At 43.3% G+C, this 57671-nt stretch carries 57 protein-coding genes and 10 pseudogenes (1 of these 67 running past the window's edge); 54 read left to right on the top strand and 13 right to left on the bottom strand.

Annotation, left to right across the window (positions count from 1 at the left end):
• Positions 1-92: 92 nt before the first annotated feature.
• Positions 93-365 (bottom strand): annotated as a pseudogene (locus tag AN618_RS06165) (nucleotidyltransferase family protein); the annotation flags it as partial.
• A 188-nt stretch (positions 366-553) separates the two neighbouring features.
• Here AN618_RS06165 and pta point away from each other — a divergent pair.
• The 29 genes and pseudogenes from pta to AN618_RS06305 all read left to right on the top strand — a co-directional run bounded on the left by pta (position 554) and on the right by AN618_RS06305 (position 26472).
• Positions 554-1551, top strand: a pseudogene (pta, locus tag AN618_RS06170) (phosphate acetyltransferase).
• Between the two features lie 32 nt (positions 1552-1583).
• A complete protein-coding gene (locus AN618_RS06175; RefSeq protein WP_066353225.1) occupies positions 1584-2774 on the top strand; it encodes an acetate/propionate family kinase in 1191 nt (396 codons plus the stop codon).
• A 67-nt stretch (positions 2775-2841) separates the two neighbouring features.
• A complete protein-coding gene (locus tag AN618_RS06180; RefSeq protein WP_066353227.1) occupies positions 2842-3360 on the top strand; it encodes a YceD family protein in 519 nt (172 codons plus the stop codon).
• A gap of 12 nt (positions 3361-3372) precedes the next feature.
• The gene (gene rpmF, locus AN618_RS12645; RefSeq protein WP_083515087.1) at positions 3373-3555 is read left to right on the top strand and encodes a 50S ribosomal protein L32; all 183 of its coding nucleotides are present in this window, start codon (positions 3373-3375) and stop codon (positions 3553-3555) included.
• Between the two features lie 163 nt (positions 3556-3718).
• Positions 3719-4294, top strand: a complete 576-nt coding sequence (gene fapR, locus AN618_RS06185) for a transcription factor FapR (RefSeq protein ID WP_066353229.1) — start codon at positions 3719-3721, stop codon at positions 4292-4294.
• Complete coding sequence (gene plsX, locus AN618_RS06190) at positions 4291-5292, top strand: phosphate acyltransferase PlsX (protein ID WP_066353230.1); 1002 nt, start codon at positions 4291-4293, stop codon at positions 5290-5292. The genes fapR and plsX overlap by 4 nt, the downstream gene beginning before the upstream one ends.
• Complete coding sequence (locus AN618_RS06195) at positions 5292-6281, top strand: beta-ketoacyl-ACP synthase III (RefSeq protein ID WP_066353304.1); 990 nt, start codon at positions 5292-5294, stop codon at positions 6279-6281. The genes plsX and AN618_RS06195 overlap by 1 nt, the downstream gene beginning before the upstream one ends.
• Before the next feature lie 28 nt (positions 6282-6309).
• Positions 6310-7251: an enoyl-[acyl-carrier-protein] reductase FabK gene (fabK, locus tag AN618_RS06200; RefSeq protein ID WP_066353231.1), complete on the top strand. Its 942-nt coding sequence runs from the start codon at positions 6310-6312 to the stop codon at positions 7249-7251.
• Positions 7252-7257: 6 nt separating this feature from the next.
• Positions 7258-8199, top strand: a complete 942-nt coding sequence (gene fabD, locus AN618_RS06205; protein ID WP_066353232.1) for an ACP S-malonyltransferase — start codon at positions 7258-7260, stop codon at positions 8197-8199.
• The gene (gene fabG, locus AN618_RS06210) at positions 8199-8945 is read left to right on the top strand and encodes a 3-oxoacyl-[acyl-carrier-protein] reductase (protein ID WP_066353234.1); all 747 of its coding nucleotides are present in this window, start codon (positions 8199-8201) and stop codon (positions 8943-8945) included. The genes fabD and fabG overlap by 1 nt, the downstream gene beginning before the upstream one ends.
• 79 nt (positions 8946-9024) lie before the next feature.
• Positions 9025-9258, top strand: a complete 234-nt coding sequence (acpP, locus tag AN618_RS06215; protein WP_066353236.1) for an acyl carrier protein — start codon at positions 9025-9027, stop codon at positions 9256-9258.
• A 73-nt stretch (positions 9259-9331) separates the two neighbouring features.
• The gene (fabF, locus tag AN618_RS06220) at positions 9332-10576 is read left to right on the top strand and encodes a beta-ketoacyl-ACP synthase II (protein WP_066353237.1); all 1245 of its coding nucleotides are present in this window, start codon (positions 9332-9334) and stop codon (positions 10574-10576) included.
• Between the two features lie 21 nt (positions 10577-10597).
• A complete protein-coding gene (gene rnc / locus AN618_RS06225; RefSeq protein ID WP_066353238.1) occupies positions 10598-11323 on the top strand; it encodes a ribonuclease III in 726 nt (241 codons plus the stop codon).
• 76 nt (positions 11324-11399) lie between these two features.
• Positions 11400-11660, top strand: coding sequence for a stage V sporulation protein S (locus AN618_RS06230; RefSeq protein ID WP_013275863.1), 261 nt, complete (start codon positions 11400-11402; stop codon positions 11658-11660).
• 128 nt (positions 11661-11788) lie between these two features.
• Positions 11789-15349 (top strand): chromosome segregation protein SMC, encoded by a 3561-nt coding sequence (gene smc, locus AN618_RS06235; RefSeq protein ID WP_066353240.1) that lies wholly within the window; start codon positions 11789-11791, stop codon positions 15347-15349.
• A 14-nt stretch (positions 15350-15363) separates the two neighbouring features.
• A complete protein-coding gene (gene ftsY, locus AN618_RS06240; protein ID WP_066353241.1) occupies positions 15364-16260 on the top strand; it encodes a signal recognition particle-docking protein FtsY in 897 nt (298 codons plus the stop codon).
• Between the two features lie 75 nt (positions 16261-16335).
• The gene (ylxM, locus tag AN618_RS06245) at positions 16336-16695 is read left to right on the top strand and encodes a YlxM family DNA-binding protein (RefSeq protein ID WP_066353242.1); all 360 of its coding nucleotides are present in this window, start codon (positions 16336-16338) and stop codon (positions 16693-16695) included.
• Position 16696: 1 nt separating this feature from the next.
• Positions 16697-18031 carry a signal recognition particle protein gene (gene ffh, locus AN618_RS06250; protein WP_066353243.1) on the top strand — a complete coding sequence of 445 codons (1335 nt, stop codon included), beginning with the start codon at positions 16697-16699 and terminating at the stop codon, positions 18029-18031.
• A 25-nt stretch (positions 18032-18056) separates the two neighbouring features.
• On the top strand, positions 18057-18341 hold the full coding sequence (gene rpsP, locus AN618_RS06255) for a 30S ribosomal protein S16 (RefSeq protein WP_066353244.1): 285 nt from the start codon (positions 18057-18059) through the stop codon (positions 18339-18341).
• Positions 18342-18360: 19 nt separating this feature from the next.
• Positions 18361-18588, top strand: coding sequence for a KH domain-containing protein (locus AN618_RS06260; protein ID WP_066353249.1), 228 nt, complete (start codon positions 18361-18363; stop codon positions 18586-18588).
• Between the two features lie 50 nt (positions 18589-18638).
• The gene (rimM, locus tag AN618_RS06265) at positions 18639-19151 is read left to right on the top strand and encodes a ribosome maturation factor RimM (RefSeq protein ID WP_066353250.1); all 513 of its coding nucleotides are present in this window, start codon (positions 18639-18641) and stop codon (positions 19149-19151) included.
• On the top strand, positions 19151-19894 hold the full coding sequence (trmD, locus tag AN618_RS06270) for a tRNA (guanosine(37)-N1)-methyltransferase TrmD (protein ID WP_066353251.1): 744 nt from the start codon (positions 19151-19153) through the stop codon (positions 19892-19894). Before rimM ends, trmD begins: the two co-directional genes overlap by 1 nt.
• Positions 19895-19943: 49 nt before the next feature.
• Positions 19944-20288 (top strand): 50S ribosomal protein L19, encoded by a 345-nt coding sequence (gene rplS / locus AN618_RS06275; RefSeq protein WP_066353252.1) that lies wholly within the window; start codon positions 19944-19946, stop codon positions 20286-20288.
• Between the two features lie 41 nt (positions 20289-20329).
• Positions 20330-21166 carry a ribosome biogenesis GTPase YlqF gene (gene ylqF, locus AN618_RS06280; protein ID WP_066353306.1) on the top strand — a complete coding sequence of 279 codons (837 nt, stop codon included), beginning with the start codon at positions 20330-20332 and terminating at the stop codon, positions 21164-21166.
• Between the two features lie 30 nt (positions 21167-21196).
• On the top strand, positions 21197-21844 hold the full coding sequence (locus tag AN618_RS06285) for a ribonuclease HII (RefSeq protein ID WP_066353254.1): 648 nt from the start codon (positions 21197-21199) through the stop codon (positions 21842-21844).
• Complete coding sequence (locus tag AN618_RS06290) at positions 21834-22187, top strand: YraN family protein (protein WP_157081645.1); 354 nt, start codon at positions 21834-21836, stop codon at positions 22185-22187. The genes AN618_RS06285 and AN618_RS06290 overlap by 11 nt, the downstream gene beginning before the upstream one ends.
• Before the next feature lie 159 nt (positions 22188-22346).
• Complete coding sequence (locus AN618_RS06295) at positions 22347-23912, top strand: methylenetetrahydrofolate reductase C-terminal domain-containing protein (protein WP_066353309.1); 1566 nt, start codon at positions 22347-22349, stop codon at positions 23910-23912.
• Between the two features lie 145 nt (positions 23913-24057).
• A complete protein-coding gene (locus AN618_RS06300) occupies positions 24058-25008 on the top strand; it encodes an AEC family transporter (RefSeq protein ID WP_066353255.1) in 951 nt (316 codons plus the stop codon).
• 69 nt (positions 25009-25077) lie between these two features.
• The gene (locus AN618_RS06305) at positions 25078-26472 is read left to right on the top strand and encodes an MATE family efflux transporter (RefSeq protein ID WP_066353257.1); all 1395 of its coding nucleotides are present in this window, start codon (positions 25078-25080) and stop codon (positions 26470-26472) included.
• Here AN618_RS06305 and AN618_RS13975 read toward each other — a convergent pair.
• The 3 pseudogenes from AN618_RS13975 to AN618_RS14150 all read right to left on the bottom strand — a co-directional run.
• Positions 26469-26997, bottom strand: a pseudogene (locus tag AN618_RS13975) (fructose-bisphosphatase class II); the annotation flags it as partial. The gene AN618_RS06305 and the pseudogene AN618_RS13975 overlap by 4 nt on opposite strands.
• 39 nt (positions 26998-27036) lie before the next feature.
• A pseudogene (locus tag AN618_RS14145) lies at positions 27037-27099 on the bottom strand (hypothetical protein); the annotation flags it as partial.
• A 57-nt stretch (positions 27100-27156) separates the two neighbouring features.
• Positions 27157-27430 (bottom strand): annotated as a pseudogene (locus AN618_RS14150) (IS30 family transposase); the annotation flags it as partial.
• Between the two features lie 139 nt (positions 27431-27569).
• On the opposite strand from AN618_RS14150, the pseudogene AN618_RS06315 reads away from it, so the two are divergent.
• From AN618_RS06315 to AN618_RS13080, 4 genes and pseudogenes are all read left to right on the top strand, one after another.
• A pseudogene (locus tag AN618_RS06315) lies at positions 27570-27836 on the top strand ([FeFe] hydrogenase H-cluster radical SAM maturase HydE); the annotation flags it as partial.
• Positions 27837-27916: 80 nt separating this feature from the next.
• Positions 27917-28684: a GGDEF domain-containing protein gene (locus AN618_RS06320; protein WP_157081646.1), complete on the top strand. Its 768-nt coding sequence runs from the start codon at positions 27917-27919 to the stop codon at positions 28682-28684.
• Positions 28674-29909, top strand: a complete 1236-nt coding sequence (locus AN618_RS06325) for a glycosyltransferase family 2 protein (RefSeq protein ID WP_187694890.1) — start codon at positions 28674-28676, stop codon at positions 29907-29909. The genes AN618_RS06320 and AN618_RS06325 overlap by 11 nt, the downstream gene beginning before the upstream one ends.
• Before the next feature lie 256 nt (positions 29910-30165).
• Entirely contained in the window at positions 30166-30372 is a 207-nt protein-coding gene (locus AN618_RS13080; protein ID WP_157081647.1) for a hypothetical protein, read from the top strand.
• A 263-nt stretch (positions 30373-30635) separates the two neighbouring features.
• On the opposite strand, the pseudogene AN618_RS06330 reads toward AN618_RS13080, so the two are convergent.
• From AN618_RS06330 to istA (AN618_RS06340), 3 genes and pseudogenes are all read right to left on the bottom strand, one after another.
• Positions 30636-31361: pseudogene (locus tag AN618_RS06330) on the bottom strand (IS30 family transposase); the annotation flags it as partial.
• Positions 31362-31529: 168 nt separating this feature from the next.
• Complete coding sequence (gene istB / locus AN618_RS06335; protein ID WP_222926359.1) at positions 31530-32303, bottom strand: IS21-like element helper ATPase IstB; 774 nt, start codon at positions 32301-32303, stop codon at positions 31530-31532.
• Positions 32272-33819, bottom strand: coding sequence for an IS21 family transposase (gene istA, locus AN618_RS06340; protein WP_157081648.1), 1548 nt, complete (start codon positions 33817-33819; stop codon positions 32272-32274). Before istA (AN618_RS06340) ends, istB (AN618_RS06335) begins: the two co-directional genes overlap by 32 nt.
• A gap of 309 nt (positions 33820-34128) precedes the next feature.
• Between istA (AN618_RS06340) and hydE the strand changes: the two genes are divergently transcribed.
• Positions 34129-35184, top strand: a complete 1056-nt coding sequence (gene hydE, locus AN618_RS06345; protein ID WP_066353271.1) for a [FeFe] hydrogenase H-cluster radical SAM maturase HydE — start codon at positions 34129-34131, stop codon at positions 35182-35184.
• A gap of 2 nt (positions 35185-35186) precedes the next feature.
• Here the strand turns inward: hydE and AN618_RS14155 are convergent.
• Positions 35187-35450, bottom strand: a pseudogene (locus tag AN618_RS14155) (integrase core domain-containing protein); the annotation flags it as partial.
• Positions 35451-35554: 104 nt separating this feature from the next.
• Here AN618_RS14155 and AN618_RS13515 point away from each other — a divergent pair.
• From AN618_RS13515 to AN618_RS13525, 3 genes are all read left to right on the top strand, one after another.
• The gene (locus AN618_RS13515; RefSeq protein ID WP_222926361.1) at positions 35555-36382 is read left to right on the top strand and encodes an RAD55 family ATPase; all 828 of its coding nucleotides are present in this window, start codon (positions 35555-35557) and stop codon (positions 36380-36382) included.
• Positions 36376-36822 carry an RAD55 family ATPase gene (locus AN618_RS13520; protein ID WP_245628429.1) on the top strand — a complete coding sequence of 149 codons (447 nt, stop codon included), beginning with the start codon at positions 36376-36378 and terminating at the stop codon, positions 36820-36822. Before AN618_RS13515 ends, AN618_RS13520 begins: the two co-directional genes overlap by 7 nt.
• Positions 36823-37092: 270 nt before the next feature.
• Positions 37093-37374, top strand: a complete 282-nt coding sequence (locus AN618_RS13525) for a hypothetical protein (RefSeq protein WP_222926365.1) — start codon at positions 37093-37095, stop codon at positions 37372-37374.
• A gap of 9 nt (positions 37375-37383) precedes the next feature.
• On the opposite strand, the gene istB (AN618_RS06360) is transcribed toward AN618_RS13525, so the two are convergent.
• Complete coding sequence (istB, locus tag AN618_RS06360) at positions 37384-38154, bottom strand: IS21-like element helper ATPase IstB (protein ID WP_066353273.1); 771 nt, start codon at positions 38152-38154, stop codon at positions 37384-37386.
• Positions 38151-39380, bottom strand: a complete 1230-nt coding sequence (gene istA, locus AN618_RS06365; RefSeq protein ID WP_066353274.1) for an IS21 family transposase — start codon at positions 39378-39380, stop codon at positions 38151-38153. Before istA (AN618_RS06365) ends, istB (AN618_RS06360) begins: the two co-directional genes overlap by 4 nt.
• Before the next feature lie 105 nt (positions 39381-39485).
• Between istA (AN618_RS06365) and AN618_RS06370 the strand changes: the two genes are divergently transcribed.
• Entirely contained in the window at positions 39486-40250 is a 765-nt protein-coding gene (locus tag AN618_RS06370) for a GGDEF domain-containing protein (RefSeq protein WP_222926367.1), read from the top strand.
• A 124-nt stretch (positions 40251-40374) separates the two neighbouring features.
• Here AN618_RS06370 and AN618_RS13980 read toward each other — a convergent pair.
• A pseudogene (locus AN618_RS13980) lies at positions 40375-40586 on the bottom strand (IS110 family transposase); the annotation flags it as partial.
• Between the two features lie 309 nt (positions 40587-40895).
• Here AN618_RS13980 and AN618_RS06375 point away from each other — a divergent pair.
• From AN618_RS06375 to AN618_RS06400, 6 genes and pseudogenes are all read left to right on the top strand, one after another.
• The gene (locus AN618_RS06375; protein WP_066353276.1) at positions 40896-41375 is read left to right on the top strand and encodes a nucleotidyltransferase domain-containing protein; all 480 of its coding nucleotides are present in this window, start codon (positions 40896-40898) and stop codon (positions 41373-41375) included.
• A gap of 75 nt (positions 41376-41450) precedes the next feature.
• Positions 41451-42022, top strand: a pseudogene (locus AN618_RS06380) (transposase); the annotation flags it as partial.
• A 522-nt stretch (positions 42023-42544) separates the two neighbouring features.
• Positions 42545-42937 carry a hypothetical protein gene (locus AN618_RS06385; RefSeq protein ID WP_066353277.1) on the top strand — a complete coding sequence of 131 codons (393 nt, stop codon included), beginning with the start codon at positions 42545-42547 and terminating at the stop codon, positions 42935-42937.
• The gene (locus AN618_RS06390; RefSeq protein WP_066353278.1) at positions 42934-43965 is read left to right on the top strand and encodes a stalk domain-containing protein; all 1032 of its coding nucleotides are present in this window, start codon (positions 42934-42936) and stop codon (positions 43963-43965) included. Before AN618_RS06385 ends, AN618_RS06390 begins: the two co-directional genes overlap by 4 nt.
• A gap of 170 nt (positions 43966-44135) precedes the next feature.
• On the top strand, positions 44136-45002 hold the full coding sequence (locus tag AN618_RS06395; protein WP_066353279.1) for a tyrosine-type recombinase/integrase: 867 nt from the start codon (positions 44136-44138) through the stop codon (positions 45000-45002).
• Positions 45003-45012: 10 nt separating this feature from the next.
• On the top strand, positions 45013-45996 hold the full coding sequence (locus tag AN618_RS06400; protein WP_066353280.1) for a hypothetical protein: 984 nt from the start codon (positions 45013-45015) through the stop codon (positions 45994-45996).
• An 84-nt stretch (positions 45997-46080) separates the two neighbouring features.
• Here AN618_RS06400 and AN618_RS06405 read toward each other — a convergent pair whose 3' ends face one another.
• Both AN618_RS06405 and AN618_RS06410 read right to left on the bottom strand, forming a co-directional pair.
• Entirely contained in the window at positions 46081-46983 is a 903-nt protein-coding gene (locus tag AN618_RS06405; RefSeq protein ID WP_066353282.1) for an ImmA/IrrE family metallo-endopeptidase, read from the bottom strand.
• Positions 46961-47434, bottom strand: a complete 474-nt coding sequence (locus AN618_RS06410) for a helix-turn-helix domain-containing protein (protein WP_083515091.1) — start codon at positions 47432-47434, stop codon at positions 46961-46963. Before AN618_RS06410 ends, AN618_RS06405 begins: the two co-directional genes overlap by 23 nt.
• 220 nt (positions 47435-47654) lie before the next feature.
• On the opposite strand from AN618_RS06410, the gene AN618_RS06415 reads away from it, so the two are divergent.
• From AN618_RS06415 to AN618_RS06465, 10 genes are all read left to right on the top strand, one after another.
• Positions 47655-48764, top strand: coding sequence for a helix-turn-helix transcriptional regulator (locus tag AN618_RS06415; RefSeq protein WP_066353284.1), 1110 nt, complete (start codon positions 47655-47657; stop codon positions 48762-48764).
• A gap of 269 nt (positions 48765-49033) precedes the next feature.
• Positions 49034-50665 carry a DnaJ-like cysteine-rich domain-containing protein gene (locus tag AN618_RS06420; RefSeq protein WP_157081650.1) on the top strand — a complete coding sequence of 544 codons (1632 nt, stop codon included), beginning with the start codon at positions 49034-49036 and terminating at the stop codon, positions 50663-50665.
• A 308-nt stretch (positions 50666-50973) separates the two neighbouring features.
• Positions 50974-51297: a hypothetical protein gene (locus AN618_RS06430; RefSeq protein WP_066353288.1), complete on the top strand. Its 324-nt coding sequence runs from the start codon at positions 50974-50976 to the stop codon at positions 51295-51297.
• Between the two features lie 65 nt (positions 51298-51362).
• Complete coding sequence (locus AN618_RS06435) at positions 51363-51698, top strand: pilin (protein WP_157081651.1); 336 nt, start codon at positions 51363-51365, stop codon at positions 51696-51698.
• Positions 51699-51723: 25 nt separating this feature from the next.
• A complete protein-coding gene (locus AN618_RS06440) occupies positions 51724-52047 on the top strand; it encodes a PrgI family mobile element protein (protein ID WP_066353292.1) in 324 nt (107 codons plus the stop codon).
• Positions 52048-52273: 226 nt separating this feature from the next.
• Positions 52274-53575: an RNA-guided endonuclease IscB gene (gene iscB, locus AN618_RS06445; RefSeq protein WP_245628430.1), complete on the top strand. Its 1302-nt coding sequence runs from the start codon at positions 52274-52276 to the stop codon at positions 53573-53575.
• A gap of 30 nt (positions 53576-53605) precedes the next feature.
• Positions 53606-54424 carry a hypothetical protein gene (locus AN618_RS06450; RefSeq protein ID WP_066353296.1) on the top strand — a complete coding sequence of 273 codons (819 nt, stop codon included), beginning with the start codon at positions 53606-53608 and terminating at the stop codon, positions 54422-54424.
• Positions 54372-56243, top strand: coding sequence for a VirB4 family type IV secretion system protein (locus AN618_RS06455; RefSeq protein ID WP_066353298.1), 1872 nt, complete (start codon positions 54372-54374; stop codon positions 56241-56243). Before AN618_RS06450 ends, AN618_RS06455 begins: the two co-directional genes overlap by 53 nt.
• A gap of 28 nt (positions 56244-56271) precedes the next feature.
• Positions 56272-56685, top strand: a complete 414-nt coding sequence (locus AN618_RS06460) for a RusA family crossover junction endodeoxyribonuclease (protein ID WP_066353299.1) — start codon at positions 56272-56274, stop codon at positions 56683-56685.
• A gap of 186 nt (positions 56686-56871) precedes the next feature.
• Positions 56872-57671 carry the 5' portion of a DNA double-strand break repair nuclease NurA gene (locus AN618_RS06465; RefSeq protein WP_066353300.1) on the top strand. The gene runs 229 nt beyond the window's last position, so the window shows 800 of its 1029 coding nt (coding positions 1-800); the start codon lies at positions 56872-56874; the stop codon falls past the right edge of the window.

Genomic DNA, 57671 nt, shown 5'->3' on the forward strand with positions numbered 1-57671 from the left:
GTCGGTAAAAATAAATGAATAATGAATAAAGATTAGGTTATCAAGGTTCAACCAAAAAGGGATAAGATTTAAAATTGTGTTTTTCAATGGCAACTAAGTAGTTTGACGGAAGCTTCTGCGAATACTTCGGCCGTTGATGAGGCAAAACAGGTGGGTATTTCGAAAACGAGGTCGGCTCCGCCGCCGAGGGCCATTTTGGCCCTGGCCCATTTGTCGAAAATCGCAGGTTCACCTCTTTGAACGAAGTTACCGCTCATGGCACAGATGATTCCGTCTGGCTTGAAGTCGGAACGTATTTTGTTCAGGTGATACAGGTGGCCTTTGTGAAAGGGATTGTATTCTGCAATGACACCGACTATTTTCATTGAGCATACCTCCCGGAAAGTTCACTACTATTATATAACAACTTAAATTTTTTTAAATAGAGGAAAAGAGCATTTTTTGTAGAATTTCTACCTTCGGATATTCAGCAATATTTTTCATGCAATTCGTTTTTGGAGATACTATTTTGGTGAGCCAATAAAAAATTTTAAAGGAAAGGAGTTAAAATGCCATGGATCTCATTCAAAAAATAAGGGAACGGGCCAAGGGCACAAAAAAGACAGTAGTGTTGGCGGAGGGCCACGATGAAAGGGTGGTCCAGGCGGCAATCGTAATTCGCCGGGAGAAGCTGGCGGACGTGATTTTGCTGGGAAATGAGGATAAAATTAAAGAAAAGGCGCAGGGGCCGATATTTCTGGCATAGAAATCATAGACCCCTCATCTTCGCCTAAGGCAAAGGACTATGCGGCACTCCTTTATGACTTGAGGAAGGAAAAAGGTATGACAGAAGAAAAGGCCGAGGAGCTCGTAAAAGACCCGATATGGTTTGGAACCATGATGGTAAAAGCAAATGATGTGGACGGCATGGTAGCCGGTGCGATAACGGCGACGGCCGATGTTTTTAGGCCTGCTTTTCAGGTGATAAAGACCGCGCCCGGAGTTAGCGTGGTATCCAGCGCTTTCATGATGGTCGTGCCGAACTGCGAATACGGGGCAAACGGAGTAATCCTTTTTGCCGACTGTGCCATCAACCCCAATCCCGACGCAAGGCAGCTTGCGGAAATAGCCATAGCATCTTCCAGAACGTGGAAAGCCCTCATGGACGAAGAACCCTATATCGCGATGCTTTCCTTTTCGACCAGAGGGAGCGCCCAGCACGAAATGGTGGATAAGGTGGTTGAAGCCACAAGGTTACTAAAGGAAAAAGCTCCGGAGTTAAAAGTGGATGGCGAACTGCAGGCGGATGCCGCGCTGGTTCCAAAGGTGGCGAAGACCAAAGCGCCGGATAGCACCGTGGCTGGAAAGGCGAACATTTTAATCTTCCCGGACCTGAATGCAGGAAACATAGGATACAAACTCGTTCAGAGGCTGGCGAAGGCCGAAGCCGTTGGCCCCATAAGCCAGGGGCTTGCAAAGCCGATAAACGACCTGTCGCGCGGTTGCAGCGTGGATGACATTGTGAACGTGGCGGCAATTACAGCCCTGCAGGCGACCAGCGCGGATTTATAAAAATACAAGCAGATTTGGAGGAGGAACTGGTCATGAAGGTACTTGTGATTAACTGCGGCAGTTCTTCGCTGAAATACCAGCTTTTTAACATGGAAAACGAGACGGTGCTCGCAAAGGGCTTGGTAGAAAGAATAGGCCTTGAAGGTTCCGTCTTGAAGCATCAGCCCGCCGGCAAAGATAAAGTAGAAATAAAGGCAGAGGTCCCAAATCATAAAGTGGCTGTAAAACTGATGCTCGATGCGCTGGTGCACGAAGAATACGGTGTCATTAAGGATATTAAAGAAATAGCGGCTGTAGGACACCGGGTTGTCCACGGCGGCGAGAAGTTCTCCGGTTCGGTGCGGATTGACGATAAAGTGATGGAAACGTTAAAAGAATGCATTAACCTTGCGCCCTTACACAATCCGCCAAATATTTGGGGTATAGAAGCCGTAAAAGAGATACTGCCCGATGTGCCGATGGTGGGGGTATTCGATACCGCTTTCCATCAGACGATGCCCGAACATGCGTATATTTACGGCGTGCCATACGAACTTTATGAAAAGTATTCGGTGAGGCGGTACGGCTTTCACGGCACATCGCACAGGTACGTTTCGATGAGAGCGGCAATGTTGCTAAACCGGCCTATTGAAACTTTAAAACTGGTCACGCTACACCTCGGCAACGGGTCCAGCATATCGGCGGTGAATGGCGGAAAATCGGTGGAAAACAGCATGGGATTTACGCCCCTTGAAGGAATAACGATGGGCACTCGCTGCGGCAGCATAGACCCCTACTTGCCTATATTCATAATGGAAAAAGAAGGGATTCCTATAGAGAAAATAAATGATTATCTGAACAAAAAATGCGGGGTGCTGGGTATTTCAGGGGTAAGCAGCGACTTCAGGGATATAGAAAAGGCAGCCGAAGAAGGGAATCACAGGGCAAAACTGGCCCTTAAGGTTTTCGCTTACCAGGCGAAAAAGTATATAGGAGCGTACGCAGCTGCCATGAACGGGCTGGACGCGGTGGTATTCACCGGAGGCATAGGCGAAAATTCGTCGCTGGTAAGGAAGATGATATGCGAAGATATGGACTACTTCGGAATTAAAATCGATGAAGAAAAGAACAATATAAGAGGAAAGGAAGCAGATATTTCTGCCGAAGGTTCTAAAACGAAAGTCCTGGTCATACCCACCAATGAAGAACTTATGATTGCAAGGGATACTGTTGCCCTGATTTAGGCCTTGACATAGCCTTTTGAAATCCTTATAATAAAATGAGCTGATTTTTAAATGAGGTGAAAAATTATTGAAACTTTCCGTTGAGGGCATAAAGCAAAAAGTAGGCGATGGATTTGATTTCGAACTGGAAGAAAAGGTAGGACGGGTTGAGTTTAAGGGAGAAGACGTAGTATTTGTAAAGCCTGTCAGCGTGCGCGGGAGAGTCGAGAACTTGGGGAAAGGCCTTATTGGGGTGTGGGGAGAAATTTCTACCGCCATCGAGGACAGATGCTATCGCTGCCTTGCAAAGACACATCTTGAAGTAAAACTCGATTACAACTTTAAGTTCAGTGAAAATCCGGAAAAATATACCAAAGAGGATGAGGTTTTTCTTATAGAAGAAGATACTATTGACCTCACTACGCCCGTAGTCAACGAGATAATATTAAATCTGCCGAGTAAGATTTTATGTTCGCCGGATTGCCGGGGACTATGCCCTTATTGCGGCGCCGATTTAAACCTTGGTGAGTGCGGGTGTAGGAAGACGAATGTAGACCCGAGATTGCGGGTGCTGGAAAAATTGTTAGATTCCGACAATCATGATTAGGAGGTGTGGATTGTGGCCAATCCAAAGCGCAGGTTTTCAAAGGCAAGGACTGCAAAGCGCAGGGCCCAGTGGAAATTGACTTTGCCATCCTTGAATGAATGTCCTCACTGCCATCACGTGAAACTACCCCACAGAGTCTGCCCCTATTGCGGGTATTATAAAGGGCGTCAGGTAGTTCAAGTCGAAGCCGAGTAATTTTAGGATGAAAATAAGAGGGAGAACATGGCACAAGTCTGTTCTCCCTCTTATTTTTTATTCATTTAATTTATTTAACATTCAGAGGGTTGATCTTGGAATAAAAATAATATATACTTTTAATAGCTACTATTAAAAGCAAGTGACAGTGAAGGTGGTAGTGTTGTCAAAGAAGGGGTTATCAAAAAAAGAAAGGCAGAAGGAGCTCCAAAATTTGCTGGCTGAGGACCCTTTTTTGACCGATGAAGAACTCGCGGAAAAGTTTAAAGTCAGCGTGCAAACCATTAGGCTGGACCGGATGGAACTCAAGATTCCAGAGTTAAGAGAAAGGATAAAAGCGGTAGCCCAGGAAAATTACGCAAAAGTAAAGTCCATAGGAATTAAGGAGATAATCGGAGAGCTGGTAGATTTAGAACTAGGAAAAAGAGGGATTTCTATCTTAGAAACTACCGAAGAGATGGCTTTTGAGAAAACAAAGATAGTGAGGGGCGAGTTTATATTTGCCCAGGCGAATTCTTTGGCTATAGCGGTTATAGATGCGGATGTGGCCCTCACCGGCGTAGCCAATATAAAGTACAAATCCCCGGTGTTTGCAGGGCAAAAACTTATTGCGAAGGCTGAAGTTACTAGGGTGAGGCAAAACAAGCATTTCGTCTTCGTCCGAGTGTACGAGAGGCAAAAAGAAGTATTCAGGGGAAAATTTATCCTGGTATCATTAGACGGCGGGGTGAGTGTATGAAAATAATCGTTGATGCCATGGGAGGAGACCATGCTCCTGGCGAGGTGGTTTTAGGGGCGGTAAATGCTGCAAAAGAGCTGGGAATAAACATCGTCCTTGTCGGAAACGAGGAAAAAATAAAGTTATATTTAGATGAGCAAGATCCGAGAATCGAAATAGTAAACGCCCAAGAGGTGATTGGCAACGACGAACCGCCTGTTATGGCTGTAAGGACCAAAAAAAATGCATCGATTCCGAAGGGATTGAGACTACTAAAAGAAGGTTACGGCAAAGCTATGGTTTCAGCGGGAAGTACTGGTGCCCTTATGGCTGGTGGACTTTTTACGTTGGGGCGGTTCGAAGGGATTGAAAGACCTGCTATCGCCACGATGTTTCCCACGAGGAAAAAGCCTGCGCTTTTACTAGATATAGGGGCAAACAGCGAATGCAAGCCCAAAAACCTCGCTCAGTTTGCTGTAATGGGGAGCATATATTACAGGGAAATTATGGGGGTAGAAAGCCCCAAAGTGGGACTTCTGAACATAGGTGTCGAGGAGGAAAAAGGAAATAGTCTTGTGAAGACAGCCTATGGGATGTTAAAGGAGCTTAAAAATATCAACTTTTGCGGAAATGTGGAACCGAGGGACTTTTTCGATGGCAATTTCGATGTAGTGGTTTGCGATGGGTTTACCGGAAATATTTTCCTGAAAACGGTGGAAGGATTGGGATTTTTTTTACTTGACCAGTTAAAAGATGAGATTAAGAGAAATATTACCTATGCACTAGGAGCTTTATTGATTAAACCAGTTTTTAATGCAGTAAAAGCCAAAATGGATTATTCCGAATACGGCGGGGCCATGTTCCTTGGGCTTGACGGGATTCTCGTAAAGTGCCATGGCTCCTCGGACCAAAAGGCCATATTTAATGGAATAAAAGTTGCAAAGAAGTTTGTGGAAAATGATATACTTTTCGAACTTAAGGAAGCGATAAAGGAAATAGAAGGAGAGATAAAGTGTTGATGAGGGCAGGAATAATAGGACTTGGTTCGTATACTCCTGAAAAAGTTCTGACCAATAGAGATTTGGAGAAGATGGTGGAAACATCGGATGAATGGATAAGGGAGAGAACGGGAATTTCTTTTCGAAGAATTGCGGATGAATGTATGGCCACCTCAGACCTGGCTGCAAAAGCTGCACTAGAAGCCATCGAAATGGCAGGCATAGGGCCCGACGAACTAGATTTGATAATAGGAGCCACCGTTACCCCCGATATGATGTTTCCGTCAACGGCATGTATCGTGCAGCACAAGATAAAAGCCTCGAGAGCAGCGGCCTTCGACCTTTCGGCAGGCTGCACCGGGTTTATATATGCTTTGACGGTAGCCGCGCAGTTCGTTGCAAGCGGTATGTACCGGAACGTCCTGGTGTTTGGTGCCGAAATTCTTTCAAAAATAGTAGACTGGCAGGACAGAAATACGTGTGTCCTCTTTGGAGATGGGGCGGGTGCGGCAGTGGTGAGTGTCGTTGAAAGTGGAGGAATTCTTGAGAGCGTCTTGGGTGCGGATGGCGGAGGAAAAGATTTGTTATTCATCCCTGCAGGGGGTTCTAAGGAGCCGGCCAGCATTGAAACTGTAAAGGAAAGAAAGCATTTTATAAAAATGAACGGCAATGAAGTGTTTAAGTTCGCAGTTAAGATAATGGAAGAATCCACAAGAAAAGTTTTGGAAAAAGCCAACCTGACCCCTCAAGAGGTAGACCTTGTGGTGCCTCACCAGGCAAATATAAGGATTATCGAGGCAGCGACGAAACGACTCAATATATCAAAAGAAAAAGTGATGGTGAACATCGACAGGTACGGCAACATGTCCGCAGCATCGATACCGGTGGCTCTGTACGAAGCCTTTAAAGCGAGGAAAATCAAAAAAGGGGATAAAGTGGTGCTGGTCGGCTTCGGGGCCGGCCTTACATGGGGAGCAAACCTAATAGAATGGAGTTTGTCAAATGCTTAGTTAAAATCGCAAGATTAGGGGGAGTAGGATGTTCCACACGGAGATATGCGATTTGCTGGGAATTAAATATCCCATAATCCAGGGCGGAATGGCCTGGGTTGCTACTGCCGAATTGGCGGCAGCTACATCCAATGCGGGAGGACTGGGCATTATAGGTGCTGGAAACGCTCCCGCCGAAATAGTGAGGCAGGAAATAAAAAAGGTGAGAAACCTCACCGACAAACCTTTTGGAGTAAACGTATATTTCATGTCTCCTTTCGTGGACGAAGTAATGGAGGTTATAATCGAAGAAAAGGTGCCCGTAATTACCACGGGAGCCGGGAATCCGGGGAAATACATACCCCGTTTGAAAGAAGCGGGGGTGAAGGTAATCCCGGTGGTGGCATCGGTGGCGCTGGCCCAAAGACTCGAGAAAACGGGTGTAGACGCGGTTATAGCTGAGGGGATGGAGTGCGGTGGCCATATAGGAGAGATAACTACTATGGCGCTGGTCCCGCAGGTAGTTGATGCCGTAAAGATACCGGTGATAGCAGCCGGAGGCATAGCCGATGCCAGGGGGTTCTTGGCTGCTTTGGCCCTGGGGGCAAAGGGTGTACAGATGGGAACGAGATTCCTGTGTTCGGTCGAATGCACTATCCATGAAAATTACAAAAATGCAGTTTTGAAGGCCACCGACAGGAGCACGGTAGTGACGGGGAGGCCTACGGGACACCCTGTCAGGGTGTTGAAAAACAAGCTGGCAAGGGAGTTCGAACTCCTCGAAAAGAAAGGTGCGGAAAGAGAAGAATACGAAGCCCTGGGAACGGGGAGGCTGAAAGCCGCCGTTGAAGGCGACGCGGAATACGGTTCTTTAATGGCAGGACAAATCGCCGGTCTTATAAACGATATAAAGCCTGTGAAGGAAATAATAGAGGAAATCATGGAAGGCGCTAAAAAACTGCTGGATGAGATGGCATCAAAGTGGAGGTAATGATTTATGGGGAAAGTGGCATTCTTGTTTGCTGGTCAGGGCGCGCAGTACGTAGGTATGGGCATGGATCTGGCAAAAAACTTCGAAAGAGCCAAAAAGATCTTCGAAAAGGCAGATGAAGCTTTGGGCTATAGAATTTCCGATATATGCTTTTACGGACCCGAGGAAAAGTTAAAGGAGACCGCGAATACCCAGCCGGCCATATTGACCCATAGCGTGGCATGTTATTTTCTGTTAAAAGAAGAAGGTATAGTGCCTGATGTGGTGGCGGGTTTGAGCCTTGGAGAATATTCCGCACTGGTGGCCGCGGAGTCTCTGGACTTTGAGGATGCCGTGAGGGTAGTGAGAAAACGCGGAATTTACATGCAGGAAGCGGTACCTCTAGGAGAAGGAGCTATGGCGGCTATTATCGGCCTTGCAAGGCAGGAGGTTCTGAAAGCTTGCGAACTTGCTTCCGATGAAGGAGTGGTAGAGGCGGCCAATTTCAATAGCCCCGACCAGATAGTAGTTTCGGGTCATGTCAAAGCAGTGGAAAAAACATTAAAAATAGCAAAAGAAAAAGGGGCCAAAAAGGCAGTTATGCTTCCTGTCAGTGCGCCTTTTCACTGCAGTCTGCTTAAACCTGCCGGTGAGAAACTGGAAAAAGAGCTGGAGAAAACAAATATAAAGCCGGCCAAAATTCCGGTCATTTCTAACGTGACGGCAGAAGCAGTAAAAGACCCGGCGGCAATCAAGGAGCTTTTGATAAAACAGGTTAGTTCGCCGGTGCTGTGGGAAGACAGTATCCTTAAGATGAAAGAATTGGGCGTCGACACTTTTGTGGAATTAGGTCCGGGGAGAGCGCTTTCTGGCATGGTGAAGAAAATTGACCGGAGTCTTACTACTTTGAATGTGGAGGATTCTGAGTCCCTGGCCAATGTCATAAGCTATTTTAGGGGGAATAGGTAATGGATTTGTCGGGCAAGGTCTGTTTGGTCACCGGAGGTTCTAGAGGGATTGGAAGAAGCATAAGTATTAAACTAGCCCGGCTGGGTGCAAAAGTGGTCTTGAATTATAAATCGAACGAAGAGCTGGCAAAAAAAGTGGTATCCGAAATAGAAAGCCTGAATGGCGAAGCTGTGGCCTATATGGCTGATGTGGCGGATTATGAAGAGGCTTCACGAATGGTAGAGGAAGTTTACCAGAAATTTGGCCGAATAGACATCCTGGTAAACAACGCGGGCATCACAAGGGATGGACTTATACTTCGGATGAGCGAAAAAGACTGGGACGATGTGATAAACACCAACCTGAAAGGCATGTTCAATACCACCAAAAATGCGGTTAAGTATATGGTAAAGCAGCGCTGGGGAAGGATAATCAACATTTCTTCGGTTGTCGGCCTTTACGGCAACCCGGGGCAGGCTAATTACGCCGCTGCGAAGGCTGGAGTAATAGGATTTACAAAATCGCTGGCAAAAGAGCTGGGCAGCAGGGGGATTACAGTAAACGCCGTAGCACCTGGCTTTATAAGGACCGACATGACCGCCGAAATAATAAAGAAAAATCAAGAAACCTCAATTATCGAGAAAATCCCTCTAAGAAGGTTGGGCGAGCCGGATGACGTGGCAAATTTGGTGGCTTTCTTGGCTTCGGAAGAGTCAAATTATATAACAGGTCAGATTATCGCTATTGACGGTGGCCTCACTTTATAATATTTTAGAATAAGGAATAAACTAATGTGTAAACTAAGGTGGGCAGAACAATTTCACTCCATAGGAAGGGGGTGAATCGATGGAGGTACTGGAGAAAGTAAAGAAGATTATTGCGGACCAGTTGGGCATCGATGAGGATGAAGTGGTACCCGAAGCTTCCTTTATCGATGACCTGGGCGCAGATTCCCTGGACATCGTGGAATTAATCATGGCGTTTGAAGAAGAATTTGACCTAGAAATTCCCGATGAAGATGCCGAAAAGATTAAAACCGTTCAGGATGCGGTAGATTACATAAAAAACCGTATCTCATAAAGTCTATTCGTAAGTCCCGTGATACCGTCGCGGGACTTACTTTGAATATAGCATAGTTTGGAGGAGAACAATAATGAAAAAACAAAGAGTGGTTGTTACAGGATTGGGGGTCATATCTCCGGTTGGTACGGGCAAGGAAAAGTTCTGGAATTCCCTTTTGGAAGGAAAATCCGGCATTGATTATATTACGCGCTTTGAATGCGATGATTTCCCCACAAGGATTGCGGGCGAAGTCAAAGATTACAACCCCGAAGATTATATAGAAAAAAAGGAATTGAAAAGGCAGGACCGGTTCACTCAGTTTTGCATAGGAGCCGCCAAAATGGCCATCGATGATGCAAAACTGGACCTCGGGGCACTCGACCCGACGAGGACGGGGGTGGTGATGGGGTGCGGCATAGGCGGCATAGAAACCTGGGAAGAACAGCACAAGGTTTTGCTGGAAAAAGGTAACAGGCGCGTAAGTCCTTTTTTCATACCGATGCTGATTTCCAATATGGCATCGGGACAGATTTCGATGTTTTTTAACCTTAAAGGACCCAATTTTACGGTAACTACTGCCTGCGCCTCAGGTACCACCGCTATTGGCCAGGCATTCAGGATACTTCAATACGGCGAGGCGGATGTGATGCTGGCCGGAGGAGCCGAAGCGCCTATAACACCGCTCGCCCTTGCGGGATTTTCTGCAATGAAAGCCCTTTCCACCAGAAATGAGGACCCCGTCAAGGCAAGCAGACCGTTTGACAGAGATAGGGACGGATTCGTCATGGGAGAAGGTGCGGGAGTGCTGGTGCTGGAAACTCTGGAACATGCCCGGAAAAGGGGCGCCCGCATATACGCGGAAATATTGGGTTACGGAGCCACCGCCGATGCATATCACCTGACACAACCGGCGCCGGAAGGAGAAGGTACAAAAAGGGCCATGATGGCGGCCATCGAAGATGCCGGGATTAAACCTGAGGAAGTGGATTATATCAACGCTCATGGCACGTCCACCCCTCTCAATGACAAATTCGAAACTCTGGCTATAAAGAGCGTCTTCGGGGAACATGCATACAAACTCTTGATTAGCTCTACAAAATCCATGACGGGACACCTACTGGGAGCGGCGGGAGCTGTAGAAGCTATAGCTACAGTGATGACGGTTTATTCCGACGAAGTGCATCCGACCATAAATTACGAAAACCCGGATCCGGATTGCGATTTGAATTACGTGCCCAATATTGCAGTAAAGAGGAAAATAAATTACGCCCTTTCCAATTCTATGGGATTCGGCGGTCACAACGCCACCATATTAATCGGAAAAATGAAAAATTAGCTTTTGTAAAGAGGTTTTATAATGGTTATCGATGAAAAAAGAAGAGAGCAATTGAAAAAACTGGAGGAAATCCTTGGAGTACATTTTGAAGACCCAAATATTTTAAACCAGGCCTTGATTCATCCATCATATGCTCACGAAAGAGGCTTACCCCATAACGTGCACAACCAGAGACTTGAATTTTTGGGAGATGCAGTGTTAGAATTAGTAATAAGCGAGTGGATTTACAAAGACTACCCGCACTATACCGAGGGGGAACTTACGAAATTAAGGGCGCTCCTTGTATGTGAAGAAAGCCTGGCAGCGCTTTCGCGCGATCTGAACTTGGGAGATTACCTGATAATAGGAAAAGGTGAAGAAATTACCGGAGGCAGAAAAAAGGAGTCCATCCTCGCCGATACGTTTGAGGCTCTTATAGGGGCTATGTACCTTGATAGAGGCTTAGAGAGCGTCTCAGCCTTTATCAAGGACAAATTTAGAGCCATTGTGGCAAAGGCCCAGGCAGGTAAACTGTCGAACGATTATAAGACATTTCTCCAGGAGATGCTCCAAAGGATATCGCCTGACAAAATAACTTATAGGGTCATAAAAGAGGAAGGACCTGACCACGACAAGACCTTCTTTGTCGAGGTTATTTGGAAGGAAGATGTGTTAGGAAGGGGAAGCGGCAAAAGCAAGAAAGAGGCGGAACAGGATGCGGCAAAATCGGCGATACGATTCTTAAAAAACAGAAATATGGTAAAATGATGTTGCCATCTTAGAAGGAATTTTGTGCAACTTATAGAATATATTAAATAAAAAAAATTAAGGGGGTATATGTAGAATGGAAGTACTAAAGGTATCAGCTCAATCAAAACCCAAGGCCGTTGCTGGTGCTCTGGCAGCCGTCCTGAGAGAAAAGGGAGTGGCTGAGCTTCAGGCGGTAGGAGCTGGAGCCGTCAACCAAGCTGTAAAGGCAATTGCAATTACCAGAGGTTTTGTGGCTCCCAATGGCATCGATTTGGTTACTGTGCCTGCCTTTGCAGAGATTGAAATTGACGGTGAAGAAAGAACAGCAATTAAATTTATAGTAGAACCCCGTTAAATATTGTGAAATTATATGGAATGAAATACCTGTCTTTTCAAAGACAGGTATTTTTATTTGCGTATTTGTATGGTAAAATCAAAAGGGTAAAAAGGTCAACCTGAGAGTAAAAAGGAGGTTTGCCCTTTTTGTATCTAAAGAAAATCGAACTTCACGGTTTCAAATCCTTCGCTGACAGGACGGAAATAGAATTTGAGCCCGGAATCAACGCCATAGTCGGCCCAAACGGCAGCGGGAAAAGCAACATCACCGATGCCATAAGATGGGTCCTGGGAGAACAGAGCATTAAAACTTTAAGAGGGTCAAAATTGGAGGATGTCATATTTGCAGGCAGTCAGAAAAGAAAACCCATGGGCATGGCAGAGGTTTCGATAGTCCTTGATAACTCGGATTACCTCCTCCCTCTGGAATATTCGGAGGTGTGCATAACCCGGCGGACGTTCCGTTCGGGAGAAAGCGAATTTTATTTAAACAAACTTCCGTGCAGGTTAAAGGATATACAAGAACTGTTCATGGATACCGGTATAGGGAAAGACGGCTATTCGATTATCAGCCAAGGAGAAGTGGACGAATTTTTGATGGCAAGGCCTGAAGAAAGACGGCTGATTTTCGAAGAAACCGCCGGCATTATGAAATATAAGGTCAGGAAAAAAGAAGCGGAAAGAAAACTCGAAGAAACGATGGCGAATTTGGCGAGGGTGGACGACATTTTATCGGAAATAAAAGTCCAGCTCGATACATTGTACGTCCAGAGGATGAAGGCGTTGGAATACAAGGAGTTGTCGGAAAGGCGAAAGTTGCTGGAGGTAAATCTGCTCCTTCTGGAATATGAAAAAATCAGCGAAAGATTGGCAAAAGTAGAGAAAGTTCTGTCGGAAAAAGAAGCTGCCTTATTAGATATAAGAGGTAAAAGAGTACATATAGAAGAAAGGATGGCTCGACTCAAGGAGGAACTTCAAAAAAAGAAGGGAGAATACGAAAAACTTCGCGGAGAGTTTTTTGAGAAAAATACGAAGAAAATAGAACTAGAAAAAGAAAAAAAGTGGCAGGAAGAAAGATTGCGAAAGCTGGAAGAAGATTTGGACATTACCGCTCAGAAGCTTGATATATTGAAAGCTAAATTGGATGGCGCTCAAAAACAGTTCTGCGCTAATTTAGAAAAACTGGAGCAAAAGATAAAGGAAATAAACAAAACTGATGCCCGATTGCGAAAAAAGGAAGAAGAGCTGGCAGCGTTAGATGGCGATATAAAGGAAAAGCAGCGGGAAATGGAAAAACTGAAAGGCGATGTGATAGATCTTCTGAATTCTGCTTCGAAAATTAAGAATACCATTGCAAGTTTAAGTACGATGAAAAGCAATATGAAGAAGCGTTTGATCCAGATTGACCAGGAATTGAAAGGCGTAAAGGAGGCCAATTCTCTGACATTGCAGGAGCTGGAGAATGCGGAAAAAAGGCTGTCCGATGTCAGGGAAAAAATAGAGAAAGTAAGCGAAAAAATCGAATCGGAAAAAAGAAATCTGGAAAAATTTACCTGCGAATACCGCGAAAGCAGCAGACTGTTGCAGGAGAAAATTATATACTTAAACGAATTAAAATCCCGGTACAAAATCTTAGAAGAAGTGAATCAAAACTATGAAGGCTATCAGCAGGGGGTAAGGAATCTCCTTTCCCATATTAAGTCGGGAAGGATTTACATAGAGGGCATTTATGGCACCGTTGCGGAAATCATAAAGGTGAGCGAGAGGTTGGAAACTGCTATTGAATCTGCGTTAGGAGGAGCACTACAAAACGTAGTATGTGAAAGTGAACAAATCGCGAAAAAAGCTATAGAATACTTGAAAAAGAATAACCTTGGCCGTGTGACGTTTCTTCCACTTACATCGGTGCGGCCGAGAGTCTTAAGTTCCCATGAAAATTGGGTTCTTGAACAGTCCGGCTGTTTGGGTGTAGCCTGCGAATTAATAAATTATGACGAGAAATTCAAGCCGGTTTTACTACATCTACTGGGGAGGGTGATTGTGGCGGAGGATGTTGACAGCGCTATGGAAATTGCAAAAAAAACGGATTTCGGACTAAAAGTAGTGACGTTAGAAGGAGAGATAATAAATCCCGGTGGTTCGATAACGGGCGGCAGCATAAAAAAAACAAGCCTTATCCTGACCAGAAAAAGAGAGTTTGAAGAGATTAAAGAAAAGCTACAGGGAGAAGAAGCGAAATTTTGTGACTTAAAAACCAAAATTGTCGGTATAGAGGAAAGAATTCGTAATACTCAAAAGTCCATCGATGAATTAGGTAAAATCCTTCATTCTTACAATGCGGATATGGCAGGACAAGAAAGGGAAATAGCAGGAAAAAAAGGACTTTTAAGAGAACGGCAGGAAAGGGAAAAAATTTTAAATCTCGAAAGAAGACAGATAGAGGAAGAATTAAGGGAGATAGAACAAGAGATTGCCAGGGTGGAAAGGGACAAAAATTCTATTGAAGAGCTAAACAAGGATCGGGAGCGCAAAGTCGAGAATTTAAAGCGGGAAATAGAGGAAAAGCTAAAGTCAAGGGAAGCTATCGAAAAAGAAATAAAGGACTTGAGGCTATTTTTAAATGGACTAAAGCAGGAAGAATTAAGTTTGAAATATCAGATTCAAAATTTAGAGCAAAATGTAAGCGAATGGAAAAAGGAGCAAGGTGAATTGGTAGATAATATCGGGAAGCTAGAGGAGGAAATCGCTTCTACTTCAAACAAGATAACCACATTGGAGGCTCGTTTAAAAGATATATCGGAGGAACAGGAGATTTTGAAAACCGTCATTGAAAACCTCGAGGACGACAAAACAAAACTTGAAGACGAAATGGACGCATTGGGGAAAAGTATCGCCGATATCGAGAGAGAGGAAAAGAGAAAAGAGGTTTCTTTGAGTGAAACGAGGGTAAAACAGGCTTCGCTCAAGGTTGAGCTGGAGCATATAGTAAAGACTCTTGCGGAAAGATACTCCCTGTCTTTAGAAGATGCAATGGATTTAAAACAAGGGACTTCAGATGTCGAAAGGATAAAGCAGGAACTTTTTTCGGTAAAAAATAAAATTGAAGGGCTCGGCGCGGTCAACATGAACGCCATCGAGGATTACGAAAATTTAAAATCAAGATATGACTTTATGAAAGTCCAAAGGGATGACCTTCTCGAAGCCAAGATGAAACTCGACGATCTCATAGATGATTTAACAAAAACCATGGAAGAGATGTTTTTGGAAACCTTCAAGAAGATAAAGACGGAATTTCAGAAGGTTTTTGCCGAGCTTTTCGGGGGTGGCAAGGCGGAATTAATTTTGACGGACGAGTCGAAACCTCTTGAGGCAGGTATTGAAATAGCAGTCCAGCCGCCCGGGAAAAAACTGCAGAATCTGTCGCTGCTTTCCGGAGGAGAAAGGGCTCTTGCGGCCATAGCACTGCTTTTTTCGATATTGAATATCAAATCAACGCCCTTTTGTATTTTGGATGAGATAGAGGCAGCCTTGGACGATGCCAACATAGATAGATTTACCCGTTATTTGAAAAAGATATCCGAACATACCCAGGTGATAATAATCACCCACAGGAAGGGCACGATGGAAGTAGCCGATGCCCTTTACGGTATAACCATGGAAGAAACGGCGGTATCGAAATTGATTGCCGTTAAACTGGAAGAAGAATAGAAAGGGGTAAGGCAATGGGATTTTTTGAACGATTGAAGCAAAGCCTTGTAAAAACCAGGAACCAGTTGGCGGAAAAGATAGAAGGTATTATCAAATTTTCCGCAAAGATTGATGAAGATACATTGGAAGAACTTGAAGAGGTATTAATCAGTGCCGACATCGGCGTAAGCGCTTCGGATAAGCTTTTATCGCAGCTGAGGGAGAAAGTAAGGGCGGAAAAGATTCGTTCACCAGAAGAATTGAAAGAGGCCTTAAAAGAGGAAATAATAAAGGTGTTTCCGGCGGAAAAATTGGAAATAGTTCCTCCAACAATAATCCTCGTGGTAGGGGTTAACGGGGTAGGGAAGACCACCACCATCGGAAAGCTGGCCTATAGGTTCAAGACCCAGGGCAAAAAGGTGATTCTTTCGGCAGCCGACACCTTCAGGGCCGCAGCCGCCGAACAACTTTCTATTTGGGGTCAGCGGGCAGGCGTCGATGTCGTTAAACATCAGGAAGGGTCCGACCCGGCGGCGGTTTTGTTCGATGCCATCCAGGCCGGGAAAGCCCGTCGGGCGGATATAATCATCTGTGATACGGCCGGCAGGCTCCATACCAAGAAAAATTTAATGGAGGAGTTGAAAAAGCTCTACAGAGTTAGCGAAAAGGAGTACCCGGAAGCAAAAATAGTGAGCCTGCTGGTTTTAGACGCTACCACCGGCCAAAACGCCATAGCCCAGGCGAAGATTTTCAAAGAAGCCGTCAATATATCGGGGATAGTACTTACTAAACTGGACGGAACCGCAAAGGGCGGTGTGGCCGTAGCCATAGCTTCGGAATTGAACCTGCCGGTATTTTTTATCGGTGTGGGTGAAGGGATGGATGACCTGGAGGAATTTGACCCGAAAGCCTTTGCGGATGCCATACTGTGAAATTTTCTGTTGACTGGAATCGCTTTATGGTATAAAATTAAGTATGTAAAGTTTTAGACCTTTACAGGTGAAAAAATGCCGGATTTGGTAAGAATAAGTCTCTTGTATGATTTTTACGGAGCTTTTTTAACCGAGAAGCAAAGGGAATTTTTCGAACTTCATTTTTTCAAGGACTGGTCATTGAGCGAGATAGCGAAAAATTACGGTGTTACCCGTCAGAACGTGTTCGATGTGGTGCATCGTTCAACCGCCTTACTGGAAGACTATGAAAAAAAATTGGGCATGGTAGAAAGGTTTTTGACCATGACGAGGGATATAAAGAGAATCCTGAAATCCCTCGAAGAACTGGAACCTTTTGTCACGGGAGAAGGAAAGGCGAAATTGGAGAAAATTCATAATGAACTTGCCATGCTTATTAAAGAAGGGTGTGAATGATTTGGCTTTCGAAGCCCTAACTCAAAAATTAGAAGCGGTATTCAAAAGACTTAGAGGCAAAGGCAAGTTGTCGGAAGCCGACGTAAAGCAGGCAATGCGGGAGATAAGGCTAGCCCTGCTAGAAGCCGACGTAAACTACAAAGTAGTCAAGGACTTTGTGCAAAAAGTCACCGAACGGGCTGTGGGCCAGGAAGTGATGGAGAGCCTGACTCCTGCTCAACAGGTAATAAAAATAGTACACGACGAACTTGTACGGTTGATGGGGCCTAAAGATACCAAATTGAATTTTTCGCAGTCTAAGGTTAGCGTTTTCATGATGGTAGGCCTTCAGGGGTCGGGGAAAACCACCACTTGCGGGAAACTAGGGCTTTATCTTTCCAAAATGGGTAAAAGACCGCTTTTGGTAGCTGCCGATATATACCGGCCTGCTGCCATAAAACAGCTTCAAGTAGTGGGAGAAAAGGTTGGATTGCCGGTTTTTACCATGGGGGAACAGGACCCGGTGGCCATCTCCAAAGCTGCCCTGGAACATGCCTTTCGTCACGGCAACGACGTTGTCATCATAGATACGGCAGGCCGCCTGCACATCGACGATGAATTGATGGAGGAGCTGGAACGCATAAAAGAGGCTGTAACGCCCAACGAGATTCTGCTGGTGGTTGACAGCATGACTGGCCAGGACGCGGTAAACGTGGCCGAAACCTTCCACAACAGGTTGCACCTGACAGGCTTGATTCTGACCAAGCTCGATGGTGACACGAGGGGAGGGGCGGCGCTCTCGATAAAAGCGGTAACAGGCTGCCCGATAAAATTCGTGGGCGTGGGCGAAAAGCTTACCGACCTGGAGCCTTTTTATCCCGACAGGATGGCTTCTCGAATATTGGGAATGGGCGACGTATTAAGCCTGATAGAAAAGGCCACCGCGGCGATAGACCAAGAAAAAGCCCGCCAATTGGAAGAAAAGATAAGGAAGGAAGAATTCACTTTAGAAGATTTTCTTGAGCAGATAAAGCAGGTCAGAAAAATGGGTTCTCTTGACCAAATAATGAGCATGATCCCCGGGTTTTCTCCGCAAAAACTGCAGGGCATAGAATTCAACGAAAAGGAACTGGTGCATATAGAAGCCATAATCAACTCTATGACTAAAGAAGAACGCCGCAATCCCAGCATCATAAACGGCAGCAGACGCAGGAGAATTGCCATGGGCAGCGGAACTTCCGTTCAAGATGTGAACCGGCTTTTGAAGCAGTTCGAGCAGACGAAAAAGCTCATGAAGCAGTTGAGTGACCTTGAAAAAGGAAGGAAAAAAGGCAGATTTAAATTGCCTTTCTTTTAACTAATAGAAGGAGGTGAAACGATAGATGGCGGTAAGAATAAGATTGAGGCGCATGGGTGCGAAGAAGAGGCCTTTTTACCGGATCGTCGTGGCGGACAGCAGAAGCCCGCGAGACGGCAGGTTTATAGAGGAAATCGGTTATTACAACCCCCTCACCGATCCGGCCGAAATCAAAATCGATGAAGAAAAGGCTCTGGATTGGATGAGGAAGGGTGCCCAACCAACCGATAGCGTGAAACATTTATTCAAGACCACCGGTATCCTTGAAAAGTATAAAGCTCAGAAAACAAATTCCGAAGAAAATTCTTAAAGCAAAGGAGGAATGAACCTTGACCGAATTAGTGGAATACATCGCAAAAGCATTGGTTGACCACCCCGAAGAAGTGACTGTAAACAGAGTGGAAGGTGAACAGTCAGTAATAATTGAATTAAAAGTCCACCCCGATGACATGGGCAAAATCATCGGGAAGCAGGGCAGGATAGCAAAAGCCATCAGAACCGTCGTCAAAGCTGCTGCCGCCAAAGAAGGCAAAAGGGTAATCGTTGAGATTCTATAAGGGGTTAGGATTATACCTAACCCTTTTATTCAAGGATAGGAGGCTTTCCCTTGAGGGAGTATATAACTATAGGGAAGGTGCTTTGCCCTTGGGGAGTTAAAGGCCAAGTAAAAGTGGAACCTTTGACCGATGATATAACCCGGTATCAAAAGTTAAAGTCGATTTTCGTAGAAGAAGACAGTGCTTTAAAAGCCTATGACGTTGAATCGGTGATTTTTTTAAAAAAGAGATTTGTGGTCTTAAAACTGCAGGGGATTGACACGGTGGATTCCGCCGAAAGCTTCAGGGATAGATACATCATGGTTCATCGGAAAGACGCGGTAAAGCTGCCAGAAGGACATTATTTTATTTGCGACATAATAGGCATGGAGGTATATAATGAGGAAGACGGGACGCTGCTGGGACGTATTAAAGATGTAATGAAAACTGGCGCCAACGACGTTTACGTGGTGGAATTAGAAAGCGGCAGAGAATTATTGATACCCGCCATAAGGGAGGTAGTAAAAAGTATAGACATTGAAAATAAGAAAATGGCAGTCAAACTCATGGAGGGAATGCTTTAGTGCTGGTATTTCATATATTGACCCTTTTCCCGGAATTTTTTTCGGGACCTATGGACGTTAGCATATTGAAAAGAGCCAGGGAAAAGGGACTCGTCCGGATAGAACTCCTGAATATAAGAGATTTTTCGAAAGATAAGCACAGGAAAGTTGACGACTATCCCTATGGCGGGGGTGCGGGAATGGTCATGAAGCCGGAACCAATTTTTGAAGCAGTGGAATATGCATCCCGCACCGTTGACGCTGAAAAAAGGAAGATTATACTTCTTTCACCTCAAGGCTCCGTCTTCAACCAGGATATGGCAAGAGAACTGGCAGAGCAGGAGCACATAATACTCATATGCGGCCATTACGAAGGAGTAGATGAAAGGGTAAAGACGATAATAACCGACGAGATATCGCTGGGAGATTTTGTTTTGACAGGCGGAGAAATTCCGGCGCTTGCAATAGTGGATGCTACTTCCAGATTGGTCCCTGGGGTACTTGGAAGTAATGAGTCGCTGAAAGAAGAATCGTTCAGCAGCGGTCTTCTGGAATACCCTCACTACACCAGGCCCGAGGTTTACAGAGGCCTTAGGGTTCCTGAGGTTTTGCTTTCCGGAAACCACCGGGAAATAGAGAGGTTCAGGCGAAAGGAAGCATTGCGGAGAACTTTGGAAAAAAGACCCGATCTTTTTAAGAAATTGGAACTTACGGAAGAGGATAAGAGTTTGCTTAAAGAGATGGGATTTGGTTGTCAAGATTAGTGGGTTGTGCTATAATTAGGTCTGGCATATTTAAGAAAGGAGGGAGAACATGTCGGACTTGCTTCGGGCAGTGGAAGAAGAGCAGATGAGAAAGGACATACCCGAATTCAGACCGGGCGATACCGTGAAGGTATACACCAAAGTAGTGGAAGGCAACAGGGAGAGAATTCAGGTTTTTGAAGGCGTGGTCATCGCGAGGAAAGGCGGCGGATTGAGAGAAACCTTTACCGTAAGGAAAGTTTCCTATGGAGTAGGAGTAGAGAGGGTATTTCCGCTCCATTCGCCTCGCATAGAGAAGATAGAGGTAGTTCAAAGGGGAAAGGTTCGCAGGGCAAAACTCTACTACTTGAGAAACTTGAGGGGAAAAGCTGCAAGAATCAAGGAGAGGGACTGAGAGACCAGTCCCTTTTATTAATTTACGGGGAAGGTGATTTGGTGCATATTCATTGGTATCCCGGTCACATGGCGAAAACGCGGCGGATAATTAAGGAAAATTTGAAGCTGGTGGATTTGGTGCTGGAAATTATCGATGCACGGGCCCCTAAAAGCACCCATATACCCGATATTTTCGAACTGATAGGCTCAAAAAAGTTGATTTTGATAATGAACAAGGCAGATTTGGCAGATGAAAAAACCACAAAGCTGTGGAAAAATTATTTTGCGGAAAAAGGATTGGATTCGGTTAGCGTCAATTCCCGGAACAAAGCGGGTTTCAAGGAACTGGATGAAATAATGCAGGATTTTTCTAAGCAGACAAAAAGGCCTTTGAGGGGTATAGTGGTGGGAGTGCCAAACGTCGGCAAATCCTCGTTCATTAACCAAATTGTTGGGAAAAAGGCGGCAAAGACAGGAAATAAGCCCGGGATAACCCGAGGGAAAATGTGGCTCAAGGCCGGAGATAAACTCGAACTTTTGGATACGCCGGGAATTTTATGGCCCAAGATAGAACAAGAATCGATAGGTCTGAAACTTGCTTTTCTGGGGTGTATAAAGGAAGAACTGCTGGATGCGGAAAGAATAAGTCTTAAATTAATTGAGTTTTTGGTAAAAAAGCATCCCGAAAGACTGGCGGCCCGTTATAAAATAGAAACGCCGCAAAGTCCTGTTGCTATTTTGGAGCAAATTGCAAAAAGCAGAGGATTTATAATTTCCGGAGGCAGGCCCGACACTCTGAGGGCGGCGAAAACTCTTTTAAAAGAATTCCAGGATGGGAAACTGGGGAGGATTTCTCTGGAAGAGCCAGCCGAAGATGATGAATTGATTCTTGAATAATGATAGGGTGTAAAGGGGGATACAATTTAAGTGAAATTTAACCTGGAAGAAGAAAAAAAGAGGGTTTACGAACTTTTTGCCAGGGAGAGGATGCTTGCCGAAAAAGGCTATCGCTACATCGCAGGGGTTGATGAAGCCGGAAGGGGCCCTTTGGCCGGACCCGTGGTGGCTGCCGCCGTCATTCTCCCTCTAAACGTTTTTATAATGCATCTTAAAGATTCGAAGCTCCTTTCCGAAAGCAAACGGGAAAAAGTCTACGAGGAGATAAAGCAAAAGGCCGTGGCGGTTAACTACTCGGTAGTGGACGAAAAGTACATAGACCGGCACAACATTTTAAATGCGACTTTGCTTGCTATGAAAAATGCGGTGGAGGGTCTTCCTGTTAAGCCCGATTTTGTGCTGGTGGATGCGCTGGTAATTCCAGAGATAGAGCCACCGCAAGAAAAAGTCGTGCACGGAGATAGGCTGTGTGCTTCGATAGCTGCAGCTTCAATTGTGGCAAAGGTGGAAAGAGATAGGATCATGAAGGATTACCATAAATTATATCCCTACTATGATTTTTGGAACAACAAAGGGTACTGCACCAAAAAACACGTCGAATCCATCAAAAAATACGGGCTATCCCCGGTACACAGAAGGAGTTTTTCCGTAAAAGGTTGGGATTTCATTGGAACGTAAAAAGCTGGGTGATATGGGGGAAAAATATGCCCTTGATTATTTAAAGGCAAATAACTACGAAATCGTAAAGGTCAATTACCGGTCAAGATACGGGGAAATAGACATAATAGCAAAAGAAAATAATACACTGGTTTTTATCGAAGTCAAAACTAGGACGTCCGATGCTTTCGGAAGGGGCATGGAAGCCGTTGATATTAGAAAACAAAGGAAAATAAGATTGGTATCTTTAAATTTTTTGAACGAATATCATAAGCCTGTAGGAGATTTAAGGTTTGACGTTATCGAAATAAATATGATCCCAGGGGCTTTAAGGGAACTTATACATATTAAAAATGCCTTTTAGAAGCTTTTTTCCGCATAAAATCATGAGAATACTTGTGAAATATTGCTTATTGTAGAATATAACAAATATTGATATAATTAAATTAGACAGTTATATACAACTATATTCACATCTCGCAAGCGTGGAGAAGTGATATTAGGAAAGAAAGGAGTGATGGAAGTGGAGAATCGCTTCAAAGAGTCCCTTCTGGACAAAAACGTGTTTTCCGTGACTTGGGAACTGGTGCCCGGAAGAGGAGCAAGGGAAAAGTCCATCGAAGAGGCTCTTGAGGCCGCGGAAGCCGCGGCTAAAGGGGGCAAGATCCATGCCTTAACGTTGACCGATAATCCGGGCGGCAATCCAGCCATGCTGCCTGACTATCTGGCAGTAGAGGTGCTTAAAAAGGGTATTGAGCCGCTGGTACATTTTACGTGCAAAGACCGAAACCGCAGTCAGATAGAAAGTCAGCTTTATGCATTGGACAGGGCGGGCGTCAGAAATCTACTCGTCATGACAGGCGATTATCCGGTATCGGGTTATGCGGGGAGGCCAAGACCCGTCTTTGACTTGGACCCGATTCACGTTCTCGACCTAATTTCGCAGATGAACCGGGGACTTGAATATAAAGGAATTAAAGGAACAGTTAAGCATCAGCCCAGCGATTTCTTTGCGGGAGCGGTGGTGTCTCCCTTCAAGGCCACCGAAGCGGAGCAGATGGTTCAGTATTTCAAATTGAAAAAGAAGGTGAAGGCCGGAGCGCAGTTTATTGTCACCCAGCTGGGGTACGATGCAAGAAAGTTTCACGAAGTAATTCTGTTTATACGCCAGCAGGGCTGGGATATTCCAGTTGTAGGAAATATTTACGTTTTACCCCTCGCTACGGCCAGAATAATGAACAAAAATAAGATTCCGGGCTGTGTGGTTACTGATAAATTGTTGGCCAAGCTCGAAGAGGAAGCCCAATCCCCCGATAAAGGACGGCAGGCCCGACTGGACAGGGCTGCCAAAATGTATGCCTTTATGAAAGGCATGGGTTACGACGGTGTCCATATTGGCGGACACAACGTAAAATACGAAGATGTGGAATATATTATCGAAAAAGGAGAAGAATTGAGCAAAAACTGGATGGACTTTATACACGAGTTTGACTTCCCGATACCGGGCGGGTTTTACTATTACGAAAAGGACGAAAAAACCGGTCTAAACAGACCCGAGCCGGTTAACCGGAAAAATAGGCCGCTGGATGCCAAAGTAGAATTCGTATATCCCCTTTCGATTCTGACCCACAAGTTAATGTTGGAGCCGGGGGCACCTCTATGGGGGCTGATGAGAGGAATAGCCAAAAGGGTCGACGGGACCAGCTTAGAAAGGCCGTACCACGCCTTCGAGCACCTGACTAAAGTTTGCCTATACGATTGCCATGATTGCGGTGACTGCGCCTTGATGGATCTGGCGTACGTTTGCCCCATGTCCCAGTGTCCGAAAAATCAGAGAAATGGTGCGTGCGGCGGAAGCTACATGGGGTGGTGCGAGGTTTATCCTAACGAGAAAAAATGCGCCTACGTGCGCGCCTATGCACGCCTGAAGCATTACGGGAGGGAAAATGAGCTGGACGGCGATATAATACCGCCGCCCAACTGGGATCTGTTCCAGACATCTTCGTGGCTTAATTACTATTTGGGGCGCGATCATTCCGCAAAGAAACTGGGAATAGAGCGGGTCGAAAAAAAGAAAAAGGACAAGTAAGTTAAGTGAAAATATTTTAAAGCCCGGCCGTTTTTGGGAGATTTTGCCCTGAAACGGTTTTTTTATTGACCTGCTGCATTTTTTTGTAATTCGTGTTAATATAAAAAGAGGGTTTTTAAATAAGATTGTTCACAGGGGGAAAGCAATGCAGACCTTTTTATCATCGCTGCAAGGAGTCTTGATGGTGTTTCTAGTTTTAGCGTTAGGATATTATCTTGCGAAGATAAAATGGTTCGATGAGAAGACTGCGGATTTATTCGTAAAGATCGTGCTGAACGTGTCGTTCCCATTAAATCTAGTGGTAAATATAACCTCGACTTTGACAAAAGAGGAGCTTTTAAATTACGGAAAGGGAATTTTTATACCCTTTTTTTCTATCCTTTTATCCTATGTTATAGCCTACCTGTTTGCATGGGTTTTTAAAGTAGACAGAAATAAAAGGGGAACCTTCGCTGCTACGTTTTCTTTTTCGAATTCGATATTTGTTGGGCTTCCAATGTGTCAGGCGCTCTTCGGAGATGGTGCGATACCTTATTCTCTGATGTACTACATTGCTAGTACTTTCCTTTGGTGGACTCTTGGAGTTTATGGCATTGCGAGGGATGCTTCGGAGAAAATGGAAGAAGCCTTTTTTAGTTTAACTACTTTGAAAAGGATAATAAATCCGCCGATTTTGGGTTTTTTAACCGGATTAATGTTGTTATTCTTGAACATAAAACTCCCCGAATTCATTTTCAGAAGTTTTAAAATGGTCGGTGATATAACGACTCCGCTTTCTTTATTTTACGTGGGTACAGTAATGTACCAGATGGGGAGGGAAAAGTTTGAATTTAAAAAGGAAACTTTAATGGTGTTTCTTGGAAGATTTTTCTTTGCTCCGGTGTTGGTTTTAGTGTTAAGCAGTTTTATAAAAATCCCCGATTTGATGAGAAACGTTTTTATTATTATGTCCGCAATGCCCGTAATGGTGAATACATCTATCCTCGCCAGAGTTTACGGAGCCGACTACGAATTTGCTGTAAATATGATTTCGTATACCACATTGTTTAGCGTTGTTGTGATTCCTTTTTTGATGATGATGATGGAAAAAATTTGATGCTTACGGACTAGGGCTTGTTGAAAATGCTTTATGATGTTATGGTCAAGTCTGTAGGGAGGATAATCAATGAATAGGAACGTTGGTGCGGAAGAAAAATTTAGAATAATGACGCAAGCCCCCGTGGAAAGACTTATATGCTCTTTGGCGGCACCAACCATAGTGAGCATGCTTATTAGTGCCATCTATAATATGGCAGACACTTTTTTTATAAGTAAAATCAGCACCAGTGCTTCCGGAGCGGTAGGCATTTCCTTTTCGTTGATGGCGATAATACAGGCACTAGGGTTTACCATAGGTATGGGGTCTGGCAATTATATATCAAGGCTGTTAGGGCAAAAAGAAAGAAAGTACGCTTCTTGCGTAGCGGCAACCGGTTTTTTTACCGCGCTATTATTGGGTGCCATGCTTGCCTTGCTGGGGCTTTTGTTCTTAAACCCTCTGGTTTATTTGTTGGGTGCAACCCCAACCATTGCGCCCCATGCCAGGAGTTACATCCGTTACATTTTAATAGGCGCGCCTTACATGATGGCATCTTTCGTCCTTAACAACATCCTGCGCTTTCAGGGGAGCGCTTTTTTCGCGATGATTGGCATAGCGACCGGAGGAGTTATAAATATAATCCTTGATCCCATATTTATTTTTGTATTCAAGATGGGAACCGGCGGAGCCGCCTTGGCCACAATAATCAGCCAGTTCATAAGCTTTTTAATACTTTACTGGAATTCCGGCAAAGGAGGCAATATAAAAATTAAGTTTAAAAATTTTTCTCTCAAATGGGAGATTTATAAAGAAATTTTAAAAGGTGGCCTGCCTTCCTTTTTCCGACAGGTCCTCGGAAGCATATCGATGATTTGTTTGAATTTCAGCGCCCGCCCTTACGGCGATGCGGCTATAGCAGCCATGGCTATAGTGACGAGGCTTTTTCAGTTTGCAATGTCGGCGGTTATAGGTTTCGGGCAGGGTTTTCAGCCAGTGTGCGGATTTAATTATGGTGCAAGAAAATACGAGAGGGTGCTTAAAGCATTCTGGTTTTCCGTAAAAACCGCGGCAGTCTTCTTGACCGTGCTTTCTTTTTTCGGTTTTTCATTTTCTCGCCAGATAATATCAATTTTTAGAAAAGAGGATATTGAGGTATTGAGCATAGGTGTGAAGGCTTTGAGATTTCAATGCATCACTTTCCCACTTTCATCCTGGATTATTATGACGAATATGCTTCTTCAAACTATAGGAAAGGGTCTTCAAGCTTCTATCGTGTCCGCCTCTAGACAGGGTTTGTTTTTCATCCCGGCAGTGGTGGTTCTTCCGCGGTTATTCGGCTTGATCGGAGTTCAGATAAGCCAACCCGTTTCTGACGTTTTTTCGTTTTTGCTTGCGGTTCCCATGGCATTAAGTACGTTGAAGGAGCTGGAATTGCTGTCTAAAGAGGAAAAATCGATTGCAGGCCTGAAAGACGCTATCTAGGGTCTGCAAAATGCTTTTCCTTTTTGCCGGGGAGGGTTTTTGTTGATGCGACATATTAGATTTTCAATCCCTTGCAAATTATACGCTGGTTTTTTATCAAAGCAATGAGTAGCCTCTATAAATCTAATCGTTCCGGCCTTCCCTCTCACTACCAGGGTGTGGGTTGCCGCTCCTATTTAAGAATTTTGTTTGGGTAGGAAAGTTCCATTTTTTTTACATCTTGCTATTTGTTCTTCGTTCTCAGGTTTTAACCTCCCCATCAAACTCACCGCCCAGGCATTTTAACGCGGCGGCAGCCAGAATTCCTTCCGGGGCGCCGCCTATTCTTATCATTATATCGATTCCGGAACTTTCAAAAGCACAGGCTATGGCCGGGGAGACGTCTCCGTCGGAAATAAGCATAATCCTCGCGCCGGTTTCCCTCACCTCTTTTATGAGTTGTTCGTGCTTCGGCCTGTCAAGAATGACCACGGTCAGGTCCGATATAGATTTTTTAAGGTTTTCGGATACAATTTTTAGGTTATCGGCTTTATTCTTGTTTCCCTTGCCCATCCACCGGGCGGCGGCAACTGCAGCGGCCTCTGTTACTCTAGCGGATTCAAGAGAAATTTTTCTTTCCATATCCATGACATGTACATCTCATTTTGTAATTGTGGAAATTCGCATAAAACGTTCAGCATATCATAAAAAGGAATCGACTTGGGGAACTTTGCTTTTTCTGCCCGGGAAGAGCGATTCTTTTTCATACGCTGCTTGGTCGGTTTCCGGGAGGTACGCTTCATACGTAGTTAGATCTGTGCAAAATTGAGTTGTTGTGCCACGTTTTATTTCGCCAAGTTTCTTAGCATTTGAGTCGGCGAGAATCCATCTTTTAGAAGAGCACAAATTTTATCTCTTTCATAGGGTGATGGTGTTTAAAAGTGCGTTGTGATGTGGTATACTCTTGAGTAAGAACTATAGCTGGAATCCTCTATATTGTATTAGTTTTTGCCAACCACATCATATCGGGTTTCACGCGATGGTTCAACTATTTTTTGGTGTCGCATTTAATTTTACAATTTACCCTCAAAATTTGCTTTATGACAGGAGAGTTTAAGATGAAAGTGAAAAAGATTTTAGAAAAAGCGTATTATGAGAACAATCTCACAAAGGATGAGATTAAACTCTTGCTGATTGCAGAAGGTGAGGATAAAGATCTTCTTTTCAAAACAGCAGACAGGGTAAGGAAAGAGCATATTGGCGACGAGGTTTTTTTGAGGGGACTTATTGAATTTTCAAGCTATTGCAAAAACGACTGTTTTTACTGTGGACTGAGGCGCAGTAACCTGAGTGCTCAAAGGTACAGAATGCAGGAAGATGAGATAGGGGGATTACAGTGCAATTTTATGATAGATTGAAAATATCTATAATTTTTTTGTTGCAATTTATAATGTTTATTATTTATTTGAACTTCTTCGCAATAGAAGATTTTTCAATTTATCTTATTTTTATGGTTTTTATTTACATTTCAATCCTAATCGGCGGAAGTCTATATGGTTTTGTAACATTAACTATGACAACTTTTGCTGTTGCATTCTGGCAGGTATATACAGCATGGATAAATGGCAGCAGAATTTCATTTCAGATAACGCTAATTTTAAAACAAATTATGGGGATTATTTTTTTAATTCTTTTCTGGGTAATGCTTTCCGAAATAACTAATATAACAGTCGAAAACAGAAAAATGAAAGAAAAACTAAAGATATTAGAAAGGACCGACGAAATTACAGGTGTCCTAACAAAAAGTGAACTTATAGAAAGGTTTAAGATAATATTTACCAGTATGCAAAGAAGGAACCAGTCGGGATATTTTGTAGTTTTGAGATGGGCAGGATTGAATGTAAAATCAAGAGGGAAAACATACTATTCAGGAAGCATAGCAAGAATTATTGGACAAGTCTGCCTTAATTCTATAAGAAGGCAGTACGACTTGGCTGGTTCATTAGGGAACAATACTTTACTGATAGTGCTTCAAAACACCAATTTGGAAGGTGCACAGATAGTGGTGGGAAGGATAAAGGAGAATTTAAAGAAAGAAGAAAGAATAAATGCATCTGTGTTGTTAGAGGAATTAGATTTCCAAATACATCCTATTCCGACTAACCTTGACGAGGCAGTGGAATTTATAAACTGCATAGCCGGAGAATGCGGAGGAATAGAAAATGTTAAGTAAAATAATAATATTCATAGCAATTTCATTTTGGCTGTTAATTTTTTATTATTCTGTACTGACTACATCTGGATTGATTTTTAGAATCAGAAAAGAAAACGATGTTAAAAATAATTTAGAAGAATATCCATCTGTTGACATACTTATTCCGGCACACAATGAAGATAAAGTTTTGTTTGAAACGCTGGATTCAATGGCTAATTTGATATACCCGGGAGAGTTAAAAATTTATGTATTGAATGATAATTCTACAGATCAAACAGGAGATATAGCGGATTATTTTTCAAAGCTTTATAAAAATATATTTCACGTAAAAGTTCCACCCGGTTTTCCAAAAGGGAAAGCACGAGTATTAAACTATGGACTTTCTATATCTGAAGGCGAAATGGTAATAGTTTTTGATGCGGATAATCAACCGCAGCCGGATGCAGTTTTGAAACTTGTTACTAAAACTTTGGAAAATAAAAGATATGCAGGAGCTGTAGGGTATGTAAGAACCATCAATATGTATAAAAACTTTCTAACCAGGATGATAGGCATAGAATTTTTAGTATTTCAACTTTTAATGCAATGCGGACGTTGGCAGCTTTTTAAGCTCGGTTCCCTGACAGGCACTAACATGCTTGTCAAGCGAAAGGTTTTAAAAGAAATCGGCGGTTGGGATCCTTACGCACTTGCAGAAGATGCAGAATTAACAATGCGAATAACTGCAAAAGGTTATCTTCTTCCTATCGTACCCGACTCGATAACATGGGAACAGGAGCCAGAAACGTATAAAGTGTGGTTAAGACAGCGGACTCGATGGATGCTCGGAAATCTGTATATTGTCTCAAAGTTAATTAGAGAGAAAACGTTGCGAAGAAATGCTAATATAGTAAATGCAGTTCAGTTAATATCAATTTATCATTTGTTCGTTGCAATGGTACTTGTTTCCGATATTTGGTTTGCAATGGGTATATTAGGACGTATTAATGTTGATTATAAAATCCCATTGCTTATTATCTGGTTTGAATCATGGTGGGTATATGTGGTGCAGTTAATAGCATCTATTGTTATCGACAAAGAAATTAATGTGGGCAATATCATAATTTCGATGTTGATGTATTTTACTTACGCACAGTTATGGATATTGCTTCTGATAAGAGCACATCTGACACAACTTAAAAACAGGCTGCAAAGCAAAGATAGCAGTACCTTCATAGTTTGGGATAAAACGGTAAGATTTTAAATCTACATACTCCTTGCTCTCGTATTGCTTTTGCTTCCCATACTGGAGCTGTTTATCCAGAGAATGTTTACCCTGCATAAAACTAACAGAAGTTCTTTTTTCCTGAAAATTTTGTTTGAAGGAATAACTAATAAGCGTTATAATATATACAGAAAATCCTGTGTAATTAGAAAGGATAGGGAGAGCGGTAAGCAGTAATTGCATTCAATTTATTAAAAGGATATATGTATCTCGGCTTGTATTTATATTTTCTATTGTGGTTTGTCACATCAAAGTTAATGGTAAAGGGTGCGTGCTTTTAATTATACTCAAGGTTTCGATTCATGCAGAACTGCAGATTGAAGCTGTTCTTAAAGGTATGTTATGCTTTGTGCAACCAAAAAAGTTTAATAAGGTCGTCTGCAGTATCTATGGGTTTAAAGTAGATGAAAAGATAGAATTGAAGGCAGAAAAGATAGTATGAGCTAGGTTGCATTATATATATTTCGTATTTCGCTGGCTTGGCGTGAAAAATGAACGGAGATGGAAGCTTTGCATTATCTACGGTAAAGTGTTCAGGCGGATAGATGTTCGTTTAGTGGTGAGAGTTAAGGTTCATGAATGGAGCGGGATAGTTAGGGTGGCAGTAAACGTTTGGGAATCACATTTATGGTATTTATTAGCCTTAAATTGCAATATTAAATGCGACACATTTTTTGGAAACCCGAATGATGTTGGGTTCCTCTATCATAAAGGCTGAAGTTCATAAGTTAGGCGTTCTATTTCCTTGAGAAAGAGTTCTGCTGGTTTGCAATAGCCCAGGATTTTTCTAGGCAAGGTATTACACCAGTTTTGCGCTCTTTCGATTTGCGAAGGTGATAATTCTTTAATAACCGTTCCTTTAGGAATTAACCGCCTGATTAGGCCATTGTGCCGCTCATTGGTGGCCCGTTCCCAAGCTGAGTAGGGATGAGCATAATAGACTTCAATCCCATGGTTACTAAGATTGGCAAACTCGGTACCATTGTCAGAAGTAATGCTCTTAAATACAAGAGAGAAAAGGGGACCGAATAGGCTTTTTAGCTGTTTTAATGCTTTATCCACTTCCTCGGCGGTCTTGTTTGCTAAGGGAAGTATCAGATGATAGCGAGTTTTTCTTTCCGTTAGAGTCAGCAGAACATGGTCGCTAGAGCGTTTACCAAGGACGGTATCGATTTCCCAGTGGCCGAATTCCTCTCGCTTTTCTATACTGTCAGGCCGCTCGCTAATACTCTTGCCATAAAGGCGCTTATGATTTCGAGGAGCCTCCTTCTTTGGTTTACGTCTTGTTTTTATGAAAAGGTCGATATTTCGAACTTTAACTAAGCATCGGTCAATATAGTTGTAGAGGGTTTTTATGCAGACCATGGATGAAGAGTCAAAGAGTTTTTCTCGGCGAGCAGTTCCTACTACAGCATCAGGGGACCATTTATCCTAGAGCACAAATTTTATCTCTTTCATAGGGTGTAAGGTGTTTAAAAGTGCGTTGTGATGTGGTATACTCTGTATTTGGCAAGTATAAAATGATGAATTCGGCAATGAAAAAATGCAGAGTTTGCCATCACGTTGGGTAATATTTCTCCCCCAAAGATTGGGGAGATTTCAGTTCGCTATACTTGTAATACTGTCCTCTTTGTTGTCTGACTGGTTGACGGCTATCATGGAGAGTGCCCTCTGCAGGCGGTAGCTCTCCCCTTCAAAGGCCAGAATATGGGCATGATGGACCAGACGGTCGATAAGCGCCGCTGTGAGGCGGTTATCCCCCAGCACAGTATTCCATTGGCCAAACTGTAAGTTAGAAGTAACAATAATACTTTGCCTTTCATACGCTTGGGCTACAACGTTGAATAAGAGTTCAGCCCCCTCACGGAGAAGTGGCACGAAGCCGAGCTCGTCGATGATAATCAGATCGACTTTTTCCAGCTCTGTCATTAGCCGCCGCAAACGTCCCTGACGGTGATTTTCCAACAGGGCATTGACGAGGTCCAGGCAGCGGTAGAAACGGACGCTTCTCCCTTCCATACAGGCCCGAATCCCCAGGGCGATGGCCAAATGCGTCTTGCCGGTTCCCACGGCCCCAAGCGCCAGCACGTTTTCACGGCGCTCGATGAAGGTGAGTTCTGCCAGGTCAGTTATGGTGGTGGAACCTGGCAAAGTAACAGGGCTCCAATCAAATTCTTCTAATGTCTTATGTGCCGGGAAACCCGCCCGCTTGATGAGGCTTCGGATTTTCTTGGCATGACGTTCCTCAAGTTCGGCTGCGAACAGGTCGGTCAGGTATTGTTCCCGGTCATGGTAGGTGACCTCCAGGTAAATAGACGGGATATGTGCCAGCTTTAAGGCTTTACATTGCTCCTTCAACGATAGCTTGGCCACGGAGTTCACCTCCTTTCCGGGCCGCCTGTGGCACCAGCCGGTCATATGCTTTGATCTCTGGCGTATAACGCCTGACGCTGTCTGGCGTATAGGTCTCGTTCAAAATCTCCAGGGGAGTGTCCGGGAATGTGATGCGGTACAGCTTATGACGGATTAAGGCGCTATCCAGCGCATGGTATGCCTGGCATTTCGTGGCCTCCTCCAGAGCCTGGGCTATAGCCTCAATGGTGAATCCTTCTTCCAGGAGGGTATGAATGAACTTTAGCCGTTCCTGGTATTGCGCCGGATCACATTCCTCCAGGTACTGCCGAACCTGCTCGGGGAGGAACCGGTACATGGTGGCGTGCCGGGCACCCCTGGGTTTGCGGATAAAAATTCTAAAGTATCCTTTCCAGTCAATGGGCTGGGTTTTCAACGTGTAGCGGCGCGGGAGGCTGGCTAAACGCTCCTCATTGCGGCTGAAAACCTCCACGCGGTCCCACCAGAGCTTGAGAAGCACCCGCTCTCCAATCTGGGCGCTTGGTACCGAATAGACTTCCCCATGGAATTGCACCTGGCCATATTTATTTACACGGGCAGTCTCGAACCGGACTGGTTCAAAGGGGATTGTGGGCAGGGGAAGGAGTGCTTTTTTGTCCTCCTCCCACAATTCGGCAATTGTAACTTTCTTCTCGTAGTGGGGGCGCTGCATATCTTCTAAGGCCAACCGGTAAAGCTCAGCCGTTAATTCCTCGTAACTTGAGACCGTCGGGTATGGTATGAGCCAGTTGCGCCGTGTATAGCCCACTTTGTTCTCAACGTGGCCTTTTTCGTTGCCCTTGCTAGCGTTACAGAACTTGGCCTCAAACCGGTAGTGGAGCATGAACCGGCGAAAGGTTTCGGTTAATTCCCGTTGTTCACCTTTCCCAACACTTGCAACTGCTGCCGAAAGGTTATCGAACCAGATTTCCGGCGGAACGCCGCCTATCCACTCGAAAACCCGGATCATAGCGTAGAGCAAGCACTCCGTATTTTCGCAAGGCAATGGTATACAAAAACCTGCATTGCTGTATGGGAAGGAAAACGCTAAATACTTGATTTCCCTCAGTGCTCCATCCCACACCATATGGCTAGTCCCAAAATCCACCTGGGCTCGTCCGGGTGGGTGCTCCAACCGTAAGTATTTCTCTTGTGCTTCAGCATATAGTTCTTTTTTGCGGAAAGATACGTAAGCCCTAACTGTTCTATCCGAACCTTGAAAACCATGTTCTTTGACCAGCTGCCTATGTATAGAGGCTGCGGTGCGGCGTTCTTTACGTGGCTTGAGCATGTCCTCCATCAACCAGGTATCCACGATGTCCAAAAAAGGTTCCATTACCGGCTGCCGGCGTTTGGTCTGCTGTATGGGTTTATTCCAGTCGTCTTTTTTAGCATATTTAGCTGCTGTTCGCCAATTGACACCTACTCGCCGGCTGATTTCGGCAATACTACACTCTTCTTTTTCGTAAAGATGTTTGATATACTGTTGTTGGGCCATTGCTATCACCTCTTGAATTCCCTCCTGCCTTTACCTTTAGTTCAGAAGGGATTATTCTAGAACGTGATGGCAATGTCCTCTTTTTGCTTAGCTAAGCTATGCACTTTTTGCTGCCGTTTTATGCAATTCTATTATGCCATAAACAGGTATACTCTTGAGTAAGAACCATAGCTGAAATCCTCCATATGTGTTAGTTTTTGCCAACCAACATCATATCGGGTTTCACGCTATGGTTCAACTATTTTTTGGTGTCGCATTTAATTTTACAATTAACCACTCAAAATTTGCTTTATGACAGGAGAGTTTAAGATGAAAGTGAAAAAGATTTTAGAAAAAGCGTATTATGAGAACAATCTCACAAAGGATGAGATTAAACTCTTGCTGATTGCAGAAGGTGAGGATAAAGATCTTCTTTTCAAAACAGCAGACAGGGTAAGGAAAGAGCATATTGGCGACGAGGTTTTTTTGAGGGGACTTATTGAATTTTCAAGCTATTGCAAAAACGACTGTTTTTACTGTGGACTGAGGCGCAGTAACCTGAGTGCTCAAAGGTACAGAATGCAGGAAGATGAGATAGTAGAGGTTGCAAAAAGAGCATATCAAATGGGGTACCGCACTGTGGTGCTGCAGTCTGGTGAGGACATGTATTACACCAAAGACAGGCTGTGTTCAATCATAAAGAAGATAAAAAGGGTGGTTGACGTTGCTATAACACTTTCGATTGGTGAAAGGTCGTATGATGAGTACAAGGCGTTTAAAGATGCCGGGGCGGACAGGTTTTTGATGAGGTTTGAAACTTCAAATGAAAAGCTATATAGAAAGTATCATCCCGGCATGAGCTTTGAAAACAGGATAGAGTGCCTTAAGTGGCTCAAAAAACTTGGGTATGAACTTGGGACAGGTTTTTTGATAGGCCTTCCAGGTCAGACGTTGGATGATTTGGCACAGGACATAATTCTTGTAAAGGAATTGGATGCAGATATGATAGGCATTGGACCTTTTATTCCTCATCCACAAACGCCTCTAAAAGATGCAAAAGAAGGTTCAGTTGATTTGACGCTCAAGAGCATTGCCATTTTGAGGCTTTTGATTCCAGATGCTAATATTCCGGCAACAACTGCACTTGGCACTTTAGACCCGCTGGGAAGACAAAAGGGGCTCATGTGTGGTGCAAACATTGTAATGCCGAACGTCAACAGCCTTGAGTACAAGCTCAAATATGAGCTGTATCCTGGCAAGATTTGCATAAATGAGGATGCGACAAAGTGCAGAGGATGCATTGAGTCAATTATTGTTTCGCTGGGAAGGAAGGTCGGGCAGGGGAAGGGACAGAGCAGGCACTACAAAAGAGTTTCTGTGAGCTAATTTTAATGTGCCATAGTTTCGTGCAATAGCTTTTTATTTTTGGGCAGGTTACCCCAAGGAGTCATTCCATTCATGTTTTTGCCGAAATGCGGCCGGCTGTAGTTGAAATATGGTATCCAATTTTGCGCCATGTTTAGAAACGAACTCCTTGAAGTTGCCTTATTCAAGTTTAAAGCGCAAAACTCCTCATCATCAGGGCAGTGAGAGTGCTCAATGAAGCAATTTGTCTTTTTTTTTATCCCCGGGATATTAAGCAAAGATACAGAACATCTTTTAGAACCTTCATAAGTCCTTAAAGAATTTTGGAACTACAAAAGAAATATTAACCACTTTAAAGAAAAACCCAGATTTTCCGGTAGATGAGATGTTCATGAAGTTTATTACAAGCTACGTTGAAATTCTAAGCAGGTTGATCGGCAGTGAAAATGCAGAAAAAATTATGAAAATACTACGCGAAGAAATGAAAGACGTCTGTTTTAACTCAAATATTCTTGGTGGTGGTATACCTCTGTATTCGCTTAATATTGTTTCTGGTGCTCCGGGCAGTGGGAAAATAATATTTGTTCAAAACATTATTTTTAATAGTGCAAGAGATGGCCTTAGGAGTTTATACCTAACGACTGTTTCAGAGTCGCAATTTAAGATGGTAAGACATTTACAAGAATTTGACTTTTTTTCTGACGAATTTCTTGGTGATAAGTTTATTTATGGGGATCTTGGAGCTTTTGTGCGCAAACAAGGTCCTGATAAGATTTTAGGGTACTTAACTGACATGGTTAAAAAGCACAAGCCTAATATAGTTGTGATTGATAGTTTTAAAGCTATAAGAGACCTCTTCCCCGACGAGAAAACTTTTAAGGCTTTTGTTTATGATCTGGCTGCTACTTTATCAATATGGGAGGTTACTGTGTTTCTTGTTGGCGAGTATGAGGAAAAGGAATTAACTGTTTTGAGTGAATTTGCAGTTGCTGATGGTATTTTTCACCTTTATGGGCAGGAAGAGAAGAGATTCCAAAAAAGATATTTGCGTATCCTCAAGATGAGAGGAACTTCTTTTGAACAAGGCGAGCATTTGTTTGAAATTACTCCTGCAGGAATAAAAGTATATCCAAGGATAAAACCGGCTGGCAAAGAACTTCAATATGAAGTCAAAACGGAAAAAAAGGATTTGGAATCAAAGGTTTGGACGAAATGCTGAATGGTGGATTGCCAGAAGGAACTATTACTATAATTTCCGGTGGAACAGGAACAGGCAAAACCACGTTTGCTCTTAAATTCTTGCTTGAGGGAGCCGAGAAAGGCGAAAAGGGACTATTACTTTCTTTTGAAGAGCCTCTTGCTCAAATTAAGAGTAATGCCCATTATTTGGGATGGGAACTGGAGAGGTATCTGAAAAATGGTCTTTTGGATATTAAGTTTATCTCTCCAATAGAACTGGATGTAGATAAACACGCTTTTGAAATAATGGATATGATAGAAAAAAATAATGTGGAAAGATTTGTCATCGATAGCATATCTTCTTTTGAAAGTAGCGTGTCTGATATACAAAAGTATAAAGATTATCTCTGGGCAATAGCACAGGAACTAAAAAGGAGACATATTACTACCATATTTACAGCACTCAACGAAAGGAAATAAGATCTGTAATGAAAAATGTATCTATTTTTACAAAGACATATTAGGTTCTCTAGAAGATAAAGTATATTTACTTGTCCTTATGGGATTAGAATTTATGCCTATTGCTTGGGTACATACGCTCAAAAGATAGGGTTCCTTGTTGTCACACCTAATGGAAATATAGCTGGAACAGATATTGAGGAAGAGAACACTTTTGTCGCTAAAGCTAATAATATTTACCAAACGATAAATGAGGTTCTTAAGGCCATTCTTGAAAAGAATATTTTAGGATTGCGCAGACTTGAACTGAATAGTATTTATGAAATTAGTCGTCTGTTGATCTCGACTGTAGAACTCGACAAGGTTCTGGAGCTTATAATAAACTCCTTGATAATAATCTACAAGATTGAACTGAGTTTTATTGGTCTACGAGAGGGTGATAAGATTAAGATAATACAGGCTAAAGGTGAGTATGGTCAGCTTTTGGTTGGGAAGGTATGGTCGATTGTCAATAGCGGGTTTAAATTGACCCATTTTCAACGGCTTAAAATTGACCCACTCTGGCCTCTTTAAATTAAGAAATTAAGCATTGTTATGTGGGTTGCCATACAATCCTGTCTTTAACCTGTCTTTCAGGCGATAACTGTTGCCCCGTATGTTGATTATATGAGCATGATGTAACAGCCTATCTAATACTGCAGTCGCAAGCACGGTATCTCCCATGAGCTCTCCCCATTCTCCAAAACCTTTGTTGCTTGTGAGTATAATACTACCCCTTTCATACCGGGCGCTTATCAACTGGAAAAAGAGGTTAGCCCCAAGATCATCAAGCGGAAGATAGCCTACTTCGTCGATAATTAGAAGTTTAGGCCCAGTGTAAATCCTCATCCTCTTTTCCAAACGGTTTTCCTTGTTGGCCTTCTTTAGGTCTTCAATTAGCCGCGAAAGGCTCGTAAAGTATACTGACATACCCTGCGACAGGGCTTCTATTGCAAGACCTACTGCAAGATGTGTCTTCCCTACTCCGGGTGGGCCAAGAAATATTACGTTTTCCGCTCTGTAGACAAAAGCCATTGTTGCAAGTTCTCTTATCAACTTTTCATCAATACTGGGTTGGAACGTAAAATCGAATTCCTTCAGGGTCTTTCTATACGGAAGCCGGGCAAGTTTTGACCTCACTTCGATGTTCCGCCTTTGTCTTTCGCTAAGTTCAGCTTCGAGCAGGCCGTTTAAGAACTCAATATACGTGGCATTCTCGTGTTGAGCTCTTTCAAGAAGAGCATCGATGAAAACCGCTGCGTTTAAAAGCCCCAGTTCTTCAAGGTTGGATTTTGCTTTTTCAAGCTCTATCATATTGTGCCCACCCCCAGCAGGCTTTCATAAACCCCTAAAGAACGCTTTTCAACTTCCAGAGAAGAGACCTTGTATGCACGCGGGTTAGGATAGAGCATACCTTCGGCTTCTTTTAGCCCGGTATACTGGTTTTTGGCATAAACCGTGGTCCTTGAGCGGTATTGCTTTTCGTGGGTTGCTATCACCTTCCCATCATAGAGGATTTCAATTTTACCGTGTTTATCCCTTATAACCACCTCTTTTCCGCTATACTGCCAGGGAACGCCATATCTTACACCGCCGAAGCTTAAAAGGCCATCTTTATGGACTTTCCTCACTTCTTCCATAAACTTCTGGTATCTGTCATAATTGGGGAGGGGTTTGAGTTTTTCTTCCTTCAGGCGATCAATGGGCCTTTCCCCGGTAGTGCCGTGTATCCTCCTGTTTTTATTTTCGCACCACACTATAGCCTGCCGGTTCAAGTCGCCATAGTCTGTGAATTTCCTGCCCGGCAGGAAGTTACTTTTGACAAAGTCTATCCCGCTTTCAACTTTGCCTTTGGTCTGAGGGCGCCGTGCTTTGCAAACTCTAGGGGTAAAGCCGAGCGTCGCAGCAAGGTCTTCAAAAATGGAGTTCCATACAGGTTTTTTGTTTTCATCAGTGCCGATTATTACGGTTTTCATCCTGTCGGTGAGCAATACGTCGGTTACTCCGCCGAAGTATTCGAATCCGTGTATGAGGCAGCGGATAAAAGTATTGACATCGCATCGGTTTGTGAATTCCACATATATGGCTCTTGAATATCCCAGCACCATGACGAAAAGATAAAGCTTACGTGTTTCGCCGGTTTCCTCGTCAATGTATGTGTATTCACCCCAGTCGACTTGAGCCTGCTGGCCGGGCTTGGTTTCATAGCGACATACGGCAGGGGTCTTTTTGGGAGGTCTGAATTGTCTTACATAGTCCCTCAAGATAGTGCGTCCGCCGGTATAGCCTTTTTCTTTTATCCTTTCGTAGATGACTTCGCAATTGAATATACCGAGATTCATGAGTTCTTGAATGGTATCCTTGTATGGATCAAGTTTTGAACCTCTTTTTGGATGAGGCTTCCTTTCAGGAATTCCTTGCGCTCTGAGATATTTCCTCACTGTATTCCTCGAAAGGCCGGTTTCTCGTGCTATTGCACGAATGCTCTTGCCCTTTGCTTTTAGTTCGTGTAACATGATAATAGATCCACTCCCTAGCACTTATTTCCCTCCGATCTGCGTTGGTATCAGAGGGATATTTCGCCAGGGGGTGGGTCAATTCCTTTTCGTTGCTCCTGGGTCAATTATATACCGGCGGTGACATCGATGGTTCATCCAGTGATTGAGAAGGTTTTTTTGAAGGTTGAACCCACATTTTTGGATATTGATGAATTAAAAACCTTAGATGGTTATACAGATTTGGAAATTGATGCTGGAAATAAAATTATGATTTATCCCTTATGGACTTCTATTGGTGCAGTAGGTTTGTTAGGCATAATGTTTTCACCTGACTCAATGGATGAAAATGATAGCAGGAATCTACAGATATATGTGAACTTTGCTGCAATAGCTTTGGCAAATGCAAAGATTGTAAGTCGTTTAGAAAGAGAAGCTGAAACTGACTTTTTGACAGGTTTCTTTAATAAACGGACCATCCGTAACATATTGATTAGTGAACTTGAAAGGGCAAGTAGATATAGACTTCCTTTAGCAGTTATTTTCCTTGACATTGATGACTTTAAAGCTTACAATGACACTTTTGGCCATGTAGCTGGCGATGTGATGGTACAGAAGATGGCAGAGATAATAAAGAATTCTATAAGGACTGTAGATATTGCAGGACGCTTTGGGGGCGAGGAGTTTGTAATTATTCTTCCGGGAACAGACGAAGAAGGTGCTGTTGCAGTGGCAGAAAGAATACGAAAAGCTATAGGGAACTATCCTTTTCCTCATCGGAAGGTTACAGCGAGCTTGGGTATAGCATTAGCAAAGAACAATGACTCAGTTGAGTCCTTACTGGAAAGGGCAGATCGGGCATTGTATCAAGCAAAAAGAGAAGGAAAAAACCGCTGTTGCTCAGCTTTATCATAGTTGTTATGTTATTTCAATTGTTTTAAACGGCTTCACACAGATACTTTTAAACTCCTGGAACTTGAGAATATTAAAATCCTACTCGTCAATGCTAAGCATATTAAAAAAATGTTTCCGGTAGAAAAACTTCGGTCTTTTTACCGGGAACATTTTTCATATGTAGTGCCGTCAAAAACGGTTTCAAGAATGTCGTAAACAAGGCTGTCAGGATATTCTCGTGCTCTCCATGGCAACATGGCGGCAGTTTTCAGATTCAAGTCATGCTTTTAATTCTTCAAGTCCCGTCAGTAAAGTGGAAAATGTTCTTATTGTTTTTTATGGCTTATCGTCATTGACACAGGGCTAACTAAGAATATAGAAGTTTAGCACCCGTGCTGTTCCCATATTAAGATAATATAGGGCGACTATTGAGTATACTCAAAGGTACTCAGGAAATACAACCAGCGATGAAAATAGAATTTTATTCGCCAAAAATTCGCTTTCTGTTAAATTTAAGATAACAGGGGTAAAGGTTGATTTTATTTTGATGGATTTAATACCTCGCTGATTAACCTAACCAGTTAAGTTTTCCGTTTTGATTATCTTTAATTCTAACCAAAAGAGTTGATGATAAGAGGAGCTTAAATTTTCAGGGAGAGAGGCAATATGGACAAGGCTATTTTTTTGAAAGTCTTAAAAAAAATAAAAGACAAGCTCGATGATAGCAATATAAATTGGGTATTAACAGGAAGTTTTAGTTTTGCGCTACAGGGGATGCCTGTAGAGGTTCATGATATCGATGTTCAAACAGACGAGAGAGGTGCTTATGAAATAGAGCGCCTTTTTGAAAAATATGTAATAAGAAAAGTGGAGTTTTCTCAGGCCGAGAAAATTCGTTCACATTTTGGAGCTTTAATGATCGACGGCGTAAAGGTTGAGATTATGGGGAATATACAAAAACTGGTAGACGGTGTATGGGAAGAACCTGTAGACATTAAGAAGCATAAAAAGTTTGTATACGTACAAGGAATGAGAATTCCTGTTCTTTCCCTGGATTATGAGTATCAGGCCTATAAAAAAATGGGGCGGATTGAAAAGGCAGAAATGATAAAAGAGTGGCTGTTTAAAAATAAAAATATGATTTAGCAAAAAAATAGATTATGAAAGATGCAGAATGGATTACAACTCTTTTAAGGGCAGGGCTTTCAAATGGAAGCCCGCGAAATAGAAGAAAACATTAATTCTGAGCTTGAAAAATAAAAATTAAAAAGGCAGATTGAGCAATTTGATGGCATACCCAGTATAGATAAAACGGCAGCTGCTGCAATAATTGCTGAAATTGGTATAGATATGAGCAAATTTAAAACAGCAGAGTATATTTGTTCGTGGGCAGGATTAAGTCCCGGCAATAATGAAAGTGCAGGGAAAAAAAGTCCACTCGAGTAACAAAGGGTAACACTTACATCAAAAGAATACTTTGTGAAGTTGCATGGTGTGTAACTCAAATAAGGGACTCATACCTTGCCACCATGGTATGTGTAACTCAAATAAGGGACTCATACCTTGCCACCATGGTATTGGAAGGTAAAGCAGCGCCGCGGAGGAAAGAAAGCGATAGTAGCTCTTACTCGGAAATTGCTGGTTATCATCTATAATATGCTAAAAAATAATACTGATTACGACGAAAAAGTTTTTGATGAAGTAAGGAGAAAGCAGGAAATAATTCGTGTTAAACGGCTTATCAATGGGCCAAAAAGTTTGGTTTAGAAGTTATAGTTCCTCAATCGATTTAAGTTTTGATTTAATTTATAAAATTTTCCCACTGATGCCTTGTGGCATTGATTAGATTATTATTGCCTTTTTTCTGGTTTAATGATTGAGCATATTCTACTTGTTAATGTTCAAAATCATTTTTGAACGTAATCTATTTTCTTGCTAACCTTCTATGTTTAGTTTGGAAATAAGATTGCTTTACCAGCGGATAAAATTGTATTAATTGGCCTTGCCTCTCCTTCAGAGTTTTAACTCGAACTGCTGGAAGAGGGTGAGGTCATTATTTTTTTGTGACCCTCTGCTTTTGCTATTTTTACTATATACTAAAGTAGTAATATACCCAAACAATTTTTCATCTTCCAGAAGGAAAATCCATAATTATGGCGAATTTTAGAAAATAGTTTGCTTATTAGGTAGGAGGACAAAATGCTTGCTTCGTTAAAAAGTTGCGCCATATACGGTATCGAAAGCTTCATCGTCGATGTAGAGGTATATATTTCCAGCGGCCTTCCTGCTTTTGAGAATGTTGGTATAATTCCCACATGAAAAATATGTTAGTGATAAAGCAGAATATTATGGTAGATAGTTTTCATGAGCCACGACCTTATAAAACTAAGTTTTGGGTAACTAAAGAATGTTACAAACAACTTTTGAAAAGAGCTAAAGAAACGAAAATGACAGTGTCAAATATCATAAGGATGGCTCTGAATTATGTGATTTTCGATGAGGCACAACTAGAAAAACTCAAAGATAAAGAAGAAATGAGTGACGAACTAGTACATAGAAAACACAGAAGTACAGTAAATTTAAGCGAGGAACAAGCGAATAGAATTGCAGAAATAAGCAATAAACACGGAATTTCACGAACGGAGATTATTAAAAGGTCGATAGAAATCTTTTTAAACCAAGTTAACTTTAGGAGGGGGGATAGATGAAAAAACGGAGTATCACGTTAAAATATGCGGTTTCAGCGATAGTATTGATTTTTATTCTTTCGTGTTTTTATTTGCCAGCAATAGCCGCTGTCCCGAAAGTTATAATTAATGGAACTGAACTCAAAATTGACACAAATCCCGTTGTTATCGATGGGAGAACTTTGGTTCCTTTAAGGGGCATCTTTGAAGCCTTGGGTGCTACAGTTTATTGGGACGGCAATACGAAAACTATTACCGCTCAAAAAAATGGAGCGACTATTAAGCTGACGATAGGACAAAATACAGCTTTGAAAAACGGAGCAAAAATACATCTAGACGTGTCACCCAAAATAATTTCCGGCAGGACGATGGTTCCGCTGAGATTCGTAGCAGAAGCCCTAGGAGCACAAGTTAGCTGGGATGGGAAAACAAATACAGTGAATATCCAGAGCCAGGACGAAAAAACGACCCAAAATAGAATTGCCGCAAGAGTCGTCAGAGTGATTGACGGCGATACGGTAGAAGTGGAAATTGATGGCAAACGTGAAACCGTCAGGATGATAGGTGTCGACACTCCAGAGACCGTCCATCCCGAAAAGGAAGTAGAATATTACGGAAAGGAAGCCAGCAATTTCACGAAGAGCAAGTTGGAAGGTAAAGATGTTCAACTCGAATTAGATGTGCAGGAAAGAGACCAATACGGCAGACTGTTAGCTTACATATGGGTGGGTGGGGAACTTTTCAACGAAACACTCGTTAAAGAAGGCTACGCAAAGGTCAGCACCTACCCTCCTAATGTGAAGTATGTGGACAGATTCACGGCTGCTGAAAGGGAAGCACGAGAAGCTGGCAGGGGATTATGGGCAGGACAGAACGAGCAGCCCGTGAAGACCACCGGAAAGTATGTGGGGAGCATAGAAAGCAATAAATATCACCTGCCAACCTGCAGATGGGCTGAGCAAATTAAACCGGAGAACAGGATATGGTTCGATTCTGAAGAAGAAGCTCAAAAAGCGGGTTATGAGCCATGCAAGGTATGTAACCCTTAAGAAAGCAATTGCCCAGGGAATAATAAGCCTGGGCTGTTTATTTGCAATATAATCTCGCAATATAATGTCATTTATGCTGCAAATTCTAATAAATTTTGGTATAATTAACCCCAAAACAACCCCAATTATCCCTAATAAAATTGGCAATATAACTTTTTAGAGGGATTTTTATGCTAGAGCTATACCAAAAATACCTTTCAAGCAAAGGCAAAAGCCTGCATACGGTAAAAAATTATATTTCCGATCTCCGACAGTTCGCGAAATGGTTTGAAGAATCTACGGAGGAAAAGTTTTCTCCAGACAAAATCACAGAAATAGATGTGAGGGGATACAGGTCTTACCTGATGGGCATAAGAAATTTGAAGCCAGCATCAATAAAAAGAAAGCTCGAAGCTATCCGAAAATTCCTTGACTGGGCTGTCAAGCAGGAAATCATAACAAAAAATCCTGCAAAAGAAGTAGAAGCGCCTCCAGCAGTTACACTTCCCCCGAAAAGTTTGTCGGAAAAGGAATTTCTCCGTTTGCGTAGAAGTTTTTATAAAGAAGGGAATGAAAGGGATATAGCGATATTTGAAGTGCTCGCAAATACGGGTATAAGGGTATCGGAACTGTGTTCGCTGAAGCTTTCGGACATCCAGATTTCTGAGCGAAAAGGTAAACTCATCGTGAGGTACGGCAAGGGCCAAAAGTATCGCGAAGTGCCCTTAAACAGTGATGCAAGGAAAGCCCTCAACGAATACCTCAAATCTAGAGCGGATGAAAATAACGAGCGTTTATTCCTCGGCGAAAGAGGGCCGCTGACGCCTTCGGGGGTATTCAGAATAATAAAGAGATATGCGAGGGATGCAGGGGTAGAGGTGTCGCCACACCAGCTAAGGCATACTTTTGCGAGGCGGCTGTTGCAGTCTGGTGCCGACATCGTAACAGTCCAGCAGATCCTCGGACACGCTAACCTCAATACCACGGCAGTGTATCTAAAGCCGGACTATGGGGAACAGGAAGAGGCTGTCGAAAAGATAAGCAAACTTCACTTGTGAGGGGGATTTCATGCTTCATCTTCAGGTCTATTTCGAACGCTACTGCCGGAAGTGCAGAAAATATGCGAGACAACTTGTCGTTGATTACGGCACTATCAACTCTTTAGAGGAAGCGGACCAAAAGTTAGGAAATCATAACCTTCCCGTCATGCCGATTAAATGCCCGCAGTGCGGCAGCGAAGACTGGCCCGAGTATGCTTTGTTCCACGACGCCAGGAAAAACTTTACTTTCCAGAGGGTAAGGATAGGCACGGAAGAGATGCCGGTTGTCGGTGGCGGTGCCGGATATGCTTACACAAGGACTCCTGAAGAACAGGCCGAACTCAACAGGGGGCTGGCTAAACTTGAGACCTATTTTAAACAGGAGGAGGAAAGATTCTGGCAGGAATACACAAACTGGGCATTTGACAGGTGGCAGGAAGCTCTAAAGTGGTTAAATGAAATGGAATGGAAGATAGCCTACAAGAAACTTGGCATATCTGATATAATCGCAAATCCCTCCCCTGCAGGTTTTCGCAAAGACGCGGAGAAAAGATTTAAGTCGGACGAAGAAAAAGCGCGGCTTTGGCGGGAAGCGAATTCACATCTGATCTATTTCGAACTGCTCTGGGTCCCGATCGACACGTGGCCGGTAGAAGAATATGTCCGGCTGTATGGACGGGAAAGAGTGACCTGGCTTATTTTAAACCTGCCGCTGCCGGAAGAACTGGAAAAATACAGGACGGAAAAACTAGCGGTCGTTATTCCAAGTAAAACATCGGGGTCGCAGAGTGTGCTTTGGGAAAGGATAAAACAGTTGGGTGACGAATTAACAAGGCAGCGCCGTAGAGCGGAAAAACTTGCAAGACAGCTTGCCGAAGAACGCGCTGAAAAGGCAAGGCTGAATGAAGAAATACACATGCTAAGAAATCAAATAGAATATCTCAAAGGCAGTATACAAAGTCCCGTCAGAAGCGTAGTGAAAGGTCAAACAAAACATTCTTTTAAAAGGTAGGGAGAGGAAAAATGATATACGAAAAAAATAAAGGAAAAGGTAGCAATTTGGAAAGATAATAATTATGAATGTAATTATCCCGAATTATCTGAGGTATTTTCTTACATTAGACAACAAGGATATCTCCGAAGGGCACAGATCGAAGCACTTGAACACTATTGGTATGTGAGAGTTATTTTGAATACTCCAGATATAGAAACTCTTTATTGAAAATTGAACCGACACATTAACTTCTGAATCGTATGTTGCAGCGAGACACTCCTTTAGCGGCTCCTTCCGTTGCAAACACCTTTGCTTTGCAACGCGAGTTAAGCATTCGAGTATATCCGGATAAAACGGGCACTTGCAACCTTTAGACAAGCTATCTATAATCCCATACTCTTTAAGGGCGTTTCTAATGGCTTGTCTGGAAACACCAAAAACAGACGAAAAATAGTGTAGCTTAAGCGGAGTTATCTTTTCTCCTTCGAAAATACAGGCTTTTAGCCTCGGCGTCGGTAGAAGAAGCTCTCTAACTAGCTTGTTGGCTTCTTTGTCAAAAAACCACCTCTCCCCAGGTGTTAGCGATGAACTCTTTATGAATACATGGCCGAGGCAGATGTGGCTCAATTCGTGGGTTAGCGTCCAGACAATCCTATTTCCCGGGAAAAATTTCCTGTAATTCTTTACGATCAGAATTTTTATACGATCGCCATCGAGAAAAGTCAAGCCTTCTGCCCGATACGGTATCAAGTCGGTCTCTATCAGCTCTACGGGAAACCACTTGCCGTCTTTTTGGACCATGAGGTTGCGTATAACCTCTTCTATCGAGAAAGGCGGAGTAATACTAGAGGATGCTAACGCGTCCCTTAGCATTGCTGCCGCATTTTTTATTTTTGCGATATTTACGCATGATGAATAACCGATGGCCTTATTTCCACCTGTAGGAATAACATCATTTACAACGGGAGAATTAAAAGGCAGGTTATCGTGTTTCGCCACTTTCATCGGTATTATCGCCTTCCTCGACATTTCCAGTTCTTTGTTTCTCCTGTGTGGATCTTATAGCCTTAACTGCCTTGACAAGAGAGTGAATCTGCTCTGACGTCAGATTCCGGAACTCACGCAGAAGTAAAATTAAGTCTCCTCTTCGATTAGCTTCCTCCCATTCTTTGATGAGCTCTGCCAGCTGACGATCTTCCATTTCATTAGTTTCAAATTCCACATCTTCTTTCAATAAATCGGCTGGCGGCACGCCGAGATATTTAGCTAATTTCTCCAGAAAATCGAGATAAATCCGCCTTTGCCCGGTTTCAATTGCCCAAAGATATGTATGAGATACGTCCAATACTTCGGCAAGTTCGCGTGTCGACAGTTTGGCTTTTTCACGAGCTTCCCTTATCTTTTCGGCTACTATCCTGTGTATTTTCGGGATATCCCTTTCCTCTGGCATAACCATTCCCCACCTTATATTTTTTGTTTACACTATTATATCACACTCTTAGATAACAAAAAAAGAAGTATTTACTCGAAAAACGGAAAAAATTAAAGAATTAGCGATATAAACGGGCTATTTTGTTTACAATGATAAGTAAACCTGTTGTCAAATACCGCCTGCTGAGGTACAATTACTGTAGGTTTACGAAATTATGACTACAGAAAGGCAGGCGGTGAACTGAATGCGGGCGACTGTCAACGTTTCCGGTGAAATGTTGGCGGTGAGTGCGTTAAGCCCCCAGCAAAAGAAAATATATGAAATGTATCTCGAAGGTTATAAACCAAGAAAAATATCCGAACTCACGGGGATAAGCTACGAAACCGTAAGAACTCAGTTAAAAAGGATTACCAAAAAAATCAAGAATTTAACGTCACTTAGCGAAATTGAAGAAGATCCCGACATCATGCACCTTTACGGGAAACAGCAGCAAATCCCTTACCTCAAGAGAAACGGCTACCAAATAAAAGATGCCGCCAAGGTCCTCGGCACCTCGGCGGGCACAGCCCGGCCCTATATCAGCCGGGGATACAAAGCCAAAAATACAAAGGTATCGTCCATTAGAGAGTATACCCTTACGAGAGAAGAAATGCAAGAAATCGTTAGAAAATCAGAAGAGAGAAATAAACCCATGTCACCCGATTTGGTATCGATGTGCTACTCGCTGGCGATGGAAGAGAAGAAAGAAAAGATAAAGCTAATCTGTGCGGCAATATTCGGCGCTGGTTACTGGGAAGCCAAAAAAGCCTTACTGGATGAACGCGCAAAAGCGTTCCGTGCTCTAGCCACTAAAGGCCACCAGACGTATACATACATCGAAAGTGATGCGAGGAAAATCATCCCGGACGTAATTGAAGAGTATTTCTCGCACGTCAAAGACGATACGTTCAGGCCGTTGAACGGAAAAGCTCAAGAAGCCCTGCAGGAAATATACCGGGAACGAAAGGCCATGCTGGAGCGGTACGGTGCGATAGCACTGAGACACGTGAATCACGGCTGCCATGCAAAGGCTTATCCGCTCAAGCCTGTAAATCCCAAAACCGTGAAGTTCGAGAAAACCGGAAAGGTAGTAAAAATCAGAGAAAAGTCACTGGTTATAGAAACCGATGATGAGACTCTTGAGGTGAATACAGAGGAAATCATAATATCCCAAAATTCCAGCTACTACAGCATATCCCACATGGCAGCGAGAATTGGAGATGTAGTAAATATAGGCGGCGGAATTGTGTATATCAAGGATTTCATTGAGGAGTTTCCTATAAGGCTCATTACTGACAAGAGTGCCCAAGAATAAGAGAAAAATACATATATTCCCAGAAGTGGGGAACAAGCTCTCCCCGGATGGGTAGGTCTGTGCCAAATCAAGGGGTGGTACGCGCGTACCACCCTGTTTTTGGTAAAAAAAATCGGGGCGCACACAGCGCCCTTTTTTATTTTTCCCCCTTTTATACGTATACGAGGGACCAAAAAATTGACAGGAGGTTGATAAACATGTCATTCACTCATTTCGATATCCCTCGTAGTAATTATATCAAAATTCCGCGTTCTTGGCTAGCCGAACATATGGCAAAGTTAAACGGCGCTGAGTTGAAAGTTGTACTCTATATCCTCATGCACACATGGGGATATCAGGAATACGGCATCGCCAAGCATATTACCCTCGATGAGTTCAAACACGGCAGGCTCAAGAAAGATGGGACTAGGATGGACAACGGCACCGGCCTTTCACACGGTGCTGTGGTAAAGGCCCTTAAGAAAGCAATGGAGGATAACTTTATCGTTTGCTACGTGGACAATACCGACGGCGGCAGAATTCAAAAGTACTACATGCTCAGGATGAATCCTCATGTCCCCGCAGAAACCTTTGCGATAGATAAAAAGACTGGCAAAAGGACCGACTTTGAAGAATGGCTAAAAATGGCCGCTTATGAAGGAGATAACGACGATAACCCTGACCCTGACAACAGGCCTACAAGAAAACGTGGAGAAGAGAGTGACCGGGCCACCACAACTGATGAACCCAGATGTATAAAAAGTGACACCTCGGAAAATCAAGGCATTGAAGGCCATATCGTGCAAAAAATGACTGCTAATTTCACAAGCAGTGACGACAGATGTATAAAAAGTGAACACCGTACTCTAGAAAGAAACTATAAGAAAGAAACTTATAAGAAAGATATGAAAAAGAACAACAACACACCAAAGGTACAGAGTACCATACAAGGTACTAAGAGAACCGATCAAAATGTTGTTGTTGTGGATAACTTTGTGGATAACTCTGTGGATAACTTATCGGCTACAAGATATGCTAAAGGCAACAGCACGGCTAAAAGGCAAAAAGCAAAACTTAGTACCGCCTATCATACTGCCGAGGGGATAGGTACCGACGTACGTACTATCGATACAAAGCAAAAACTCGAAAGTTCATTTAATACTGCTGGAGGAATAGGTATCAACACCACTTCTATCGGTACAAAGCTAAAAACCGAACGAAACTCCTTCTATCATACTGAAGGAAAGTACAACACTGCTGGAAGGAATATCTTTTCTGACATAGAGGCAAAAGCAAGTCAAATCGGTACAAAGCAAGGAATCGAAAGAAGTACTGTACATCCGACCAAAGACGAAACAGCGACAGAGGTACGTACCATCGAACCAGAGCAAAAATTCGAGGGCAGTATTTTAAAATTAACTGCTGGAGGAGTAAAAAGCAGGATAAACGGACTTTCTTTCGACGGAGAGGAAAAAGCTGCTCGTTCGTCCATTCATCCTGGAGCAGTGAAAGAAAAAATGGAGGACGAAAAACTGCATGACCTGAACAAGATAAAGGACTGCTGCATCAGATTTGCCGAGATAGTCGGCCGCAGGAATGATAAGTTTGTCATAAAACTTTGCCGGAAATATAAGGCGATTAATGTCGAAAAGCAGCTGGAGGTGATGGCTGAGTACGCCAAGCGCCACTTTGTCGAAAATCCGGAGGGGTTCCTCACTTCAGCTCTGAAGGAGGGCTACCAGCTCCCGGCCGCCGCAAAAAGGGCTGAGGCCAAAGTCAAAGTCACCTGCCCTGATTGCAAAGGAGTAGGCTACTTCTACAATCCCGAAAAAAATACCGCACGGCTTTGCAGCACGTGCGGCGGCTCGGGAAAAGTTGACAAATCGCTGGCAACCCCTCTTGACAATATTATACTCTTTTGATATGCTAGAAGCAAGGGAAAATTCAGAACTAGGGAACAAAGTGGGGAACAAAATAGCCCCGGTTGGGTAAATCTGTCTCAAATCAGGGGGTAGTACGCGCGTACCACTTTGGCCCAGGAAGAAACGAAACCGGCTTCTAGCAGCCTTCTAGCAGCCGGTGTTTTTGTTTTTGTCAAGAGGGATTTTGCCATCAGCTTTTCCCGAGCTACCAAAATCAATCAAAATCAAGAAAGGAGGGTATTTTCGGAAGTTGTTGGGCTCGAAATAATCGGAATAATCAAAATAAACTAACAACTTCCGGAGGCTATATGGACGGCTATAGGGCATTAGCGGCTGGGATAATAAGGCAGGCAGTGTGGGATGTGAAGAATCTTCCCAACAAGGACCCCGATAAAATCGATGCAATCGAATTCTTCACGAAAGACTGGTTCGAGTTTATCGCAGACGTGCTGAACCTGGACGCGGGCAAAATCAGGAAAAAGGTTGCAGAACTCTGCCAAATCCAATGTCAAAGGAGGGATTCAAAGAAAAACAAGAACATCCACCTTCCGTCAGTAATTCAAAAATTAGAACAAGGAGAGGAGGGACGACATATCGAGGCCGCTCAGCTGGCCTATGTCGGCGTAAAATGATGGGTAGGGCTTTAAAAAGAAAACTGGTTAGATTGTTCGTACTTTCTTTAACCATATTAGCCGTAATGGTAACAATCACTGCTATGGCAGTACCGGTTTTCGCCGCAGGTGAGGATAGTATAAACCCCAACGCAAGCAGCGGCGACCCGGGCGTCAACTCGAAAGACGTCCAGGGCGTGATAAATTTCCTGGTAACTATCCTGAAGTACTTTACAGCAATAGGTGGAGTAATTGTCGTAGGAGCTCTCATGTACAACGGCTATAAGCTGGCCTTTTCCGTAGATCCTAGAGGGAAAGCCGAAGCGATGGACGGACTCAAATATGCGATTATTGGTGGTATCATCGCTTTCGGTGCTTATCGCCTTGCTGGTGTGCTAAAAGGTCTGGCGGATAAGCTATAATCTACCAGCAAAAGGAGTTGTCGTCATGCGTGCGTACAAGACCCCAATACTCCTTTCGGAAGAACAGAAGATTATAGGTGGAGTGTTGACCTTAAGGCAGCTCGCATACGTGCTGGGCGGTGCCCTGCTGACTTACGACCTGGCTTCACGGTTGTACAGGATGGCTGGACTGGGCGCCGCCTTCACCTTCGTATTAATACTCTATTCGTTCTTCCTTTTACTTGCTTTCTGGAAAGTACAAAAATACGGCTTGAACTTTGACACGTACCTGGCGTTAAAGTTCAGGTTCATGACCAAGCAGAAAGCGTATGGCTACGGGAAAACCGAGTCAACTACCTACCACCTATAGAGGTGGAGGCTTGCAAAAGCCTTAGTTGACTACCCTCAGCCAGGGTCGAAAGACCATCGGGCTACGTTAGGCATGTCATGACACCATGGGATGATGCCCAAGTCCCATGCTCTGTCGCATGTACCTAAACAGTCCTGAGGGGTAGGGACAGTGGTACATGCATAACAAGCCTGCCTAACATTGGGGATGGGCAAAATAACTCCGAAAGGAGGAACACTTCTTGTTAGTGTTCGTACTTAATAAGCATGGGAAACCCCTTATGCCGTGCAAACCATCAAAAGCAAGAAAACTGCTGAAACAGGGAAAAGCAAAAGTAGTTAAGAAAGAACCTTTCACAATTCAACTTTTGTATGGAAGTAGCGGATATAAGCAGAAGTGCATAGTGGGAATTGATGCAGGAAGTAAAAATATCGGTATAGCAGTTACAACTGAAGACGGCAGGGTGATTTACAAGGCACAGGTAGAGTTGAGGCAGGATATAAAAGAAAATATAGAAACAAGGCGCAGGCTCAGAAGAGCAAGAAGGAATAGAAAAACACGTTATCGCAAACCCAGATTTCTTAACCGCAGAAGACCAGAAGGATGGTTACCACCGTCTATAAGGGCAAGAGTAGAAGCACACTACAATCTCATCAAAAAACTTGCTCAGATAATTCCAATAACAGAAATCAGAGTAGAAGTAACACAATTTGATGTACAGGCTATTCTCAATCCAAACATTCATGGTGAAGAATATCAAAAAGGCAGAATGCATGGTTTTGACAGTGTTAAGGAATATGTGAAAATCAGAGATGGTTTTAAGTGCCATTATGCCAAGTTAAGACCCGATATACCATGTTCGGGCAAATTGACAGTAGATCACATTATTCCAAGAAGCAAAGGTGGGGCAGACAATCCGTCAAATTTGGTTTGTTGTTGTGAAGCTCATAATACAGCAAAAGGGCACATGAATTATGAACAGTTTACTGGGCAACAACCACCTAAAATCGAGGATTTCCGTCCAGTAGCATTTATGAATGTCCTGAAAGATTACCTTGTTCCGATGTTACAGAAAATAGCATCTACGGGATATATATTTGGTTTATATACCAGAAGGACACGCAGGGAATGGGGATTGGGAAAATCGCACATAGACGATGCTATGGCAATAGCAGGGATAAAACCAAGATGGCAGGATAACGTATGGTACTATATAAAGCAGGTTCGCAAGAAAAAGAGGAGCCTGCATGAAGAGATACCACGTAAAGGCAGGAAAGAACCAAACAAAGAAGCAAAACGTAACAGTAAAAATACAAAGGAAATAGCAATTAACGGCAAGAAGTGGTGTTTATGGGACAAGGTATATATATCAGACATCGATAAGACAGGGTTTATCAGTGGTTTTACGAACAATTGGGTATATATACAAGACATCTATGGTAATTATTTGCAATTGTCTGATAAATACAAACAAATAAATCCCAAAAAACTACAACTGATGTACAGAAATAATAACTACATTTGTGAGCGATTCATCTCCACCTTGTAGAAGGTGGAGACTTCTCGCATTTTTCTTTAAGTGCAGTTAGGAAAGGTGGTGGCGCATATCGACTTCCTCTTCGCAGCCGCCCTTATTGCTGGGGCGGCAGCCATATTTCTCATCAATAAGCAAAAAGAAAAAATCCTGTCTAACGACCGTTCAGGCTCGCAAGGAAAAGCTGGGCAAAACAAAATTTTGCCAATGCGTCAAAAGAAAACACTACAGTCAGCCCAGCATTTCATCGGCTTCCAGGACATAAAAAACGGCATTATCATACTGCCTAACAACGAATACAGGCTGATAGTTGAAGTGGTGGGGACGGTAAATTTCTATCTGCTCAGCGAGGAAGAGCAGGAAAAGATCGAAGCGTATTTCAGGAGTCTCCTCAGGTCGCTCTCATTCCCGGTACAGTTCTACATACAGACGAGGCTGCTCGACCTGGACGAAGAGGTAAGGTATATGACCGGAAAACTTGCCGAGCTTCCACCGCAGCTCCAGGAATACGGTATGAGTCTGGCCGACAGCCTCATGCGCTGGACCGGCGCTAAAAACGTGATGATAAAAAAGAGCTATATCGTTATACCCTATAACAACAGCGACTTCAACGAAGCCGTAAGAGAGCTTTACAGGCGGCGTGACATAGTTGTAGCCGAGCTTTCCAAGTGGATAGAGTGCAGGACGCTCTCCAGTCTCGAAGCCGCAGAAGTGCTCTACATCTTCTACAACAAAGAAAAGGCCGTGACGATGAAAATCTCGGATGCTGAACAATACGGCTTCACAGAGTCATACGTAAGGGGGGTCGGCATTGGCAATCTTCGGGAGAGTTTTGAAGAAACAACAGAATACGCAGAAAGATGACGGATTCAAACATACTTTATCGGGCGGCATCAGCGACATAAGAGACTTAGTATGTCCAGATGGGATAAAAGTCACGGAAAGCTACGTTCAGCTCGGTTCGGACAGATACGTAAGGGCCTTCTTCGTGAGCCAGGTGCCTTCTACGGTCTTCGTCGGCTGGCTCGATGAGCTTTACAGCATCGGCGATGTGGACGTGTCCATCTACGTCTATCCGGGCGATGACAGGGAAGTGATACAGGAACTCACCCAGAAGATAAACAACCTCATGGCCGCACAAATACTCGATGAAAAGCGGGGCGACTACACAAACGCTTCCCTGATAAAACTCACCCTGGAAGACGCATGGCAGCTAAGGGAAGAAATCCAGACCAACAGGAATAAGATGTATTACGTGTCAATATTCTTCATGATCGCTGCAGATACGCTTGAAGAACTGGAGAGGAAGACAAAGATAACCATAGAGCGCCTCGGGGGACGGGCGGTACACGTGAGGCAGGCCTTCCTGCGCCAGGACGATGCGGTGCTTACTATATCGCCAATAGCACAGAATAAATTAATGCACATATATCGGAACTTCGACCTCAATGCGGCAACGGCGCTCATGCCGTTCGATTGCGCAGATATGGCGCACAAAAACGGGATATTCCTCGGCGTCAACTACTATACCGGCACGCCGGTGTTCTATAACCCCTTCGCAGGGAAACCCATCCTCTCAAACCCTCACATGCTATTGATAGCGACGACAGGTGCGGGTAAGACAACGGCGGTAAAATTGATGACCGCTAGGGCAGCTTTGCTCGGTACAAGAGTGGTGTTTATCGACGCCGAAGGTGAATTCGGAAATATGGTGGAAGTCCTCGGAGGGATAAACATAAAGCTGTCACCCGACAAACCCGGATATATCAACCCGTTCGAAATAGAGACGGACGAAGAAAAAGGAAAGGAGTTCGTAAACCTCAAAGAAAAGGTGGCGGATCTCAAAGGACTCATCGCCACAATGGTCGAAGGACAGCATGAAACATTAACCCCCGAAGAAAGGGTGATTATCGAAGACTGCCTGTTCGAAGAATACGCCGCAAGAGGGATTAATTCCAACCCCGGTTCACTATACGAGATGAAAAATATCCTAAAGGACGGCATATACACTACCGGTTACGTAAAGAAAAGGATGCCGACGCTTTCATCCTTCTACGAACGGTTGAAGACAAAGGGGCCAAAGGTTGAAAAACTGCTCCTGCTCCTGAAACCATACCTGCGTGATGGCTCTATGGGGCTGTTCGACGGCGAATCGGAGGTAGACCTCAGGGACGCCCGGTTGATTAACTTCGACGTGTCAGGTTTAGAAGAAAGGTTCCTCAGGCCGTTCGCAATGCACGTGGTGCTCTCATGGGTCTGGGAGGAATTCGTGAAGAAGGACAGGGAGAATAGAAAAATAGTGGTCGTCGATGAGGCATGGCTGTTTATGAAATACAAGGATACGGCGGACTTTCTGGAAAATATGGCAAGAAGGGCAAGAAAGAGAAACTGCAGCCTCTGCGTCTCAACCCAGAACTTCAAAGAGTTTACTTCGTCACCTCAGGGAATAGCCGTCATATCAAATATGGGTACGAATATACTGATGCAGCAGAACTCGGAAGAAATAGATGACGTTGCAGAAGCATTTAAACTTTCTGCGGGACAAAAAGCATTCCTTGAGAAAGCCGGGGTCGGTGAAGCATTAATTAGGGCAGGTAAACATGTAGCAGCAGTAATATTTACACCTACACTGTATGAGAAAAAGTTTATATTAGGCTGGAAAGATGCCGAGATAGAGGATTAATTGTAGGCGAGCAATTAAGCGAAAGGGGGTGAAGCGAAGGGTATCTCAAAAATATCCTGGGATACCCTGCGCAAAATTTTTGATGGAATACCATTTCGTTATCCCCGGTAGGCCGGTGCCAGCCCCAAGAATGACGAACAAAAGCAAATTTGTAAGGCCGGAAGCATTAAGATACCTTGAATACAAGGAAAAGATTGGGTGGTTTGCTCAAAAAAGCGGTGTAACAAAGATAGATACCGACATAGAGGTTGAGTGCAGGTTTTTTATCAATGGCGGCAGAGAACCAGACATAGACAAACTAGTCAAAGCAATACTGGATGGGTTAAATGGGATAGCTTGGAGTGATGATAGCAAGGTTAGGCGAATTATAGCTGAAAAATTGGGTTCAAAAACTGAATATGCAGAAGTCATGATAAGAGAATATCAATTACAGAACCGCTGAAGTCAGCTTAATCATAATAGTTATTCGGTAAGCTATCATTGAGACAATTTAAAAAATATCAATTTGACTACATAAGACTGGCAGGGAAACTGGTCTTCTTTGTTGTATATATAAACTAAGGTAAAATTTGCAAGGTGCCCATACCGCCTATACATTAAAAACCACTTTTAAAAGGATGTGGTAGTAGTGTTGAAAGTCTCTGATATCAAAGGAATTGAAGAAATTGCGAAAATAGAAAAAGAAATAAGAGACGATATGAAAAAGTTGTTCGAAGAAGAAATAAGTCACAACATAACCTATCTGAGTAGGGCAGAAACCCACTACAGACATAAAGCAGTTGCAGTAGATGCGAGTAATATAAAAATTGAACTTGAATATACTGATGCATGCTACATTAAGTGTGCAGATGATGAGGGGAATGTGTACCTAAACATTGTCGTGCCTACAGATTTACCAGAAAAAGCATGGATAAACTATAAGGAAAAACTTAAAAACGAGGAACCAGTTATCAAATTTTTTTTCGATTTCCTCAGTTTAACAACGTGGGAAGATTTAACTTATATCGGAGGTTCAAATGACGAAGACCAAGATTCCTTTGTTAAAATTCTCCGAGATGTAACGGAGTGGGCTGTACTTGTTAGAGTTTTGACGGAGGAAAAACGCTGTATTGTTCTAAAAGATGGTTTACTGCGCAATAAAGTGATTAAGTATGTCAAAAGTAACCCTAATAGTGCATACGTAGTTCTTAGAGAAAAGATTAAGGAGCTTTGTCAAAATCGAAATAACGTACTCGTTGGTATCGCGAAATCAGGGAAATTGATAAATATCGTAAAAGATATTATCCGTCCTTATTTTGAAGAGTATTTCACAAGGCCTTTTGCTATAAGAATTCCGAATAGTTCTAGAATCATGGAGCTTTCATATAATTACATTCGCTATCGGGAAGGAGAAATAACCTTTGGCGACAACCTCTATATCGTAAGTTT

The organism is Fervidicola ferrireducens (genome assembly GCF_001562425.1).
GTDB lineage: Bacteria > Bacillota > Thermosediminibacteria > Thermosediminibacterales > Thermosediminibacteraceae > Fervidicola > Fervidicola ferrireducens.

Excerpts from the sequence above, each read along its gene's own strand:
- ylxM (WP_066353242.1), top strand. The coding sequence starts at position 16,336 with ATGCCGGATTTGGTAAGAATAAGTCTCTTGTATGATTTTTACGGAGCT.
- AN618_RS06370 (WP_222926367.1), top strand. The coding sequence starts at position 39,486 with ATGGTTCATCCAGTGATTGAGAAGGTTTTTTTGAAGGTTGAACCCACA.
- ftsY (WP_066353241.1), top strand. The coding sequence starts at position 15,364 with ATGGGATTTTTTGAACGATTGAAGCAAAGCCTTGTAAAAACCAGGAAC.
- acpP (WP_066353236.1), top strand. The coding sequence starts at position 9,025 with ATGGAGGTACTGGAGAAAGTAAAGAAGATTATTGCGGACCAGTTGGGC.
- AN618_RS06195 (WP_066353304.1), top strand. The coding sequence starts at position 5,292 with ATGAGGGCAGGAATAATAGGACTTGGTTCGTATACTCCTGAAAAAGTT.
- AN618_RS06435 (WP_157081651.1), top strand. The coding sequence starts at position 51,363 with ATGGTAACAATCACTGCTATGGCAGTACCGGTTTTCGCCGCAGGTGAG.
- AN618_RS06175 (WP_066353225.1), top strand. The coding sequence starts at position 1,584 with ATGAAGGTACTTGTGATTAACTGCGGCAGTTCTTCGCTGAAATACCAG.
- AN618_RS06325 (WP_187694890.1), top strand. The coding sequence starts at position 28,674 with ATGTTAAGTAAAATAATAATATTCATAGCAATTTCATTTTGGCTGTTA.
- AN618_RS06430 (WP_066353288.1), top strand. The coding sequence starts at position 50,974 with ATGGACGGCTATAGGGCATTAGCGGCTGGGATAATAAGGCAGGCAGTG.
- AN618_RS06375 (WP_066353276.1), top strand. The coding sequence starts at position 40,896 with ATGGACAAGGCTATTTTTTTGAAAGTCTTAAAAAAAATAAAAGACAAG.
- hydE (WP_066353271.1), top strand. The coding sequence starts at position 34,129 with ATGAAAGTGAAAAAGATTTTAGAAAAAGCGTATTATGAGAACAATCTC.
- rpsP (WP_066353244.1), top strand. The coding sequence starts at position 18,057 with ATGGCGGTAAGAATAAGATTGAGGCGCATGGGTGCGAAGAAGAGGCCT.
- plsX (WP_066353230.1), top strand. The coding sequence starts at position 4,291 with ATGAAAATAATCGTTGATGCCATGGGAGGAGACCATGCTCCTGGCGAG.
- AN618_RS06300 (WP_066353255.1), top strand. The coding sequence starts at position 24,058 with ATGCAGACCTTTTTATCATCGCTGCAAGGAGTCTTGATGGTGTTTCTA.
- AN618_RS06385 (WP_066353277.1), top strand. The coding sequence starts at position 42,545 with ATGAAAAATATGTTAGTGATAAAGCAGAATATTATGGTAGATAGTTTT.
- AN618_RS06440 (WP_066353292.1), top strand. The coding sequence starts at position 51,724 with ATGCGTGCGTACAAGACCCCAATACTCCTTTCGGAAGAACAGAAGATT.
- AN618_RS13515 (WP_222926361.1), top strand. The coding sequence starts at position 35,555 with ATGAAGTTTATTACAAGCTACGTTGAAATTCTAAGCAGGTTGATCGGC.
- AN618_RS13520 (WP_245628429.1), top strand. The coding sequence starts at position 36,376 with ATGCTGAATGGTGGATTGCCAGAAGGAACTATTACTATAATTTCCGGT.
- AN618_RS06390 (WP_066353278.1), top strand. The coding sequence starts at position 42,934 with ATGAAAAAACGGAGTATCACGTTAAAATATGCGGTTTCAGCGATAGTA.
- AN618_RS06420 (WP_157081650.1), top strand. The coding sequence starts at position 49,034 with ATGGCAAAGTTAAACGGCGCTGAGTTGAAAGTTGTACTCTATATCCTC.
- AN618_RS06230 (WP_013275863.1), top strand. The coding sequence starts at position 11,400 with ATGGAAGTACTAAAGGTATCAGCTCAATCAAAACCCAAGGCCGTTGCT.
- AN618_RS06410 (WP_083515091.1), bottom strand. The coding sequence starts at position 47,434 with ATGGTTATGCCAGAGGAAAGGGATATCCCGAAAATACACAGGATAGTA.
- fabD (WP_066353232.1), top strand. The coding sequence starts at position 7,258 with ATGGGGAAAGTGGCATTCTTGTTTGCTGGTCAGGGCGCGCAGTACGTA.
- istA (WP_157081648.1), bottom strand. The coding sequence starts at position 33,819 with ATGGCCCAACAACAGTATATCAAACATCTTTACGAAAAAGAAGAGTGT.
- AN618_RS06395 (WP_066353279.1), top strand. The coding sequence starts at position 44,136 with ATGCTAGAGCTATACCAAAAATACCTTTCAAGCAAAGGCAAAAGCCTG.
- AN618_RS06415 (WP_066353284.1), top strand. The coding sequence starts at position 47,655 with ATGCGGGCGACTGTCAACGTTTCCGGTGAAATGTTGGCGGTGAGTGCG.
- AN618_RS06400 (WP_066353280.1), top strand. The coding sequence starts at position 45,013 with ATGCTTCATCTTCAGGTCTATTTCGAACGCTACTGCCGGAAGTGCAGA.
- rplS (WP_066353252.1), top strand. The coding sequence starts at position 19,944 with ATGTCGGACTTGCTTCGGGCAGTGGAAGAAGAGCAGATGAGAAAGGAC.
- fabK (WP_066353231.1), top strand. The coding sequence starts at position 6,310 with ATGTTCCACACGGAGATATGCGATTTGCTGGGAATTAAATATCCCATA.
- AN618_RS06405 (WP_066353282.1), bottom strand. The coding sequence starts at position 46,983 with ATGAAAGTGGCGAAACACGATAACCTGCCTTTTAATTCTCCCGTTGTA.
- fabG (WP_066353234.1), top strand. The coding sequence starts at position 8,199 with ATGGATTTGTCGGGCAAGGTCTGTTTGGTCACCGGAGGTTCTAGAGGG.
- AN618_RS06305 (WP_066353257.1), top strand. The coding sequence starts at position 25,078 with ATGAATAGGAACGTTGGTGCGGAAGAAAAATTTAGAATAATGACGCAA.
- fabF (WP_066353237.1), top strand. The coding sequence starts at position 9,332 with ATGAAAAAACAAAGAGTGGTTGTTACAGGATTGGGGGTCATATCTCCG.
- rnc (WP_066353238.1), top strand. The coding sequence starts at position 10,598 with ATGGTTATCGATGAAAAAAGAAGAGAGCAATTGAAAAAACTGGAGGAA.
- istB (WP_066353273.1), bottom strand. The coding sequence starts at position 38,154 with ATGATAGAGCTTGAAAAAGCAAAATCCAACCTTGAAGAACTGGGGCTT.